This is a genomic window from Paenarthrobacter sp. NPDC089675 (genome assembly GCF_044749185.1).
In the GTDB taxonomy this organism is placed as follows: domain Bacteria; phylum Actinomycetota; class Actinomycetes; order Actinomycetales; family Micrococcaceae; genus Arthrobacter.
Genome location: NZ_JBIVHM010000014.1, coordinates 1 through 57,671, shown reverse-complemented (window position 1 = coordinate 57,671; position 57,671 = coordinate 1). Strand labels below are relative to the sequence as shown.

The following is a 57,671-nucleotide window of genomic DNA, read 5'->3' as shown; positions in this document are numbered from 1 at the left end:
ACGCGCGAAATCCAGGACACCTTCGCAGCCGCATCGCATCTCAAGGCCGCAAGCGCACAGACGTCCGGCGTCTGGGACCAGGAGACAGTGACTGTCCACGCCCCCACACGAAAGGGCACTGTCGAAGTCAGCCAGGATCAGAGCATCCGTCCGGAAACCTCCCCGGAAAAGTTAGCCCGGCTCCGGCCAGCGTTCTCTCCAGAAGGATCCATAACTGCCGGTAATGCCTCCCCGCTGTCCGACGGTGCTGCTGCCGTAGTGCTGACGACACGACGAACCGCCCAAGAGCAAGGTTGGACGGTACTGTGCACCCTACGGTCATATGGACAAGTAGCAGGCCCCGACACCACCTTGCTGGACAAACCAGCCCTGGCCATCAAGACGGCCTTGGAGAAGGAAGGCTGGTCAGCACAAGAGCTTGACCTTGTGGAAATCAACGAAGCCTTCGCATCAGTCGCGTCCTACTCCGGTGAAATGCTGGACATCCCTTATGAACGGATCAACATCCACGGCGGCGCCATTGCACTTGGCCATCCGATCGGAGCATCCGGTGCACGATTAGTTGTCACCGCTGCGCATGCACTGATCAGGCAAGGACACGGTCGCGCGGCAGTATCACTGTGTGGTGGCGGCGGCCAGGGCGATGCCCTTCTCATGGAACGCTGATGCGCGACCTATTACCGGACTCACTGCCCATGTATAAGACCAATGACTGGAAAAATCATGTTGGTAAAGTCGTAGAGCTGCGCCGGGACATATTTGTCGTCCGCCGCGGAACAGTTGAGGAAGAGATGCCTGATGGTTCCGGAATCTGGCTATCAGCTGACGTCAATGACCTTCGCGGCTATTTCCACCAGGGTTCCGGTTACGAACTCTGGGTATAGGCTCACGATGTCGTCTTGGCTCTGTTGCCACCTCGCGAGAACTTCGACCGATGCATCCAACCGGTACCGGGCCAACACCAGAACCTCCATTGGAGGACGGTATCTGCCATGACCATGGCAGAGCCGGCAAGTTCCCGGCCGTCACCGGCGTGGAAGGACGGCACTGAAGGCCCACGGGAAACATTCCGCCATGAAGATCCGCCCGCTCATCAAACCTCCGCTCCGAAACGGAGTGCACTATGCCTTCCTCACGTGATGCCTTCCTCACGTGCCAGCGCGGGCACCCGCAGTCACTTCTTTGATGTGGGCGTCTCAAGTTCCGAATCATCTTGTACGGCGTCTGCCGTGGTCGGGACGGTTGCAGGACTCGCACCTGCACTGTGGTTTTGCCGACCGCCACGTGTAGAGTTCCTGTTGCGTACAGCTGTCATGCTTTTCATGATTTCCTCTCTGGGCCTTTTGCCGGTGGAATGAGCTTCATTCAGCTCGTAGGGGGGATATCGAAGACCAGCTTCTGCGGTGAAGCTTCCCGAAGAAGCGTCCAGACCGTCACTGAACCCCGCAGTGCTGGCATGATGTCTCCTTTCTGGACGTACCGCAGGGCATCCACCCCGCCCTCGGGGCCCCACCAACCGCTGATAGGGGCATGATGCCCTGTTTGCGAGTTAACAGTGGCGCCCCTGGGTGGATTCACTTGCTGCGGCACGGAGGCCTCCTCTGTTGGTGTGGGCGATATAGCGGCCTATCCGGAGCTTGCTGCGCCAGGCTTTTCCATGATCTTAAGGACGAGGGAACCCTCGGTCATCGTGCACTGCGTCAAGCAGATACCGTTGCTCTGTGCATCCCGACCAAAAACTGTCCCGATGCGCCGTCCCCCACCGATAAAGTCTTACTCAGCGCATTAGGGATGAGGAGCGCCAAAATAATGACAGCTACATTGCATGATGCTCTCGCGGACAATGTCCGGTCCTGGAGGCCTCGGGTCGAGGATATGGCCAAGCGGATCCATGGGCTGGCCGAAACTGCTTTTGGCGAAGTCCGCTCATCCGAGATAACGGCAACGCTGCTGGCCGAAGCCGGCTTTACCGTCGAACGCGGCGTCGGCGGTCTTCCTACCGCGTTCACAGCATCAACAGGTAACGGCGATCTCGTCGTAGCACTATGTGTGGAGTACGACGCCCTGCCATCTATCGGCCATGCCTGTGGGCACAACTGGGTAGCCGGCGCGTCCGTCGGGGCAGCACTGGCTTTAATGCCCCTCGTCAAAACGCTCGGCGTCACCCTCAAAGTCATTGGAACGCCCGCCGAAGAAGACGGCGGCGGAAAAGTCCTCCTGCTCGAGGGCGGCATATTCGACGGCGTCAGCCTCGCTCTAATGGCTCATCCTGTCCAGGATGGCTTCACTGATAACCCCTTGGGCACATCGTCGCAAGCAATGGGAAAATACCGCGCAACCTTTACTGGCAAGGCCTCGCACGCGGCTACCGCTCCCCACAAAGGAATCAATGCCGCAGACGCCGCCGTCCTCAGCCAGATCGCCATAGGCCTGCTTCGACAACAGATTCCCAGTGACCACCGAATCGGACTGTATGTCAGTGAGGGCGGGCATGCCACCAACATCATTCCTGAGCGGGCTGTTGTCGATTTTGAGTGCAGGGCCTTTACCCTCGCTGACTACGAGGCGTTGCTGCACAGAGTCCGGGCATGTTTCGAAGGCGCAGCACTGGCCACAGGCACCAGGCTCTTCCTTGAGCCCACGGAACCTGTGTACGAACCGCTGCTGCAGGATCCCGTCCTCGCGTCCTATTGGACAGAAGCAATGCGTAGGTCCGGGAGGGGCACTACTTCAACTGCATCCCTGGCCGGAGGGTCCACAGACATGGGCAACGTTTCTCAACGCATCCCCAGCTTGCATCCCTGGATGAGCATCCCGGGAGTGGCTGCACCCATACACTCCCAAGGGTTTGCTGCCGTCTCTGACTCAGCGGAGGGCTACAAGACCATGTTTGAGGCGGCCACTGCGTTGGCGTCGACGGTGGCTGAGGTAGCCATGCACAGCACACACAGAAACAGCTTCATCGCTCGCGCGTATCGGCGGCAAGGATAGTGCCGCCCAGCCCAGATCCTCACGTTTTCCTTCGCGCTCCAGAGAAGGAACAACAGGAATTCTTGGCGCTGGTTGACATCCGGATGCAAGCATTCCTATAAGATCAACGATCGTTCCTAAACAGCGGCGCCGAAGAGACAGCCGCGGAATCACTTGACGTCATCAGTGACCTGGTTGCCGGCGGTAAGCGATTGCGGGCTCATGTGCTAATGGGCGTGGCGAGGAGCATGCCGGCCAGAAGGCGCCCAACGGATCCTGGCCGCGGGCATGGCTCTGGAACTTCTTCAGGCCGCGGCGCTCATCCACGAAGACATCATTGGTAAATCCGACACCGGACGGGATCGGCCCAGCGTACGCAGGCGTTCCGAAGCCAAATACGATCAACACCACTGGACTTCGGACTCAAGCCACTTTGGGCACGCCGCCGCAATCATGGCCGGGAGTCTCTGCCTCTTTACAGTGATGAGATCTTTGCCGGCGCTGGTCCGAACACCCTGAACGGGACACCGGCAAGGGAAGTGTTCGTCCGAATGCGTTCAGAGGTAGTGACTGGCCAGTATCTGGATGTTTCGGAAGAAGTCGCCGGAGACCACAGAGACCCGGCTTCTGCCGCGGCCAGGGCCTGAACCATCCTTCGCTTCAGATCAGCAAAATACTCGAATGAACACCCTCCTGGAAGGCGCACTGGCAGGAGCCTCGCACCATGTCCCGGATGGGTGGAGCCTTCCAAATCAGAGCTGATGTACTGGGATTTTTGCCGAACCTGCACTCACAGGCAAACCGGCCGGCGACGACCTCCGCGAAGGCAAGCGGGCAATGCTCGTTGGCGACGCATTACTGAACGCCACACGTGAAGATGCACGTCTTTCTTGAAAGCAATTTGGGCAGATCAAATCCCGGCCCGACCAAATCAACATCATGCGCGACATCATCGTGCGCAGTGGATCCCTGCGCTACACGGAAGAGCTCATTGCTGACTTGGCCACTGCATCCTTTCGATGCGCCGGACAAGACGACCGTGGAACCACTGGCCAAGTGTGCATGGAGGGGCCCGCAACCTCGGCTATCCGCCGGGCCCCCTAGCCACCGCCCCGGTTGTACGCAGAACCGCAACCCGGGAGAGGCCAACTTCACGCCGCCCTCGTCACAGTCGTCGGCTGTCGAATTACGCAGCAGCACAAGATCTAGCTCCGATGCTAGTTAGATCCTTGGTAATTGTGCTGCCGAGCCCGCTCGAATCGCACAAACATTGCCTTGAACCCCGGGGTATTTGACTCGCGGGCGACATTCTCCTTGTGGACCAAGGCATTGGCCTCCGGGAAATACGCTGCAACACACCCCCTGGCAGTTGGATAGCCAACTAGCCGGAACTTATCAGCACGGCGCTCCACACCCCGGAACGTACTCACCACGTCGACCACATCTCGATCCTCAAAGCCCGCCTCAGCCAGGTCCTCAGGATGTATCAAAATAACCCGGCGGCCGTCCGAGATTCCACGATACCGGTCGTCGAGACCATAAAACGTCGTGTTGTACTGGTCGTGACTTCGGATTGTCTGTAGGACAAGGTGGCCCGCAGGAGGTGTCAAATACTCCAGCGGGCTGATGCTGAACCGGCCGCGGCCAATGTCGGTGGCGAATGAGCGGGTGTCACGCGGAGGATTCGGCAGGACAAAGCCGTTCTTCGTCCGGACCTTGCGATTGAAGTCCTCGAATCCGGGCAAAACACGCGAGATGCAATCACGGATCACATCGTAGTTCTCGGCCATGGCCCGCCATTTAACGGGATGGTCCGGGCCAAGAGTTGCCTCGGCCATACGGGCCACGATCACAGGCTCGGCCAGCAGGTGCTCAGAGACCGGTGTGAGCCTGCCCTGGGTAGAGTGGACGACAGACATGGAGTCTTCCACCGACAGGAACTGAGCACCGGTTGGATGCTTGTCGTCTTTATCGGTACGGCCAAGCGTTGGCAGAATAAGAGATGTACGGCCGTGAACAATGTGGGAGCGATTCGGTTTGGTACTGATGTGGACTGTCAATCCGATTCTTTGCATCCCGGCTTCAAGAGTTTCGGTGTCCGAGCACGCAAGCGAGAAGTTGCCGCCCATGGACACGAACACGTCTACATCATCGCGTTCGAACGCCTCCATTGATTCGACGGCGTCGTACCCGTGGTGGCGCGGCGAAGTGATCCCGAACTCGCGATCCAGCGATTCCAGAAGCCATTCCTTGGGCTTCTCCCAAATGCCCATCGTCCTGTCACCTTGGACATTGGAGTGCCCGCGCACAGGGCAGGCGCCGGCGCCGGGCTTGCCGAAGTTTCCCTGCAACAGCAGCACATTCACCATCTCCTTGATGGTGTCCACCGAGTGTGGCTGCTGCGTCACCCCCAACGCCCAGCAAAAGATACTTGCCTTGGACGCTACAAGCATGTCAGCGACCCTTTGTATCTGGCTGCGGCTCAGGCCTGTTGCCTTCTCAGTCTCGTCCCAATCCACAGTGCCGCGTGCTGCACTGTAGGCATCGAATCCGTCGGTTTTAGTGGCGATAAAGTCCTGGTCCACGACAGTGCCGGGGTGCTCCCTCTCGGCTTCCAGGAGCAGGTGGCCCAGAGCCTGGAACAACGCGAGGTCCCCGCCGACTTTGATCTGCAAGTACTCGTCAGCCAAGGGGGTGCCGCCACCAATTACCCCTGAGGGCGTTTGGGGGTCCCTGAAATTGAACAGTCCAGCCTCCGGCAGAGGGTTCACGGCCACGATCTTGCCGCCGTTGTCCTTGCATTCCTTCAGGGCCGAGAGCATCCGCGGGTGGTTCGTGCCCGGGTTTTGTCCCACGACAAAGATCAGTTCAGCATCGTGGATGTCGTCCAATGACACAGTACCCTTGCCGATACCGATGGTCGGGTTCAGTGCCGAGCCGGAAGACTCATGGCACATGTTGGAACAATCCGGCAGGTTGTTGGTGCCCAACGAGCGGGCAAACAACTGATAGAGAAATGCTGTCTCGTTGGCTGTGCGCCCGGACGTGTAAAACACGCAGCGGTCCGGGTCGCTGGCCCGGATGTGCTGGCCGATCAAGTCGAATGCATCATTCCAAGAGATGGGGGAGTAGTGCGTCTCTCCCTCACGGATTATTGCCGGTTCGCTCAACCGGCCTTGGTTGCCCAGCCAGTACTCGGTCTTTGTTGACAACTCGGCAATGGAATGTTTGGCCCAGAATTCGGCACCCGCCGTACGCAAAGTGTTTTCCTCGGCCACAGCCTTGGCACCGTTTTCGCAGAACTCGGCAGCTTTACGCTTCTTATCAGACTCCGGCCAGGCGCAGCCAGGGCAATCAAAACCGCCGCGCTGATTCAGCCGAAGGAGCGATTGTGCAGTTCGTGACATCCCGGCTTGCGCGACCGCTCGCTCCAATGCCACCATGACCGCTTTGACCCCGGCAGCCTCGGTCTTTGGCTTTTGAACTTTGAGCTTGCTCTCATCGATGTCTGCCACTGGGGCGGGTTGGGCACCAAACTTCATTGTTTACCTTTTCGCTGTGGAGTAATGAGGACAGGCCGGCCCTTCTCCGGACGTGCACCGTCGTGTCACCACCGCAGGCGGTGACACTAGGACGGCGGGCTGGTCGATGATCGCCGGACGTAAATCTGTCCGAAGGAACGCTGCTGTCGTGGAAATCGCCGATCTTTAGCGACACTAAGTCACTAGGGCCACATTGGCCCTGTGCAGATCGCCAATATGTGCGCGCTTCATCGTAAGATCCGTCATCGCACACTCAGAGAGGGCAATAGGCTGTTTTCGTGAATGAGTCCTTTAGCGTACGGCCTGCGCGTACGCGCGATGTGGCCGCCATCAAGAAGTTGGTGGCCCCAATGGCCAGACAGAGGATCTTGATAGCCAAGGAGACGGTCGCCTATTTTGAAGGGCTCCAGGAATTCTTGGTTGCTGAAAGTGAGTCAGGTGACATTGTGGGATGTGGGGCCTTACACGTAATGTGGGAAGACCTCGCTGAGGTCCGGACTCTCGCAACTGACGAAAGCTGGCGTGGGCGAGGTGTAGGACATGCCCTGTTGGAGAGCCTTTTGGCAAACGCCCGGGCCCTGGGTGTCACACGAGTGTTTTGTCTTACCTTTGAAGTCGAATTCTTCACCAAACATCACTTTGAGGTGATGGCTGATCTACCAACAGTGGACCCTGCGACGTATTCAGAGCTTCTCCGCTCCCATGACGAAGGCGTTGCGGAATTCTTGGATTTGGCGCGCGTGAAGCCCAACACTCTGGGGAACACCCGCATGATCCGGTATTTCGATCCATCGGCGGCCGTTCCGGCGACTTCCGGTGCGCTCAATCGCCGGCAGGAAATGTGAACCCGGCAGCCCAGCATAATGGCATCACGGGGTGTCCCGTAAAAGACCTCATGATCACCACCCCGAAAGTGCTCCCGCCGGATGTAACAGTGGGGGAGGTTCGGCAGCTACTGGCTGATGACCATGTACACATGGCACTGATAGTAGACACCGCAGGCCATCTCCTGACCACCATTGAAAAAACCGACATTCCGCCGTGGTCCGGCGGACAAAAGCGTGCGTTAGGGTTTGGAACAAAAAACGGCAGAACCGCGCAGCCCCACGACCCGATAGAGAAGGCCGCCTACATGCTCCGTCGGGGAGGCAGACGACGGCTCGCCGTCGTTAGTATGGAAGGCAAACTCCTCGGACTCCTGTGCCTGAAGCGGAGCCGTTTAGGATACTGCGACGACGCCGGTGTTGCGGCCAGGGGAGCCGAATATTGTCCTGACCGAAGTACGACACCCGGATCGCCAGCCTGCGGCAAGCACCCCACAGGTTGAGGATGACGGCATGATGGTGCTTCCCTTGCCCGGTCTTAGGTCTTACCTACCACCCTCAACCGCGAACTGAGCAATGGAACAGATTCAGCCCGGCCATGAGGGACTCGCGGAAAGCCGAATGATGCCCGCGTCTGCCACGTCACCACTAGCGTAAATCCAACCCCAAACACGGCAAGAGGTGTGGCCCAGGACGCTCGGCCTGGACCACACCCGCATGTTATGCCTCTACCGCCAGCTGGACGCTGAGCGGTCTTGCATGTCGGCGCGGAATTGGGCTGTGGTCTGCGGGAGTAGTTCACGGTGCCCAGTCCAGAATGACACGACGAAAAAACGTCGCTTGGAGGGTTGAGCCCTCCGGCACGAGGTCGATAGGAATCAAGCGCCGGATCCTCGGCGAGTCAGCAATGCCACCGGCACGGATATCGTCTTTGAGCTGCGTGTCCCCAGACTCGCTGACTTCGGACGCATCCAAATCCCTATTTGTTTCCCGAATAACTACTCCATGGCCCTTCGCGGCCTGTTCAGTCAGACGCAACCGCCATTGTGACAAGTAAAGACCCTAACGACCGGCCGTCCAAGGAGTCACCGTATCCGTCGCATCGGACGGCCGGGTGAAAGGGTCAACCTCAGGGACGCCAAAATATTACGACCAAGAACCCCTACACTTCTGGACTTATGGTTGGAATGGGTCGCGTGATCGGGCGCCCTTGCCGCATCAGCTTTCGCTTGCAGACCTGCCACGCTACCGCGAGGGCCAGCAACCAGACCGCAACGGAAAATACGGCTGGACGGGTATCATCGGCAATCAACAATGCGCCAATCACGAATACATCGAACACAATCAGCACCCACGGCATCACAAGCGACAGCGGCATCTTGAAGCTGGACCGCGCATGCCTGATCGGAAACATGCGGCGATAGCGAATGTAGCTGACAGTCACAGCAGATCGGATAAGGATCCCGAACACGGCGCACGCCGTGGCTACGAGAGTAAATACCGTCACGATGCTCTCGCCCGCGTACAGCATGGGAATGGCCAAGAGCATAACGGTGAAGTTCATCAGTACAGCACCCTGTAGCACGCCCTTTTTGGACAACCGCGCAAGAAAAGCAGGTGCATGGCCATCGTGGGCCATGTTAAACAGCATCCGCGCGTTCGAATAGAGCCCTGAGTTCGCACTCGACGCCGACGAAGTAATCACAACAAGATTAATGATGATCGCTGCGAGTCCGAGTCCTGCGTACAGAAACGTCGTTACGAACGGCGATACGTCGGGGCGGATCTGGTTCCAGGGGGTAACCGACATGATGATCGTCAGTGCACCGACATAGAAAATAATGATGCGGGCAACGATTGAGTTGATCGCTTTGGGAACGTTTCGCTGGGGGTTCTTAGTCTCGGCGGCGGCCATGCCAACGAGCTCGATGCCATTGAACGCGAAGACACCCATCTGAAACCCGAAGACGAAGCCCATGACGCCCATCGGGAACATCCCCCCATGTTCCCAAAGGTTCGCGAATGACGCGGTCGTACCTGTTTCAGGATTCTGAAACCCTGCAAGTATCAGTACGAGGCCCGTGACAATAAGCCCCAGGATCGCGACAACTTTGATGATCGAAAACCAAAACTCCGTCTCACCAAAGAATTTGACCGGTTGCAGGTTGAGCACAGTAAGGACGACGATGGTCACCAGCGCCGGAAGCCAGTGGGGGATCTCCGCGTTGAAGAAGGACACGTACCCGACAATGCCTATGATGTCGGCAATGCAGGCAACAATCCACGCGAACCAATGCGTCCACGAGAGCATGAACCCAGCCCACGGACCGATCAGGTCTTTTGCGATGTCACCGTAGGTCTTGTAATTGAGGTTGGACAGAATGAGTTCGCCCATGGCCCTCATCATGAAGAACAACATGAAACCGATGATGAGGAAGACAAAGATAACGGCAGGGCCAGTAACGCTGATCATCTTTCCTGACCCCATGAACAGGCCCGTCCCGATGGCTCCGCCTATAGCGATCAACTGAAGGTGTCGGTTGCTCAAGCCTCGTTCGAGTTGGGGACCGGCCTGACGATCGGCTGGCGCAAGCGTCTCGTTGTGCATCATCATTTTCCGACCCGCCGCAGGGAAATAGCCTCAGCGAGCCACACGAACGGGGCCGCCTGCAGCGATGGTTCGAGTCCCTCCGCCTCCGGGTGCCACTGAACTCCAAGCAACCGCCGATTCTTATCCTCGACGGCTTCAACCAGGCCGTCACGGGCCGTCGCAACTGCCTGCAGGCCCTCACCGAGACGTCGGATCCCCTGATGGTGTCCGGATGAAACGACGAAAGACGTGCTACCGGAGCATTCAGCCAGCATTGAGTCGGGTTCGACATCTACCTCGTGCCAAGACCACGCTTCGCTATCTGACTTGGCAGCTACTTTCCGGTGCGCCACATCGCCCGGCACGAGATCTTCATAGAGGGATCCGCCCAAGACTACGTTGAGCACTTGGGCCCCGCGGCAAATGCCCAAGAGTGGCAGGCCCCGTTCTAAGGCCCGTTCAGCGCATCCGAAGTCAAGAGAGTCCTGCTCAGGGTTTAGATCATAAAGCGCCTCAATTTTTTCGCCGCCATACCGTCCAGGGTCAACATCTCCACCGCCTGGAAGCACGACAGCATCAACTGCGCCAGGCTCAAAATTCGGGTCACTCACTATCAAAACTTCCAGGCCAGCGGCCTCTACGAGGCTGACGACATCGTAGAAGATGCGGTTTGCTCGTGCGACACGCTCATCGGACACTCCGGTCGAAAGTCGAGCGGGCACGGCCACAACTCCCCGAATACCAGTCATAATTCTTCCTTCATCGCGTTCCGCCACTGTTGGGCGGGATCAGTTCTACGGCTTTCGCCGGGTTTCTTAAGGCGGGATCACCCCACTTGGGCGAGTATGCTCGCAGCCGCTGAGGGCGGCAGGGACTATCCGTACCGCTAATCTCAGTGCTTACTGAGGTAAATCCAATTCGCTCTGGGAAGCTACGAGCAGCACCAAATGTCCCGTAGGTGTGACAGGTCCATATCGGACGAGCCCATGCCGGGAAGGCCCCACACGGACATGGTTGACTTAAACTCGACCATTAAGGGCCTTTGTGGTGCTATCCCTCACACTTATAAACTCTAGAGTATAGAAGTCATGACAAACAACACATGGACCAGATTTCTCGACCAGATAGGCCCCGCGGGAATCTCCGAAGCCATCATCCGCCGATTGAGCGACCTTATTGCGTCGGGGGAGATACCCTCCGGCGCCCGGCTGCCTTCGGAACAGGAGCTGGCAGCCAAGTTCGACGTAGCTCCCATGACTGTACGGTCGGCGTTGCAGGCCCTTCGCTCAAGCGGCCTCGTTGAGACACGCCGGGGAAGGCACGCGGGAACCTACGTGCAATCGGACGTGGTTGCTGCAATCTCTGCTGGGTCGGAGCCAAAGCCCACAGCTGACGAGTTTGCCGACTTTATCGCTTGGCGTATCGCCGTCTCTGGCGAGGCCGTCGCCCGCGCAGCTGAGCGTATTACCGTTGAGCAATCCGCGAACCTGCGCCGTCTTCAGCAAGTAGTGGATGGCGGGGGGCTCACGGACCACGAATACCGTCTGGCCGATGCGCGGCTTCATCTTGCCCTTGCGGAGATTGCCGCTTCCAAACGGCTATTTGAGGCAGAGCGGCAGATTCAAGCGAGCATGACCGAGTGGCTGGGTTCTCTCGGCGCTCCAGACCTTGAGTCTTTCCCCGGCGCGGGCCATCTGGAGTTGATCCAGGCTGTAGAAGCCGGCGACAGTATCACGGCAAGGAACCTTATGCGTGAGCATGCTCTGGTCACACTCGAGGGCACGAACAGTCTCGGCTGGTTCAGAAACCGCTAAAGGAACAACCACCCAATACGACTGTCAGGGCTTGAAGCGAGCAGACAATCCACCTGCGCCCTTGTCGGCGGATCTCTCCGTGAGATGGCAGACACAGAGTCCGCGAAATTCATCTCCGCCAAGCGTCCAAGGATCGACTCTGCGTGCTTGTGGAAAGGCGCCCCATGACTACCGCCCGCCATGCATCTCGCAAACTCCGTGCTCATGGGCTAAAAGACTTGGTGGGAAACAGCACTCATCGTTGGGTTAGGGCGCGCCTCTGCGAAAGACATTCATGTCGTCATGAACGTTTGGGATGACGGTCGACGTTACATTTTGGGTATACCCATGATGCGGAAACCCCGTCTTCGCAACCCTTCAAAGCCGAACGATGCAGCCGCAATCGCTGCGGGGGTAGCTACTGTAAATCTTCTCCTGGCGGACCTTTGACGGCCACAGTCTTGGGTTACTGCGGGAATCCTGTGGTCTTGTCATGCCTCAGTAGGGGACCTTTCTGGGCTGAGACACTAACCAAAGGCTCACAACGGGCGCCCGGCTTATCAAGGAATTCCTAACGGGGGTTTCCTGAAGATCTCGACTGCTTGAATCTTGTCCGCAGGCAAACTGAGGAGGGAGGCACGCTTTCGGCGCTTCCCTCCTCAGACTTTGGCTCCGGTTACGACATTGCCTGCGAGCTCCCGAGCAGGAGTCCATCGCTTCCCACAGGTGAGGAGAGCTCCGTGTAAAGCTCCGGACGCCGCTGCTCCAGAAGGGGAAATTGCTGGCGGGTCGTCTCTATGAGATCAAGGTCCAAGGAGGCGGTCAGGATGCCTTCCCGATCGGACGCCGTCGCAATGACAAGTCCCCAAGGATCGACAACCATCGACCTTCCGACGAACCGTGTTCCGCTCGCTGGCTCTTCACCGAATTGGCCGGATGCGACGACGAAGGCTTGGTTCTCTACGGCACGGGCGCGAAGCAGGAACTCCCAGTGATCTGCACGCGGTGCCAGAAATGCTGAACAGTTGATCAGAATTCGTGCTCCCTTGAGCGCAAGTACCCTGTAGGGTTCAGGGAATCGAAGATCCGCACATATCGTCACACCAATAGGTCCGAAGGGTGTCTCGAAAACTGGCAGTTCAGATCCCGCTGTCACTTTGTCCGACTCGTTTGACGGGTTTGTGATGTCGGTCCTGTTACTCGCGTCGAAGAGATGTGTCTTTGTGTAGCTGCCCACCTGCCCGTGCGGCCCTATCAGGACGGCGGTGTTGGTCATGCGCCCGCCGATTTCGCGATAGCTCGAGCCAACGATGTAGCAGTCATGTTCAGCGGCAATGGCCTCAAGTTCCTTGTCAACGTATCCGTTGGCCTGGCTGATGTTTTCCGGTTTCCTGTGCGGGCTCAGCCCAAGTCCTGTCCAGAGCTCCGGAAGAACGACGAGGTCGGCTTCCTTGGCTGCCTTCCTTACTGACGACAGCCCGGTCTCAACGGTGTTCTTCGGGTCGAGGTCCGAAGCAGTAGTTTGGACGACGGCCACATTCAATTTGTTCACAGGTATCCCTACTTTGCGATGCTTGCCGTGGGATGCTCATTCTTCTGGAACACCAGAAGAACCACGGCAACGACGGCGGCAAGCGCCGAGGTGTAGATGGCCGGGGAAAGCAGGTTGCCGCTCGTGGCAACGAGCCACGTGGCTACTAGCGGGGCCGTGCCACCAAAAACGATGTAGGCCAGGTTGTAGCCCAACGCTGACCCGCTGAACCGCACGTGGGCGGGAAAACGTTCAAGATACGCGATGCCCACTGGGCCGAAGAAGATGCCAAGAGCTGCCGCCAGCAGTCCTTGGCCGAGGATTGCACCTCCCAGTGTGCCGGCTCCCGCCAGCATGTAGGCCGGGATCGCCACTACGGCCGACAAGATCGCGCCAACAATGAGCACGCGTCCCCGTCCCAGCCGGTCTGACCACGCACCGGCGAGCGGCGTCGCGACAGCAGCGATAAGAACGGCTATGGAATTCGACAAGAGTGCGTCGTTGCTGGACAGTTTGACAGTCGTGGTCAGGAAGGTCACGAAGTATCCGGTGAGGGTGTAAAAGCCCAAACCAGCCAGTGCAGCTACGACGAATGTGAACAGCAAGGCTTTGCGGTGGTATCGCAGGACCGAGACTGCAGGTGCTTTTTGGATGTCGTCTTGGTTGGATGCTTCTTCAAACTCCGGCGATTCATCCACTTGTCGGCGGATGTATAGGCCGAAGAAGCTGATCAAGCCGCCGATCAGGAAGGGGATCCTCCAACCCCAGTCACCGTAGGCAGCGCTCCCAAGCGTGCTGGTCAGCCCCAGGATAAGCAAAGCCGCGAAAATGGCCGGCAGATTCGCGAAAGTGTAACTGAGTCCCACGAAGAACCCCCTGCGTGACGCGGGAGCGTGTTCAGCAACCAGGGCGTTGGACCCCATTGCTTCCGCCCCGGCCGAGAGGCCCTGGACCAGTCGGCAGGTCACGAGCAGGACCGGAGCCGCCAGGCCGATAGTGGAGTATGTGGGCAGCAGGCCTATCCCCACGGTCGCGAGCCCCATAATCAGAATCACCGCGGACAGCACGTTTCGCCGTCCCTTCTTGTCGCCGTGGTGGCCGAACAGGATGCCACCAATTGGTCGCATCACGAAGCCCACAGCGTAGACCGCAAAGGTTGACAGCAGACCGGCCACGGGGTCATCGGTTGGGAAAAACAGCTTGGCCAAGACAGTGGCGGAGTAGGCGTAGATCACAAAGTCGTACCACTCCACGAACTGTCCGACAGCCGCCGAAGAAACCACCTTCCGAAGGCTTCCCGTCCTAGCTGGGTCTTTCCTGTTGCTGCTTGTAGTTGTCATTTTGCCTCCATCGTCAAAACGTTTTGATGATGGTAGAGCCTCGGGCTGCAGTCGGTCAATAGGTGGGTGGTGACGCTTGGTCAGGCACAATGGGCTTGTGCCTGAAGAGACCCGACGCCCGCCCACCATCAAAGACGTAGCAGCGGCAGCCGGCGTTTCGATCAGTACCGTTTCGCACGTCTACAGCCGCGCACGACCAATTTCCCAACCGACGGCAGCTCGGGTGACCGCAGCTGCCGAGGCCCTGGGCTACATTCCAAATCCGTCCGCGGCCTCCCTCCGCGGAGGACAGGTCGGTATCCTGGGGCTCGTTCTGCGGCCCAGGAACGCCGTTCATGGTTCCCTGAGCGGAACGGAAACCTTCACGAGGTTCTCCGGCGCCGCAGCAGCCGCCACTCTGGCCACAGGAAGAGGTCTCCTTCACGTCCCGAACATCCTGACCGAAAAGGCCCGTCGTGTGGCGATGGACGGCTGCATTGTCATGGGGCCTTACCAGCATGATGACGTGGTCGTCGCCCTGAAGAAAAGGCGCGTACCGGTCGTGTGCGCGGACGTTGATCCGGCCAACCCCGACGACCCATGGGCAGTGCACGTGGATTACCGCCCCTCGGTTGAGCAACTACTCGCAGCTGCGGCAGCGGCCGGAGCCCGCCGCCTGGCACTCATCGCCGGAAGCGAAGCGAACAACTGGACCATCTCGAGTCGGAAAATCATTCAGGCATGGTGTGCCGGTGCAGGGCTTAGCCTTACCACCCACGACCTCTACGAGGGGGTGGGAACGGCCGGGGCTGAGGCTTTGGCCCTGGACCTGCTGGCGTCGCCCTCCCCTCCGGACACCATCATCGTTTCTTCCACGAGATTCGCGGGGGGTGTCGTTGCGGCCGCCGATCGTCTGAACGTTGCGATACCGGACGCCCTGCGTTTGTGCGCGTTGACGGACAGTGCACTGACCAGGGAGGCCGCACCTCCCATCACCTCTTTGGATCTTCTTCTCGAAGAACAGGCCAAGGCATGTGTTGATCTTCTAATCCGAGGGATTTCTGAGGGCACACCTCCCGGGCAGCCTGTGGTTGTTACTCCGCAAGTGCGCTGGCGCGCTTCCCTTGCCGAGCCGAGGCCTCTCTAGTCCGACCAAAGCTGGACGGTGGCAGCATTTGCCAACACGAGTATTTTGCTTTGGGCCCTGATGATCAGGATCTGCCGGGCCGAGCCGGGCTCCGCGGTTGATAGACCTTCCCTGTCCGCACGTGGTAAGAGACGGCCGTACGGGTTTCCTCGATGTGCTCGCGCATAATGCGTTCGGCCGCACTGGCATCCTTACGCTCGATCGCTTCCAGGATCGCGCGGTGCGGTTCATTCATGTAGGGCTCAAGCTGGTCGAACACCGCGTTGATGGGATGGTAGATCTCGGCGTGGGCCTTGAGGACGGAGTCCTCAAGGAGCGGGTTCCGGGCCGCTTTGGCAATTCCGACGTGGAATCTGTTATCCGTGGCTTTGAACCTCGGAATGACGGCCCGACCACCGTCGCGGCCCGCGACCAGTTCATCCATTTCTTCCAGACAGCGCCGGAGGCTTCGGAGATCACTCGACGTTCGGCGAGTGGCGGCCAGTCCCGCCGTTGCCGCTTCAACGGCAAGTCGGTAGTCGAAGACTGTATTGATGTAAGCCATACGCTCTTTGAGGAGCCGGCGCGCTTCGTGCGTGGGGAGTTGGCGGTCTTGGATCACGAGACCACCAGCACGGCCATGCTTAGCCTTAACCAGCCCTTCGGCCTCCAGGATGCGCCCAGCCTCCCTCAACGTCGTTCGGGAAACCGCGAGCTGCTCTGAGAGCTCGCGTTCGGGCGGAAACCGGTCCCCTGGGAGGTAGTGCCCCAACTGGATAGCCATGCGTAGCTGGTCAGCCACCAGCTCACTTGCAGCTGGCGGCCTTGGGCTGGCGGAGAGGCGTTCCATGGGGGTGATCCTATCGCCACCGGCCAACACGCAGGGAAGTGCGGTCGCGGAAATGAGCTACGGGTCTTGACGAGCTGTGGGGCGGGATCTACATTTGGGTTACTCAGTGGCCCAAAAAGAAGAACAGCGGGTCAACGCATGGGGAGGGCGCTGTGCTCTCGGAGGCCAACACCCATGTGCTTTCCATCCATCCATGCCACGGCGTAAGCACTACCAGCGCTAAGCCGCACCTCGCCTGTTCGCTTTCTGCCATTGACAGCGGTGTTCTCCGCTGCCTAGACCCCCTTTTGATTGAGGAATCAATGAAGAAGTTCTACTCTGCTGCCGTCACCGTCGCCGTCGCAGCGCTTGCTCTTACCGCCTGTGGTGGACCCGCCAGCTCAACAGCTCAGCCCAGCGGCAGCTCCCCAACCTTCGGGGACTGCAAAGTCACGGGACAGCCCGGGAGCCTCAAGGTTAAAACCCAGACTCCGGACACGCTTACGGTAGCAACCGTGCTGCCGAACCCCGGTTGGTGGAATGGCACGACCCCCACCAGCATCAAGGACGGCTTCGAGTACTGCCTGGCCGCTGACCTCGCATACCGCGCCGGGCTTAAATCCGTGCAGGTGAAGAATCTCGCTTGGGATCAGTACATTTCCGGGACAGCGACGGGCTACGACATCGGTTTGGCTGCAACGACCATTACCGACAAACGCAAGCAAGTCCTTGATTTCTCGGGACCATATTTTTCATCCAACCTGGGCGTAGCTACCAAGGCTGACTCGAGTCTTTCCCAAGACGGTATTCGGGACGCCAAGATAGGTGTGCTCCAAGGAAACATTGGAGCCCAATGGGTGGCAGACACCCTCAAACCTTCCAAGACGACCGCCACTTTCCAGAGCCAGGCTGACATGTTCACCGCGCTCAGCGCCGGCCAGGTCGACGCCGTCGTCACTGACACAACTCTCGCCTTGACCAGCGTCAAGGCCTCCAACGGAACCCTGACAGTCAAAGGCCAATACAACCTCGACCAGGGCTACGGGGTCGTGCTGCCGCACGGATCGGAAAACACCCCTGCAGTTACAAAGGTGATCGGCGACATGGATAGTGACGGAACGTTGAAGGATCTTTCCGCACAGTACCTCAAGCCGATGTTCGGCATTGATCCGAATGAGGTTCCTATCTGGAGCGCTAAGTGACTTCTGTGCTCGCATCCGCCTCAACGGCAGCTCCCAAAATGAGCCCGCCCCCAAAGAGCGGAGCTCTTGCGGTCGCAGCAATGACCTTCGCGGTGGTGCTGCTCCTGCTTATGGCCGGCCTCGGCGCCACCAGCATGGGCAGCTCCGCTCCGGGGACTACGACGTACGTTATCGGATGGCTGATCAGCACCGTTGGTGTCGTTGCAGCCGGAATCGTCCTATGGTTCGCCGTGCGCTGCGTTCGCCGGTCCCTTCAAGCCATGAAAGATGTTCGGGTGGGCCGGATTCTGGAAGCCCGGACACCGGCGGCAATGTCCATTCAAGACGGTCTGTTGACTTTTGGCATTGGCCTCGCAACCCTGATCGTGCTTGGTGCAGCTATAGCGCTGACTGTCGAGGACGGTGTCATCCAGAAAACATTTCTTCGCTGGGACCTGATCGCTGAAAGCTCTAAAGACGTCGTTTCAGCCTTTGGGCTGAACGTCATGATTGCTGTTGTCTCCGAGATCTTCATTCTTGTTTTTGGATTGGTGCTCGCCATCGCCAGAATGGTTCCAGGTCGCGCTGGGCGTCCGGTTAGAGCGATCGCGATTGCTTACATAGATGGGATGAGAGCTGTCCCGGCGATCATCATCATCTATCTTGTCGGTTTTGGTCTGCCTCTGCTCAGGATTCCGGTGCTGTCAGATCTTCCCCCGGAATGGTTCGCGATCATTGCGCTGACGCTGTCTTACAGCGCCTACGTAGCCGAGACCTACAGGGCAGGGATTGAGGTGATTCACCCTTCACAGTGGTCAGCTTCGCGGTCCCTCGGATTCTCGTATGGGAAGACCCTGCGTTATGTGATCCTCCCGCAGGCCATCCGCGGAGTGATCCCGCCCCTGCTTAGTATGTTCATTGCTCTGCAAAAGGACACCTCGCTGGTGAACGTCATCGGCACCCTCGATGCCTTTAACCAGGCCAAATTTTACTCCTCCGCCAGTTTCAACCTCTCGTCGGTCACGCTTGTGGCCGTCCTGTTCATCATCATCACTATCCCGCAGACCCGTCTGGTGGATTGGTTGCTCGGGCGCACCGGGTCACATCGTCGCCCGAAGGGCGGAAAATAATAATGTCGTTTATTGAGCTTTCGAACTTACATAAGAGCTACGGGCCGTTCGCGGTTCTGCAGGGGATCGATCTTAAGGTCGAGCGACACCAGGTCGTAACCCTCATTGGTGCTTCTGGCTCGGGGAAGTCTACCCTCCTGCGATGCATCAATGCTCTTGAGACGATTGACGGCGGCGAGATCCGCATAGAGGGCGACGTCGTGAGTGGGCCTGGCGTGGATGTCAACCGGCTCAGGCGAAACGTCGGGATGGTTTTTCAGTCGTTCAACCTGTTTCCACATATGAGTGTCTTGGATAACGTCGCCCTTGGACCCATCAAGCTACTGGGGACGCCTGTTTCAGAGGCACGGGACAAAGCCAAATCGCTTCTCGAGAGAGTGAATCTCGGTCACCGGGCGGACTATTACCCGGACCAGCTCTCGGGTGGTCAGCAACAAAGGGTCGCTATCGTCCGTACGCTTGCAATGGACCCTAAAGCCGTGCTTTTGGATGAAATAACCTCAGCGCTCGATCCCGAGCTGGTCGCAGAGGTACTGAACATCGTTCGCGAGCTCGCGGCCGACGGAATGACGATGATGCTCGCTACGCATGAGATGCATTTCGCTCGTGAAGTTTCCGATCTCGTGGTCTTTCTCGAAAAAGGCAAGCTTCTGGAGCAGGGCCCACCTGAGCAGGTATTCGGCGATCCAGTCGAACCCCGGACTCGTGAATTCCTGCGCCAGATTATTGAAGCAGGACGACTTTAGACCCGCTCCTCACAAAGCCATTCCCACGGGTTGGTCGGTGTCGGCCATAACCACAGGCCCACCCGTGGGACTGTGCAGTGGAGAGATTCATCGACCAACCCGAGCACCAACACCCGTTCCAGGGCAAAGCGAGTCGAGTCCCCTCTGCGATGGAACTTGCGTCGAAAGGCCAGTCTGCGTGAATGACCTCATTCCGAACCCTATTGCACTCAAGATCGATAACCGTTCTGAAATGGACGACCGCATCGAGTCCGCGACGAGGTCTCTGGCCCCACACGCCGCGGCGCTTAATTGCGGTTTGTTGGTGACCAGGCTAGACGCACGCACGTTCACTGTCAGTGTCAGCCGGGAAGTCACCCTTGGGATGACGCTTGAGCGAACAGTTTGGTGATCGCTGGCCTGACGCAATGCAATTGGGGGCTAGGCATCTGCTGTATACCCAAGTGGGACGACTATGACGGAGGTCGACCAAAGGATCCGTATACCCACGATGAAATCTCTGGGGCTTCATCAGGGAGCACGGTGGGGCAGATCCCTCTGCTAATACGTGCGGAGCCCTGCTTTGCGCCATGAACTCTTCATCTTCTAGACCAGAACACCCGGAAGCTTGGGGCATTCTCTGCCTGCCCCGCTGCGAGGCATCGAGCAGTAGCATGTTCCTGTCCCTACAGCGTTCCTCACCCCTGGCAGCCCAGCTCGCCCCGTTGATCGCCGTCGCTTTTGCCAGCGTGCCTGTACTAAGCCGCAAGCCGAGTCCAGACCCCGCCCGTGTCAGCCCGGTCGCCGCGGAGGATCGGTTACCGGCTCCTTCCAAGACAAGGTGACAGCACGCCTAAAATTCATTCCTCGGTTCGTTCCCTTGTTCGCCTCGCCTGCCACCCTGGGGGCAAACCCAGCAGACATTACCGGCCCCCATTCTTAGGTAACACCTGGAACATCTGGGTATGCGCTGCCTCCGACGGGCACGGCGAGCCATGCGCATTCAGCCACGCTCGGGCCGTGATCGCTGATTGCCTTGACGGAGCCGCGTCTGGCGAGACCATGGCCCATACGCCACGCGTCGGCTACTACACGACGGAGCTGGTCAAGGTCGCGCCATCCGGTGTAAAAGTTCGTGGACCGCCGCTCGTGGGTTGGGCGTCGGCACCGGGCTGACGCATCAGGAGCCATCGATGGGGGGATCCGACAACACAACGCCGGCTACAAATGGATTCCCATCTAGGCAAGCCTCGACCGACGACAGCATCTCTCATGAATCTGGATTCGTGTGCTGGGCGGGTGAGACTGGCCCTTGGCATTCCGGTCGTTCACTGCCCGCGAACTGGATGCGGTGGCGAGACTCAAGTGCCCGAGTCGTGGATTTCGTTCAAGTAGTTGTAGATGGTGAAACGGGTCACGTTTAGGGCTGTGGCTGCGGTTTCAGCGGCCTGCTTTACGAGGAAGAAGCCTTGGCGTTCCAATTCGGCGACCACATCTATCTTGTGTTCCCTTCGCATGTCGTCAACAGCCAGGCCTATGCTGGCGATGGCCGTGTCTATGAGGTGGGCGGACAGCTCTTCGACGCTCCGGGGGAAGCGTTCGTTGCTCATTCCTCCGACTGCGCCTTCGGGAGTCGCGCCGTCGGGCCTGAGCCCGAGTTCCTGGGCGGGTGCACCCCAGATGAACTGTTCTATGGAGGATCGAAGCCCCAGCCATGAGGAAATGTCCGTATTGATGCAAAGCGCCGCGGCAGGCTGATCGTGGTTGTCAGTGAAGACAATCGTGGTGCACCGAAGCGTCCTCCCGTCGGGAAGCAGGGAGTGATAGCCGATCTCGTTGTGCCATTGACCGGCCGCGATGCGCTGGAGCAGCTTGTCAGTGGGAGGATCGCCGGGCTTCCGTCCTGTGACATCGCCTGCAATGGCCCTGACTGTGTTGGGGATACGGCGGAGGTCATGCAGGACAACTTCTGTAGGTTGCGGGCTCGTCGCCTGCAACGGGCCCACTAGGTGGGATAGCACCACATTAATGGTTTCAGCGTCCCGGCCATCAACGGCAGCGAAAGCAGTCGTCATTCCTTGAGAAGCACCGGCTTCCATACTTACCCCCACTCGCCTGCATGATTCAACAACATGTTTAGAATACCGTTAAATACTCTTTACACGCGACCACAATCTGTGGAATCCTCTTACTATTCACGCGCTGGCATCAACTATTAGTTGAAGTAACGCGCTTGTCATGCACCAAGTGTTGGCGTCTGAGTTGATTCGTCAATGTTGACAGCTGCTCGATGTCGGGACCAGAACGTCCTCCCGTCCGGGCAGCCCTCAGACCAAGTAAAAGGACTTTGAAAATGACGCAAGATCTATCGCCCAAGACGCCCGTGCAGGCTCAGGCCCGTCTGCACCGTGGCTTGGCCAATCGTCACATCCAGTTGATAGCGATTGGCGGCGCTATCGGCACCGGATTGTTCATGGGCTCCGGGAGGACCATCTCCCTGGCGGGACCTGCGGTGTTGCTGGTCTACTTCGTTATCGGATTCTTCGTTTTCTTTGTACTTCGGACCATGGGCGAACTGCTCCTGTCGAACCTGAACTACAAGTCGTTTGTTGATTTCGCGTCGGATCTGCTCGGTCCTGCTGCCGGCTTCTTCGTAGGGTGGTCGTACTGGTTCGCATGGATCGTCACCGGGATTGCCGAGATAGTCGCCGTCACCGGCTACTCGCGGTTCTGGTGGCCGGCTATCCCCTTGTGGGTGCCTGCCGTTGCAACGGTCGGATTGATTCTGCTGCTGAATCTCTTCAACGTCCGAAACTTCGGTGAAATTGAGTTCTGGTTCGCACTCATAAAGATCGTCGCCATTTTGGCCCTGATAGCTGTCGGGGCCGTCATGATCGCCACCCACTACGTATCTCCAGAGGGCAACGCTGCGTCCCTGGCAAATCTATGGGAAGACGGTGGTTTCTTTTCCACCGGCTTCATCGGTGTTGTCGCCGGATTCCAGATTGCTTTCTTTGCCTTTGTTGGCGTGGAACTGGTCGGCAGCGCAGCAGCCGAAACCCAGGATCCACAGCGCACCCTGCCTCGCGCCATCAACGCGGTGCCCATTCGCGTCCTGGTCTTCTACATCCTTGCCCTCACCGCCATCCTGGCTGTCATCCCCTGGCGGCAAATTATCCCTGGCGAATCACCGTTCGTTGCGATGTTCGCCCTCGCAGGTCTGGGAGCTGCGGCGTCAGTGGTGAACTTCGTCGTCATCACGTCTGCGACATCAGCAGGGAACTCGGGTGTCTTCTCCACCGGCCGCATGCTTTACGGCCTGGCAGAAGAGGGAAGCGCGCCCGCACAATTCCGTAATCTCAACCGCGGTGGTGTCCCCAGCAAGGCGCTGCTGCTCACCGGCGCCCTGCTGCTGACCGCCATTCCGATGATGTACGCAGGGGGATCGGTCATCGCAGCATTTACCCTCATCACAACCGTCTCATCGCTGCTCTTCATGTTTGTTTGGGCCATGATCGTCATCAGTTATCTTGCCTACCGGAAACGCTTTCCTCAGCGGCACGCGGCCTCGACCTACAAACTGCCAGGTGGAAAGACCATGTGCTGGTCCATCCTGGGATTTTTCGCCTTTGTCATCTGGACACTGACGACCGAAACTGAAACTGCCGTGGCACTGGCCTGTTTCCCGGTGTGGTTCCTGGTCCTGGCGATCGGCTGGACTGTGGTGCGCCGCCGGCCCGAGCGCGCCCAGCAATATCTGCGATTTCAAGAGGAAATGAAGCGTCCCGTAAACGTACCCTGACGCGTCAACCGAAGCTGCCGTACCGAGAGAAAGAGAACCAGTGATGACAATCCCTGACGAAGTCGACACGCCAGAGATCCTGGTCGACCGGGATGTGCTTCAGCGGAACATCGACCGCATGGCCGCTGCCGTCCACGCCAAAGGCCTGAACCTCCGGCCACATGTGAAAACCCACAAGGTGCCCGAAATCGCGCGACTGCAGCTGGCGGCTGGGGCAGCGGGCATCACTGTCGCGACCCTCGGGGAGGCTGAAGTCTTTGCAGGACATGGAGCTAACGACATCTTCATCGCTTACCCCATCTGGGTCGGCCCTCGTCAGGCCGAACGACTGCGCCGACTTGCTGCCACCACAAAGATCTCAGTGGGACTGGACTCACAAGAGGCAGCCCAAACTATGGGAACGTCACTGGGCGAGGCAGCCAGCAACTTCGACGTGCTGCTGGAGCTCGACAGCGGGCACCGCCGAAGCGGAATCGCCCCTGATGCGGTCGTTGACGTTGCGCGCGCCGCGGCACGAGCCGGCCTGAGGGTCAGAGGAGTCTTCACTTTCCCGGGTCACAGCTACGCTCCCGGGATGCCGCTGAGAGCAGCCGAAGAGGAGCAACTTGCACTGGGCCGGGCCTCGGACCTGCTCAGGCAAGCAGGATTTGAGATCCTGCATCGCAGCGGCGGCTCAACTCCCACCGCCACTCTCACCGGAGATTCCGTAGCCACTGATGTCCGGCCGGGTGTTTATGTCTTCGGTGACGCCCAGCAATTGGAACTGGAACGATGCGCCCCCGAAGACATCGCGCTGACGGTCGCCGCAACAGTGGTTAGCCGACATGAGGGCGACGATGTCATACCGCGAAGGATCATCCTGGACGCCGGCAGCAAGATCCTGGGCGGAGACCGACCTGGATGGACTACCGGCTTTGGACGGCTGCTCGACAATCTCGAAGCACGCATCACGGCACTCTCGGAACATCATGCGACCGTGGTCTGGCCGGTAGACGCAGAGCTCCCGGCTCTTGGAGAACGGATACGGGTCATACCGAATCACGTATGCGTCTCCGTAAATCTCGTTGACGACATCACTGTGGTCAACGACGGCAAAATCGTGGACCGCTGGCGCGTAGCCGCTCGCGGAAGAAACAAATAGAGGAAAGGCAACACATGACAGAGACACCAGTTATCAGCTCACAGGTCGAAGCGCGCCTTCAAGACATGGGACTCACCCTCCCCGACGTAGCAGCCCCCGTGGCCGCGTACGTTCCGGCAGTGATCAGCGGAGACCTCGTCTACACCTCAGGACAGCTGCCGCTCGTCAACGGCGCTCTCACTGTGACCGGCCAGGCTGGAGCAGCTGTGAGCCGTGGCGACGCCAAGCAACAGGCAGCGATCTGTGCGATCAACGCCTTGGCAGCAATCAAAGCTCAAATAGGGAACCTTGACCGCATCTCTCAGATCGTGAAAGTAGTGGGCTACGTCGCATCCGATCCGGACTTCACTGAGCAGCCCGCGGTCATCAATGGCGCTTCCGAACTCGTCGGACGTGCTTTCGGCGCGACCATCGGAACCCACGCCCGGTCGGCCGTGGGCGTGTCAGCGCTGCCTCTGGGTGCAGCGGTCGAAGTCGAAATTATTGCGCGGTTCGTCTGACGAGGCCACCAACCACAATACGGTGCCCGGGCGGTCGTCGAGGTCAATGACGAAACCGTCGGGAGAACAACTCGAGGGGGAACTGGCCAATTTGAGGCCGGTCCGCCTCGAATTGTTCGTAACAGTGACATCGCCCGCGGCTCCTTTTGATGCCGCCCGCCTTCTTAGGTGAGGTTTGCCCGATCGAGTCACGTCCGCAACAATCTAAGGTGGTGTCGGGGCCTCGCAAACCCGTCCCAGATGAGTTTGAAGACGAGGCTCGGACTTCGTGGCGCAGTCTCAATGGGTCGCCTCGTGTCGCCCTGTGTGCCAGAGCCGCCCCGCCTCAATGCCCTGTCGCCAGCAACGCGTTAGTTCCCCGAGTCGGCGGTCAGACCCCAGTCCGCAATGAGAAGAGCCGCCGCCAGGTCATCAGCTGGAGGCTGGATGGGCACCCCCAGTTCCTTCTCGGCTCTTTGAAGTCGATAGAGAACTGTATTTCGGTGGACCCCAAGCCGTTCCGCCGTCTTTGCGTAGCTACCGCCCGTCGCGAGGAATTCCTGGATCGTCTGGCGGAGAAGCACAGCGTTCGGTTCAACCCCTTGTAGGCCCTTGAGGTGTGTACGCATGAACCGGGAAGCGGCGAGAGGATTAGCGAGCAGTAAGGTCGCCAGGCCGGCTTCCTTGACCGTATACACCGAGGGGCTTCGCCTGCCTGCTGCGACCACTGCGCTCTGTATCGCTCTGGCATCGGCGAGTCCATCCCGAAACGCCACTTCTCCGTATCCAGCCGAACCAACAGCCAGATGGAAGCCGGCCCCGCTCCTCTTGGAACTGGCGTTGTCCAGGGCGTGAAGAAGCGACCCTCGCACGTTCTCGGTCATGGCCACAGGCAGGCCAGTCCAACCCCACAACTCGTTGGGGCCACGGAAAATTGCGAGCCGGTCTCCGCGCCCGAGAATGTCGTGCACTGTCCCTCCCAGATCCGCGAGGCCCTCCTGAAAGTCCAGAGGGGACTCCTGCGCCCATAAAACCCACGCAAGGTGATTTTTATCCAGTGCGAACTCTAAACGGCGACGGGCCGAAGCAGACAGCACGGAACCTGACAGAACGTCATACGCGATCACGCTTCGAGAACTGCCCCCAAATGACCGAAGTTCTGCCTTTTCCGCCTCGTACTGTTCCAGTACTCGCAGCGCGGCGCGGTCAAGATAGTTGAAGATGTCCCCGTGGAGCCGAGCTTCGACTACGGCCAAGAAGGGTTGGGGGCGGCTGATTGATGCAAGCTCCGGGATGACCCAACGATGCCAAATCATGGCGTGCCCCACGTAGTAGACACGCAGCAACACACTGGCAGGCACGTTGTCATGCACTAGACGCCTAGGGAAAGCAAGGGCGCTAGGAGGCGGCTCGACAAAGTCGGGACTGAGGTCGTTGGCGACCATGCTCCACATAGTTCTGAGATTGTCGTTGATCGAGGCCGCCATGGCGGCTTGGTCATATCGTTCGTCTGCCAGGGCGGGAAACACTTGGGGGAGCCAGACAAGCAGCCCTTCGGTCATGTCGGGCACCTGAGCCAAAAGCCTAATAGCCAGAGCCTGAAGGCACTCCCTTTGCTCTTCATCGAGCAGGGACGGACCGAGCTTTGCTTGAACAATTGTATTTTCCGGCTGAGACCCCGGGCCGTTGGGGGCACGCCGGGAAGGCGCGCCCGACCAACCAGACCAAGTCTGTTCTAGCCGCCAGGGTTCATTGTGGACCATAACATCAGCTCAGTTAAGTTGCACCTACGGGTTCTTCCGCTTCGGCCAATGACTACGGTGCGGCGAATAGTGTCAGTATCGTATGTCGAACCGCCCCCCTCCCGCTATGAGGGGTCTGTAGGTGACGGTCCGGTTACCAAAGGTGCCAACGGGAGGTTTTCGCGGTCTATGGGGCGGCCGTTCTGGAACACTGTCCGGACGCTTGCCATATTGCCGATGTCCAGCAGCGGATCGGCGTCGAGGATAACCAAGTCCGCCAGCTTCCCAGGCTCAATGGAGCCGATGAGGTCACCCTTTCCGTATGCCCGAGCCACATTGAGTGTGCTGGCGGAGATGGCATTCATCTCCGACATGCCCTTCTGCACAATTCCGCGTGCCCAAGCCACGTGATCTGTGCCGAGGCTCCACGGTCGGTGAGGATCGTTGATCTCGCCGCTGTCTGTTAACACATCGTGAGAGGTGCACCCGGCGTCAGTCCCTAGCATCACCGGTACTCCTGCCTTGATGAGAAGACGTTCATTCTCTGCGTGAACGTATCCGCCGTAAGCCGCCCACGGATGGTTGACGGCTTCGAGGCGGTTTTGGTACTCGTCCGACACGGTTTGTAGTCCGCAGGTGGAACCAGCCTTCAGGATCTTGTCGACGAGATCGTGTGGAATGGGTTGCTGGTATGTAAGTGAGGCATGGACGAGTACATCCGCGCCCAGGTCGGTGGCCAATTCCAGCGCTTCTACGCCCATCGTGTGGGTGAGGAGTGGTATGCCTGCGGCGCGGGCTTCGTCAGCCATAACGCCCAGACACCGGGGGGAGAATGTCAGGTACGTGCGGTCCATGGTGCTGAAGGTGACCGTCACCAGGTGATCGCTTATGGCGATCTTAAGCATATCGACCCCCCGCGCGATGTAGTCCCTGACTATGGCTCGGACGTCGGATGGGCGCTTGAGGCTGAGACCGGGCCCTACCCCGGCCTCGAACATGTTGTCCATTCGTTTAGCGAAAGTGTCGCTGATCACAGCCCGGGCGCCAGCGTTGAAGTCGTGCGTGAATGGGCCACCCATGCCAACGATGTTGCCTGCTGCGAACATGCGGGCCCCGCTCGTTCGCCCGGAGGCAATTCTGTCCCTAGCGGCGAGCACGGGACCTGTAGCGTTCCAGGTATCAAACAAAGTGGTAACCCCGTTACGGAGCGCAACCTGAGATGCCTCCTCGATGACTCCAGTGAAGTTACCCTCGTACCGTGCGAGGTACTCTACACCGCCAGCACCCATCATCATGATGCCATCGAGGAGGTGAACGTTTCCGTTCACGATGCCAGGAATGATGAAGGCGTTGGTTGCCTTGATGACGGTTGCACCTGCAGGAATGATGACGGTGTCGCCTGATCCAACGGCGCCGATTCGATCGCCCTCGATCAATACCGTCGCGTTGGGGATCGGAATGCCGCCCCGACCGTCAATGAGAGTCGCCCCTGTGATAGCTATCGCTGATGCCATGAGTTCTCCTAAAGTTTCCGTGTCAGCTGCCTAGAAGCCGCTTTCCCTCAGCGTAGGTGGACAAGGATTCCGCTGCTATGGGCGGCATGCACGGCTTTTCTTGCATCCCTATGCCCAGCGCACAGGGCACTGAAGCCCGCTGCTGACGCGCGGTGATGGTTAGGGAAAGTCGGAGCCGACAGCCGTGACGTCCTCAGACCGTCCTCCACGTTTGCGGACCCGCTGCTGTGTAAGTTGCCTCCCATGTGGATGTGGGGCCACAACGCGGTGAAATCCGGGGTGACCCAGTGTGGCTCGCCAAGGCCGCCGTGCAGATGTATCCGACTTACCCATCCGCGGCCGAGCTCGGACAGGTCGCCGACGTCGTGAGTCTCTAAACCGCCGCCAATGGCACCTATGTCATGTCAAACCATCGCAGCAGGCGCGTACCAAGACTGTGTCACTCGGGGCCTTACATCCCAGCCATGCGTACGTCGACTCAAGCGCTACGGGTAAAAAATTGGTGACACTCAGCAAACGGGTACTTATTTCAAGCAAGTAGGTGGCGCTCGACTGTGGACATCCAGGGGCGCCGATTGCAGTCAGCTTATGAACAATTTTCAGGGCATCACCGGCCGATACGTGCACCGTCGATGGGCACGGAGCTGTCCTCGGCACAAACACCGGCTGGTTCAAAGGCACCACAACCAACGGCAGCCGTCGCAAGGTCGTCACTTAGCGGCGGTCCGAGCGCCGCCCACTATAACTGGATACAAACCCAGGAGGACCGTAACTAGGTCATCTAGGTTGTGATTCGCCGCGCGGTTCGTCCAAGGGACTTTCGATCCTCTGTATAGATCGCCAAAACCCTAAAGTTTGGCTACGTTGTCCCGGATAGAGTCGCGAGATGAAAGAGCAACAGTTCCCCGGTATAACCCCAGACGACTATGAGGACGTGCGCCGGCTAAAGGCGCGGTACTTTCGCTACATCGATCTCAAACGTTGGCCAGAACTCCAAGCACTTTTCACCTCGGAAGCCAAGATTATGGGTTTCAGTTTCTCACCCGCTGATCCCACATCGTTCGTTGAGGCCGTATCAGCTTATATGGATGGTGTTGTCTCTATACACCAAGGATTCATGCCCCAACTCGAGCCGAAATCCGACAACTCCATCCGAGGAATTTGGAGCATGTTCGACCAATTGACGTGGAGAACAGGATCACGCGCATATCAGGGCTTCGAAGTGCCAGGTATGTCCGGGATCAAGGGGTACGGGCACTATGAAGAGGAATACGACAGAACCGTCGAGGGCTGGCGTATCTCCTCCCTCAAACTCTGCCGGATCCGCATCGAACCAATCATTGATTCAGGTCACCTAACACCTGAATTTTCCCTCACGCCCACAACCACCGGATGGCTTGACTAAGTCGGGAAGGCTAGTTGTACTGTCCAGGGATGTTGGTTGAGGCCCTGGGAGGACTCGCCGAACAGGTCGTTGAGAACCACTAGACGATCACCGAAACAGCGAAGCCTTTCATGGTTTCGTGGCCGACCGCCAAACACTGGATCACCCGCTACCGCGAACTAGGGCCCGAAGGGATGGGTGACAGGTCATCGTGGCTCCCAACAGTTCATGCTGTTCTCTGGACCGGGGCCGAGTCAACCGGCTCCGGTACATCGAGCGGATCACTGGTGAAATAAGCCGCCGCTGCGCACACGCAAGGCCCGCTGAGATGCTCCGCGTCGATGTCACTAAGTTCGGGAACATCATCGACGGCGGCGGTCACCGCTACCTTGGCCGGGTCGAAGGCCGAGAAGAATCCAGGAACTCCGCCGCCCGCAACGGCCACCCCCGTTCCAGCAAACACCCCCAGTAACGGCCCGGCCTATGTCCGCACTGTCCTAAATGATTACCCGCGGGGCCGTGTACGCGCAGATCCAATAGGCCCAACCCAACGGCAAGATCGAAAGGTTCCGCACCCTCAACGACGGATGGGCTACGCATAGTTTTAGGCCACCGAAACGACCCGCCGAAGGCCCTGCCCGGCTGGATTCATTACGACAACCACCGCAGCACCACACCGCACTCATAAACAAACCACCCACCAGCTGGCTAACCACGTCCCGGGGCAATGCAGCCAACCGGTTGTCCGCTCCTGTATGCATTCGCTCGGATGAGGTCTGACGAGCCACGCGGTATGACTTGGGGACAGCTTTCCTCACCTTCGCCATGCCGCGCACCCAGAAATCAAGTAGTTATGCTAGGGGAGGTTCGCTTTGTTTCCCACCTGATCTCTCGACGAGCACCCACACGGTGGGAGAGCCTCCGTGTGTCGGCATGAGTTGCCCTTGGGGGATAAAGCATTGAGCACTCCAGTTGAGGTCTGGCCGCCACCAACCACTCACCGGCGAGTATTGGCCCGTCGCCGCAGTAATGATGAGGCTCCGTCGTGTTGGAATCTCCATGAATCGTCCATCTCCTAGGAACTAAAGGCATTGGTGCAGGGCTGCACAGGGTGCGTGAAAAAGCTGGGTTTGATTCACCGTCAAGATGTCTCGGATCTCCCGCAGCCGAATTTGGATGGCATTTCTCAGGAATTCATATATCAGGGCAGAAATTGATCTTCTAAATTCCTTTGGGCCTGGGAACCTGGACCCCGACTGTGCCCAACTGGCACTTTTGGCGAGATGCATTGAGCCAGCCATTCACCCCTCGGCGCGCTCCATGCTTTCCAGTTATCCTCAGTCTCCCAGGCCACTGACCACCGGCCACCGAAGGGAAGTACCCGGCAGTTCGCCAGGTTGTCCGAGCCGCCGAGAGATCTTCTTACCTTGGGCCATAAGAGGTAGTCTCATGTACAAGCCGCCGCGCAGTCTGGGGACCGTTAGAGCTTTCATGATCCTCTCGCTGTAGGTAATTGATCCACCGAAGGTAATCATTGGGGCGCAGTCAGCCGCCGACAGTTCCGTAATGATCTGCTCTATATGGTGGACAGACGGGCCTAGCAATTCCCCTGATGCCGCTTGGGGGTGTCTTGCTTTCAGCAACTCCGATTTCGAGGGCTCTGGTTGGAAACCAGAGCCCTCCCATGATTGTAAGGATCCCACCACGGCTAGTCGCCCAGCAATCCGCCAATAATTCTACGTCTTATTGTACGTATCGCCGAAGAGTCTTTGGTGTTTCCGTTATCCGGAGAAAACTCATGCCGGCCTCGGATCTCCACTGACGAAAACTAGGACGGCGGATACTTTCAGGAAAACTTTATGCGTGCAGGCCTTAGCGCTGGTCAGAACACCGAGATCTTTTTTCTTGCGACTGAACTTCGGCCATCAGTTTTCTCTGCCTGTTCTGCCGTCTTTGCTGGGGCCGCTTAACCTGCGTGCCCGACATAGCCTCCATTCACCAAGGGCTCATGCTCTATTTTGAATTCTCGCTCCCATGACCGAAAGCCGTCGAGAGGTCGGCACATTGCGAAGCCCCCGCGGCTACGAACAAACGACAAGTTCCAAGGGGCGCTGCTGAGGCCACCGGGCGGCGTTCTGGACCTTTTTGGATCGGCTATCGTGGTCGCGCCCAGTTCTGGTAATGCGTCTGATGAAGAACCAGGCTGCGTTCATCACCATGACGGCCGGGAGCTTCACCAGGATCATCGTCTGATCCGAGGCCATGGACAGCATCGGAACGGGCCCGGCACCAACCAGCACGACACTCATCGGACGCTGAAGCCGAGGCCTTCTTACTCAGCTCTCACTGCCATATTAACTGGCATGCGCGGGTGTCTGTGAGACGTGAGTAAACGGGATCTCCAGATGGCCGGGGCCAGCCTTGACCCGTTGTGTTGCGTTTCGGTGACTTGGGCGTAGCGCCGGCCACAGGTCTCGAAGCAGCTTCGCTGGGGCAGTCAATTCTTCGCCTGAATCAATGCGAGATCTCCTTTGGCCATCCACGATTTGAGCAAGCTGATCCTCTGAGTTCGAGGATCCGGCGGACCTGACGGTGAGCAGCCGAGGCTCTCGGCGAGAGGAGGGGCGCTGCTCGATTTTGGTGAGGCGGACCGTGAGGTGTCCCGGGTTGATGTGGCCCCCGCCGCCATAGGCGGCGTGTAGGACTTTTCTAACGTCCTTGCCAACTGCCCAACATGCTAAGCCCAAGGGCGCGTGAGGCCGCGGTGGTCCATCGGATTTGATTCACCATCGATTCACCAGCAGTTGCGCCCGCTCACACCATTTGGTGAAACTGAATTCCTGTTGACGTGGTTCTCAGTTTCAAGCAAACTGGTTGGAGGCGGCACGCCCACTTTGCTCATTGCAAGACTGCACAAGCAGGTTCGGCAAGGCTTCCGTGGGGCGGCGCCCCGCATGATCACGCACAGACGACCCCCTATATGGCAAGGATGTACACCTTTGGCGGACTACGACGTCTCTGAAGCGCTAGACACGGACTACTACTCCGTCTTTGAGTCAATCCCGGATCAGGACCGTGCCGCATGGTCCAGGGCCCGAGTGTTCGTCGATGAGTCGCTACCCCAAATGAACGATTTCTGGGAACGGGCCGAATTTCCGGCGCACATGATCAAGCGCATGGGTGAACTGAATCTTCTCTCGGACGGACTGGCCGTGGAAGGGCTTGAGCAGCTCTCGCCGTTGGCCGCGGGTTTGGTCAATATGGAGGTCTCGCGTGGAGATGGCTCCTTGGGGACCGTCATCGCCGTTCAGGGCGGTTTGGCGCTGCGGTCCATTGCACTGTTCGGCTCACCGGAGCAGCACCAACAGTGGCTTGGGCCCGTTGCGCGGGGGGAGAAGCTGGCCGCGTTTGCCCTGACTGAGCCGATGCACGGTTCCGATTCCGTGGCCTTGGAAACAACGGCCCGCCAGGAAGGGGACGGGTTCGTTCTTAACGGTGAGAAGAAGTGGATCGGTAACGGTTGCGGAGGTGATGTCTCTGTCGTCTGGGCCAGGGATGATTCCGGCAATGTGCGAGGCTTCCTGGTGGAACAAGACCGCTTGGGCTATGAGGCTCAAGTGGTGACCGGCAAGGCCTCGCTGAGGGCCATCAACCAGGCCAGAATCCGCCTCGAGAATGTCCGGATTCCCGCCACCAATGTCTTGCCGGGGACGAAGAGCTTCAAGGATGCCTCCCGGGTCCTGGTCGCGACCCGTCTGGGTGTGGCATGGTCCGCACTCGGCCACGCCACGGCAGTCTACGAGGCAGCTCTTAATTACGTGTCCCAACGCACGCAGTTCGGAAAGCGCCTCGCCAAGTTCCAGATGGTCCAGGACCGGCTGGCGTATATGTTGTCTGAGTTGACGAGTATGCAGCTGCATTGCGTCCATTTGGCGGCTCTGGATGATGCGGGGCAGATGCGCCCAACGCAGGCCTCCATGGCGAAGTACCACAATACCCGCAAGGCCAGGGATCTGGCGTCCATTGCCCGGGACATGCTCGGCGGCAATGGAATCTTGCTCGAAAATCATGTGATCCGCCACTTGTTGGATATTGAATCCCTACACACCTATGAGGGAACACAAAGCATTCAAGCACTGCTGATCGGCCGCGATGTGACCGGACAGAGTGCATTCGCCTAAGGATTGTTCGATCATGACTACACAGGACCTTGCCAACGACGTTTCCCTGAGCCCCCTCCGCTTCCTGCAGCGCTCCGCGGAGGTGTATGGCACCAAGCAAGGGATCATCCACGGAGAACGTACCTACACCTACGCGCAGTTCGCCCAGGAAGCCCAAAGCTTGGCCAAGGCCATCAAGAACCGGATCAATGCTGGAGACCGTGTCGCGTTCCTGGCCCCGAATATCCCTGAACTCCTGATTGCCCATTTCGCCGTGCCCTTGGCCGGCGGGGTGCTTGTTGCCCTAAACTCCAGGCTATCGGCCAAGGAACTGCAGTATATTCTCGAGCATTCGGAAGCCAAGCTCTTCTTCGTTGATTCTGAACTCCTCGGCACCGCGGCCGAGTTGGATCTTGCGTCCACGAGCCTGCTTGAGGTCGTAGAAGTTCCTGACAGCACTGTCAGCATCCAGCCTTTGAGGCCCTCACCGGCCACGACCGAGTATTCCCTGTTTCTCAACAGTACGGGTCCCTCGATCCCGAATCTTCCCTGGGGCGTTGACGACGAACGCCTGCCGATCACGCTCAACTACACCTCCGGCACGACAGGCAAACCCAAGGGTGTTCTTTACTCACATCGGGGCGCATACCTGAATGCGCTCGGAGAAACCATCCACAACCAGTTAACGCCCGATTCGCGTTACTTGTGGACGCTGCCGATGTTTCACTGCAACGGATGGTGCACGACCTGGGCGGTCACCGCCGTGGGCGCAACGCACATTTGCTTGCGCGCCGTCCGGCAGGAAACCGTCTGGAATGCCCTTGACGAGCAGGCGGTGTCCCACCTTTGCGGAGCGCCTACTATCTGCAGCATCATCACCGAAGCGCCCCAGGCCCATCAAGTGGCGGCCCCGCTGCGTATCACGACGGCCGGGGCGCCTCCGTCTCCGACCGTTATTGCCGGGCTGGAAGCGTTAGGAATCAGCGTAACCCATGTATACGGGCTTACCGAGGTCTACGGTCCCAATACTATTTGTGAGCACCAGGATGGTTGGGACCTGCTGCCCGCTCATCAACGGGCAGCGAAGCTCTCCCGGCAAGGTGTCGGCATGTTGCAGGCCGAATCCGCCCGCATTGTCGATGCGGAAATGCGGGATGTGCCCGCGGACGGTGTGACCTTGGGGGAGATCGTCCTGCGAGGCAACAATGTCATGATTGGCTATTTTAAAGACAAGAAAGCGACCGCTGATGCCTTCCGCGGCGGGTGGTTCCACACCGGGGACCTGGGTGTGATGCACCCCGACGGCTACATCGAGCTCAAGGACCGGGCCAAGGACATCATCATTTCAGGCGGTGAGAACATTTCGACCATCGAAGTCGAACAGGCAATCGTCAGCCATCCCGAGGTGGCCGACGTCGCCGTCATCGGTGTCCCCCACGATAAATGGGGAGAACGCCCCGTGGCTTTCGTGGTACGAAGCGGATCCAGCTCTCTGACCGAAAAAGCCGTTCGCGCCCACGTCAAAAGCCTGCTGGCAAGCTTCAAGGTCCCCGAAAGGGTGGTTTTCACCGACGATCTGCCTCGCAATTCGACAGGCAAAATCCTCAAAGCGCAGTTGCGGACGCTCGATATCAGCGCCCCCTTGCGCACCAACCTTGGTAGCACCCACTGCCCGTAGCCGGCGACGTCTGCCGGGTGTCGCTTCCGGAGGCCTGCCCTGTTCATAAGAACAAGGCGTCCCGGGCTCGCCCGGGACGCTGGATTGCGCTGGCGCTGGCGTGGACGGGCGGTAAAATTTCCTGATGACACAGATGGCTGACTTCAGGTCGGAGGTTGCCGGGGCTGCCCTGGAGCTCTTCACGACATCCGGGTACGACGCAACAAGTGTCGACGATATTGCCCAAGCGGCGGGCATATCGCGCAGTACGTTTTTCCGGCAGTTCGGCGGGAAGGAAGATGTCATCTTCGCCGATCATGAGGTCTTGCTGGCCGAGCTGGGGGTTTACTTCGCCACTGAGCATGCCGATCCCTGGGCTGCGGTATGTGAGGCGGCGACAATGGTGTATGCCCGGTTCTCCGACCGACGAATGTTTGCCCAGAAACGTTACCGCGTGGTCCAGGCCGTTCCGGCCTTGCGGGACAGGGAAACCATCATGGCCTCGCGCTACAAGCGGCTCTTCTCCGATTATCTGCGGCGCGCCCTTCCGGGGATCGCGGCGCTGGACGCGATCCGCTTCGCTGCCGCCGTCACCGAAACCCATAACTATGTGCTCCGGGAGATGATGCTCGGCTCGGCTGCCGGGTCCCGTGACCACTTGAACCGCGAACTGGCTGCCGTCCGCCGGAGTTTTGGCCTGATCTTCGACGGAACGGGGGCGGGCTCATCGGAAGGCGATGTTGTTCTGGCCGTGTTCTCCCGGTCCACGCCGACAGCAGAGATCGCCCGGCGAATTCAGCACACCCTTGACGATTTCGTCAGTTAGGAAACTGATAGAGCACAATGTGGTTCCGCAGCCCGCTGCAGTCCGGGGACGACAGAGCCCCCGTCTAATCGGGTCAGGAAACGGGGCACTGGCAAGCGCTCATGTTATGGATGTACACGCTGGACCAGCCGCGCTGTTGCCGCGAGCGTTCTCATTCGGCGCAGAGGGAACGAGGTTGTTGAACTACCCGCATGTGGCGGAAACGCCAAGTTCTTTGGTGGGCCAGGAGCTCTGGCAGCTACTTCTCCTCCCGTACTGTAAACGTCTGTGATTTTCCGGATCCTTATGCACGAACTCGGCGAGTTTGTGAAGTGTGCCCTGCCGGCGCTGAAGAGCTTAGTGGGGCCGAAGCCTTGCTTAGGTGTCGGCGATTGCGACTTGCGCGTCCGTTTCCTGAAGGACAGAATCGAGAATTTCATTCGCCGCCACTCTGGCTTCGTCTCCTCTGCGGGCAAAAATTGCCTGGGCGAGGCGACGATGGTGGTCTCGGACAGACGCCAGTGGTTCCTGTGGCATCAAGCTAGAACGATGCCGCCCTGTAAGCGCCTCCGTGATGGGCTCGGTGAGAGCGATAAACATTTCGTTGCGCGATGCGTGGAGGAGAGTCGTGTGGAAGGCAACGTCCTGTTCCATGAACAGCTCGAGCTGGCGGCTTGAACCCGATTGTTCCATGAGGTCCGCGAGTTCTACCAGCCTGGCGCGCTCTTCATCGGAGGCCCTAATGGCGGCAAGAAAGGCCGCTGTTGGTTCCACCGCGCTGCGCAGCTCCGTTAGCGACCGGAGCTGATTTGTCCGAGCCGTGGTGGCCAGTCGCCACTGAATTACCCGCGGGTCGAAGACGTTCCAGTCCCGAGGCTCACGGACCGTAATGCCGACTCGTGGTTTCAATGCGACCAGACGCATTGACTGCAGAACTTTCAGCGTCTCGCGGATGACGGTGAGCGACACATCGTACTTGACAGCGAGGTCCTCACTCCGAAGGATGCCTCCAACGGGGTAAGTCCCGTCAACGATCTGCGAACCCAGGGCCGTGAGTACCTGGTTTTGTAGGGTTTTGCGTGCCATTGATTCCTCCAGTTCAAAACCCTACCCGACCGACGACGGTTACCTTCCGCTCCGTCCAAGCCACTGTCAGTGCGCCCAAACTCCCCACATGTTCGAGAACAATCTTGCGACCCCTTGAAGCGAATTATAATTCTTATTATGATTGGCAGCATGCAAACGAGCATGAACGCCGCGCATGGCGGCCCAAGGAACCACATTGTCATCGTCGACTGTGACCACAATTCGATTGATCAAGAGCAGGAAGTTGCAGCGGCGGCGGGCATCCCTGTTACTCGCGCCTTCTGCCGCAGCGAAGAGGATGTCATCGAGGCTGCAGCCTCGGCGTCCGGAATCATCGTTCAGTATGCGCCGATCACGCGTCGAGTCATCGAGTCCCTACCCAAACTGAGGGTAATCGGACGTTACGGCGTCGGGGTCGACACCGTCGACGTGGAGGCCGCCACCGAGCACGGCGTGGCAGTCTGCAACGTCCCCGACTACGGCACGGAAGACGTCAGTGATCACGCGATTGCACTTATCACCGATGCATGCAGGTCCGTCAGTACTTACGATCGTGCAATCCGCGAGGGGAATTACTCTTACGACGCTGGCGCCCCGCTTCACCGGTTCTCGGCACTACAAGTCGGAGTCGTCGGTGCGGGCCTGATCGGAAGGGCGACCGCGCGCAAAGCCCGGGGGCTTGGATACTCCGTCGTTGCTTCCGACCCGACGTTCAACGTCGGAGACGTGGTCGATGGAATCCCTATCGTTTCGCTTGATGAGCTGCTCGGAACTTCTGATGTAGTTTCACTTCACGTTCCGCTCAACCCAGCAACCGAACACCTCATTAACGGTGCCGCCTTAGCCAAAATGAAGAGCGAGGCGGTTCTGGTCAATACCTGCCGTGGCGGCGTCGTTGCGACTGCTGACTTGGTGGAGGCACTGGAGCGACGAGATATTCGTGGCGCGGCCCTCGATGTGTTCGAGGAAGAACCAATTGGCCCTGAGCATCCGCTTGCTAAGTCTGCCCACACAGTCCTTACCCCGCACGTCGCTTGGTACAGCGAAGAGTCTTTTATTGAACTGAAGACAAGAATCACGCAGAACGTAGTGTCCGCCCTCAACGGCGAGCATGTGAATGTCGTCAATGGCTGGAGCCTGACGCACGAGCGGCTGGCGACTTCGGCATGAAAGGCGCAACTCCATTGTCTTTTGAAGGGATCACAGCCGTTCTTCGCGCCTCGACGACGCGGCATCTCGTGCGTGTCATAGATACCCTGGTTACCGAGGGGATCACTTCTGTCGAGCTCACCCTGACGACGCCGGGTGTCCAGAGTTTCCTTGAACAAGAAGCTTCGCGCTGGCAGAAGGTAGCGTCTATCGGCGTAGGTACCGTTCTGACGGTCGAACAAGCGGAAAAGTGTCTCGACGCCGGCGCTGAGTTCCTCGTAACCCCGGCCCTCCGGCCGGCAGTGAGCGCGGTGGCTGTTGCACGCCAAACACCGATCGGCGTTGGTGCGATGACTCCGACCGAAGTGCTGAGCGCGCACGAGGCCGGAGCGTCGATCGTGAAGATCTTCCCTGCTGCCACCGTGTCTCCCGACTATCTCGCCCACCTTCGAGGGCCCATGCCGTGGCTTCGGGCGATGCCCTCCGGCGGCATCCGTCTTGAGCAGATCCCCGCATGGGTGTCTGCAGGGGCTGTCGGCGTCAGCCTTGGTTCACCCCTGCTCGGAGATTCCCCGGACACGGGGGACACCTCGTCGCTCGTCGAGCGCGCCAGGCGTGCAAAGGCCCTACTGGGGGGAGAGGAACTGTGAGCTCCTCAGTCCTGACGTTCGGCGAGACGATGGCAATGATCTCGACTGACCACCCTGGTGTCCTATCGCGAGGGGCCGCCGCAACGTGGTCCTTCGGCGGGGCGGACTCAAACGTGGCGGTGGGACTTGCCCGGCTCGGGGTGCCAGTGACATGGATCGGCAGAGTCGGTGACGACCAACCCGGCCGAATGATCGTTCGAGGGCTGCGTGGGGAGGGAATCGACGTGGTCGCAGTCTCCGACCCGAACCCGACCGGCCTCATGCTGAAGTTTCGTCGCACCAGCGATCGGGTCAATGTCGCGTTCCGCCGCAGCCACAGCGCCGGATCGTTTCTGGCACCAGAAGACCTGCTACACCACGCCTCGTTGGGCGAAGCCAGAATCGTTCACTGCACCGGAATCACACCGGCTCTCTCGGACTCTTCCAGAAGCGCTACCTTCGCGGCCGTAAAGCAGGCCCGGAGCACCGGCGCGCTTGTTTCCTTGGACGTCAACTACCGCCCCACGCTGTGGGACCGTCAAGATGCAGCTGCTTGCATCAGCGAACTTGCCCAGGAAGCCGACATAGTTTTCGCCAGCCCCGAGGAGTTGGACCTTGCTCTCCCTGAAGGCATCGACTGCTTCATTCAGGGGCGGCACGGACGCACTGTGATCATTAAAGATGGTGCCCGCGGCGCCCATGGATACGACGCCGAAGCCCAGATCCAGGTACCGGCAGTCCCGATCACGGTTCAAGATGCCGTCGGGGCTGGCGACGCTTTCGTTGCCGGGTACCTCAGTGCTCTACTCGACGGCGCCCCGATGGCTCAATGCCTGCAGCGGGCAGTCGTCACCGGAGCGTTTGCCTGCCTGAGCACCGGCGATTGGGAAGGCGCGCCTTACCTTGAAGAACTCAGTCTTCTAGCTGACAACGACCCCGTCAGCCGATAACGACCATCACGAGTCGAACAACCCCAGAAAGTAGGACAACGATGTCACAAACGCTCTCGACCATCGACGAAAAATCGTTGATAAGAAAGATCGCCTGGCGGCTAATGCCGTTCCTTGTGATCTGCTACCTGATCAACTTCCTTGACCGCACCAACGTCGGATACGCCGCCAGCGCAATGGAGACCTCCATCGGCCTCGATGTTGCAGCCTACGGGCTCGGCGCAGGTATCTTTTTCATCGCGTACTTCATCTTCGAAGTCCCCAGCAACATCGCACTGCACAGGTTCGGTGCCCGCGTCTGGATCGGCCGGATCATGATCTCATGGGGTGTGGTAGCCGCACTGATGGCCGTGATCCACGAGCCCTGGCACTTTTTCTCGCTCCGATTCCTTCTTGGCGCCGCAGAAGCAGGATTCTTCCCGGGCGTGGTGTTCTACCTGACGCTGTGGTTCCCTGTCCGCTACCGCGCACGCCTGGTGGCGATCTTCTTCCTCGGTATCCCCATCGCCCAAGTAGTCGGCGCACCTATCTCCACCTCTCTCATTGCCCTCGGCGACTCGCTCGGCCTCGAAGGCTGGCGTCTCATGTACGGCGTTGAAGCCTTGCCCGCAGTACTTCTCGGCATCGCATGCTTCTTCGTGCTTCGAAAAGGACCGCAAAGCGCACCTTGGCTGAGCGAAGCTGAACGCTCTTGGCTTACCTCCGAAATCGCAAAGGACGAGCAGGTCGCAGCCGCCAACGTCTCTACCCTTAGCCATGGTCAGCAGATCATGGCGGTTCTGAAACGCCCCATTGTCTGGGGCCTGGCTCTGATCTACTTCGGCCTCACCTCCGGTTCCAACGTCTTGAACTTTTTCCTGCCGACAGTCGTAAAGACTCTCCAGTCGTCGCTTGGCCTGGACCCAGGAATCATCACCACGGGAATCGTCGTCGCAATTCCCTACGGCATCGCCGCACTCGCCCTCGTGCTGTGGAGCCGCCACTCTGACCGCACACTGGAACGGCGCTTCCACGTCGCCATTCCGGCAGTACTGGGCGCGATCACGACGATCATTTGCCTCGCTCTGGGGTCTCCAGTAGCCTCCATCATCGGTTTCGTCGTACTGGTAAGCGCTGTGTACTGCTCACAGTCGGTCGTCTGGTCAGTGCCTTCGGAACTTCTCACCGGGGTGGGAAGCGCAGTCGCCTTCGGCGTCATAAACTCCATTGGCAATCTCAGCGGTTTCTCGGGTCCCTACCTCACAGGATGGGTCGTGCAGCTGACCGGTTCCTACACAATTGCCTTCACAATCGTTTCCTCGTTTGTCCTTGCCGGCGGAGTCCTTGCATTCATCCTGATTCCCGGCAGAGCGAAACGAGCGGCGCAACAATCCGTGCTCTCTGGACCACAGAACCTTTCCTAAGGAGAGCAAACAAGACTAGAAACGGTTTTGGGGATCCTTGGACCCCTCAAACCCCAAGGCCCTGACCAATCTCTTTGGTCAGGGCCTTCCCATTCTTCCACCGCGCCGATAACTTGCCCGCTGAGCAACAGAGATCCCCGGTCCCGGACCGTCAGCGAAAATCCGTTCCGCGCAGCCCTCATGTTCCGGCGATGAGATAAGGCCCGATGGCCCGGGCTGCGGCGAGGGCTTGCCGTCGTGCAAGCTGCACCTGGCGGTACCGAGGACAACCTGGTCGCAGCCAATTCCAATGCCGGCACTCGTAATGCCAGCAATTGTCATTCCGTCAGGCTGGGGGAGAGGCTCAACCCAGCCAAGACGAGCGACCCGGGCGGTGCTGATGATTACTGGGAGCATTCGGGGAGATGGCCCCGTACGCATCAAGGAAGTCTCAGCGGCAGGGAGAATAAGCATGACGGGTCCCACCCTCCGGAAGGTCGCCACTTGGCAGGCATCGGAGCTGATCGCACCCGTGATTTATCGCGGGCCATCGGCCGCCCGTAATGCTTGGGGGAGCGGTTCGACTCTGAAACGTGCGTCAGTCTTCTAGGACTGCACAGGGGAAGAAGCAGCGACTTCAGCACGCTGCCTGATGAGCAATTCGCCTGAGGCAACTCGTTCCGCGCGGTCCGGGGGCACCCCATCGTTAGTGTTGCCCTCAACTTCACTGGCACATAAACCGCAGGTTCTGGCACCCGCCGCCCCAAGATCTCTGATTTGAGCAGCGCCCGGATTTGTCTGGAAGAAGCGTTGAGCTCTTGGGCAACCTGTTCAACGGTCAGGAACCTACACTTTGTGGCCCCATTAAGAGCTCGTTCATCACAGATGTAGCCCCGTACGGCGCCCGCTCAATATAAACCGGTACCCGCTCCGGCCCACTGCCAACACTTGCAGCACATAAGAAAAGCGTAACGCTTCCCTGAATTGCACTTGTAAACCTATCGCCGCTCTTTACTTGACATTTGATAGTGATACGGCCCACAATAGGTGTGTATTGATGCTGAGGTAAAGGCAACACTCAGCACTTCCCCAACCCGACGCAGATGGAACCGCCCTCCCGCCGCCGTTGCCTCGTGCCCGGCAGATGGACGGTGGTATCCGAAACAGCACTTCTGAAGGGCCGTTGTTGCGCTGCCTGCATTTGCTGAGTCAGTCAGCATTCGCCGACAGCAAGGATCTGGCCCCAGCGCCATCTGGTCGATCAGAACAACTATGGAGAGAGAAATCATGAAGTCTAAGGTCCTCATCGGTACCGTTGCTGTAGCCGCGGCCCTTGGTCTGAGCGCATGCTCTGTTCCCGGCGGCGCCAATTCAGGTGCTCAGACCGGCAACGCTTCCACACAGGACGCCAGCGCTCAGACGAACTCCAAGGCCCTGCTGGACGGTATTCAGGCTGATAGCAAGCTGCAGGCACTGGTCCCTGCGGAATTCAAAGGCAAGACGCTGGCTGTGGGGTCGAATCTCCAGACGCCGCCGAACAGTTTCCTCGCTGAAGATTCAAAGACTGCCATCGGGTATGACATCGACCTCATCACCGCCGCTGCCAAGAAGTTGGATTTGAAGGTGGACGTTAAGAACATGGTGTTCAACACCCTCATCACGAGTTTGGAAACCAAGCGCGTGGACCTGACAATCTCTGCAATGAATGACAACAAGGTACGACAGCAGAAGATCGACTTCGTCGACTACTTCAACTCTGGAATGAAGTTCCTGGTGAAGAAGGACAACCCTGCCAACATCAAATCTGCCGAAGATCTTTGCGGCAAGACCGTTGGCACCAACGTCGGAGTTGCAGCAGCGGATTGGGTCCAGAAGACCGCTTCCCCGGCCTGCATCGCCAGCGGCAAGCCGGAGATCAAGCTCAACACCAACGAAGTGCAAGCGCAGATGTTCAACGATCTGAAGACCGGACGGAACGATGCCGTGATCGATGACCTGCCGTACCTGAGCTACGTGGCCGCAACGTCCGGAAGCGGCAACGATTTCCAGGTGGCAGATAACGAATTGATCGACCCGGTCCCCTATGGCATCGGTTTCAACAAGCAGAACCCGGGTCTCCGTGATGCTTTCCAAGCTGCTCTTCAGCAGTTGATGGACGATGGAACCTACGGCCAGATTCTTGATAACTGGAAGGTCAAGGCGGGCGCCCTCACAGCGGCGAGCGTCAATGGAGGATCGTAGCCGTGTCCAGTAATGAAGGCATCAAATCTGATGAACGCAGAAGCTTGGACGGCCTGAACGCCGCTGCCGGTGTCACGGTCACTTATCCCCGGAAGCATCCGCTGAGATGGGTGATGGCCGTGCTCTGCCTGGCCGTCATGGCCGGCGTCATCGTCGCGTTGGCCCAGGCCAAGATCGTCTGGCCCAATGTGCTGGTCTACACCTTCACCGTGCCCTTCCTGCAGGCTGTATGGAGCACTATCGTCCTCGCTGTCGTTTCCCAGGTACTGGCCATCGCAATCGGCGTCGTTGTCGCCATCATGCGCATTTCCCACAACCCCGTGGCCAGCAGCATCGCGTCCTTTTACATCTGGATCTTCCGCGGCGTACCCGTCCTCGTGCAGATCCTCATGTGGTACAACCTTGCCTTGGTTTCAGACAAGATCACCTTGGGCATCCCTGGAACAGACGTCGTATTTTACTCCGCGTCCACGAATGCGGTGATGACCCCATTCGTGGCAGCACTTCTGGGTCTGGCCCTCAACGAGGCCGCTTATATGGCAGAAATCATTCGTGGTGGTATCAAGAGCGTTGACAGCGGGCAGGTTGAGGCGGCCACCGCACTGGCGATGAGTCCGGGGCGAACCATGCGCAGAATCGTTCTGCCTCAAGCCATGCGGGTCATTATTCCTCCCACGGGCAACGATTTCATCAACATGTTGAAGACAACTTCCCTGGCATCCGTGATCACGTATCCAGAGTTGCTACGGGCCGCCCAGGATATTTCGAGCCGGAACCTGGAGATCATGGAAACACTGTTTGCCTGTGCTTTCTGGTACATGGTGGTTGTTTCGGTCACCAGCGTTGGCCAGTACTTCCTGGAGAAGTCATTCGACGCAAGTCTTGCCAGGCCGGGAAAAACATCCAAGAAGACCTTGGTGTCATCTATCGTGAGGCTCCCCATGAGGAGGGTTAACTAGTATGAGCGCATCAGCTGCGGTCGAGGAAGCACCTATCGTCCGAGCCCGCGATGTCCATAAGGCATTCGGTCATGTCGAAGTCCTCAAGGGCATCAGCCTTGAGGTCTTCAAGGGCGAAGTGGTCTGTCTGTTGGGCGGCTCAGGGGCCGGAAAGTCCACATTCCTTCGGGCCATCAATCATCTGGAAACGATCGATTCAGGTGAAATCTGGGTTGGCGATGAGTTCATTGGCTACGAAAAATTCAAAGGCGGATACCGTGAGATGACCCCCTCCCAGGTGTCCCATCAACGCAAGCCGGTTGGTATGGTCTTTCAGCGGTTCAACCTCTTTGGACACCTGACGGTCCTGCAGAACATCATCGAGGCTCCCCGAGGAGTGTTGAAGGTTCCTGCCGCTGCGGCCTCAGCCCGTGCGATGGAACTGCTGCGCAAAGTCGGGTTGGAAGGCAAGGCCAGTTTCTATCCTTCGCAGCTCTCCGGTGGACAACAGCAACGGGTTGCCATAGCCCGGGCGCTGGCCATGAACCCGAAGGTGATGTTGTTCGACGAACCGACCTCGGCTCTGGATCCCGAACTGGTTGGTGAGGTGTTGAAAGTCATGACCGACTTGGCCAAAGAAGGGATGACCATGATCGTGGTGACCCACGAAATGAGTTTCGCTCGACAGGTCGCAAACCGGGTTATCTTCATGCACGGAGGGAAGATCATCGAATCGGGCACGCCCAGTGAGTTCTTCGATCATCCCGTCCACGAACGGACACGGCAGTTCCTCGGAAACCTGCACTAAGGGGCCCAGAGCACCAAGTATGCCCCGGCGAGCGAACCTAGGACGCAATGCCGAAAGCCCTCCCCCAGGCGACTCAACCTGGCGGGAGGGCTTTGGCGTATCCGAAGGGACGCCAGGAAGCGCGCTCTGTCTCCTGGCCAGCTGGAAACTCCTGCTCGGGTCAGGCGGAAAATGGCCCGGTACGGCGAAGACCTGAATCCCCGGTTTTCGGACACCGGTCCAGCTTCCCGGGTTCGTCATATGAGCCGCCCGTTGGTTCAGTTCTTATGGGCGAATGCAGGTGGCAGAGGACCAGCAGGATCTGACGCGGTTTGCACGCGCCATCCCACCGCCTGCCCAGTGCAACGAAGCCACAAGCCGTGGCCTTGGATGGGGAGTTGTGTGCAGTTCGGGGGCCTCTTGACCGCGCCGATGGGCGGTCCGTTCCTGCCCGGTTACCAAAAAAGCTGCTCGTCGCGGAATTGGATCTCACGGTCCAATTCCGGGAAGAGCAGCTCATCTGGTCGGTCCCGCTTGGTGATGGCAAGCGGGTCTTGTGGTTAGGCGCGTGCTGACCCTAGTGCTTGCAGCAGGGAAGCTACGCGGCCTGACGGGTCATCGCCCTTGGTAAGGGAAGAACCCAGCCCGACGGCAACGGCCCCACCGCCGACCCACTCCGCGGCTGTTTCCGGGGTTACTCCACCGGTGGGGATGATCCGCAGCTGTGGGAGTGCCTGCAAGGTGTCGGAGAGGCTTTGCGGGGTCCATCGGCTTGCGGGGAAGACCTTGACGAAGTCAGCACCGCGGCTGTGGGCTTGCAGCATTTCTGTCGGTGTGGCGGCACCGATGACGGTTACCGCACCATACCGTTGGGCTACTTCGATGACCTCTTCGACGACGACCGGGGTGACTAGGAGGCTGGCGCCGGCAAGAATGGCAAGTCGTGCCGTTGCGGCATCAAGTATTGTTCCGGCGCCCAGAATGTATCCGTCCGGTACATCCTGGCTGAGTTTCTTGATCGCTTCGAGCCCGTCGGGTGTGGTCAGGGCTACTTCAACGACGGCGATGCCTGCATCCCACAGCTGCCTCGTCAGCTCGATGGCCTGTTGCGCCGACTCGGCGCGGACGATGCCGACAATTCCGGTCTTTGTGATGGCGGCTATGGTTTCGTGAGGGTTCATCGGTTAACGTCCATTCCGTTGCTCAGCAACTGTCTAAGGATGGCTTGGGTGGGCAGGCCGGTCGCATCCCCGCGGGTAGCGACGACGCTCGCGGCAACGGTGGCACCCGTCCGGAGTCGAAGGGCTGCATGTTCCGGGGTCTGGCTGTCTGCACCGTTGAGCCATGCTGAGATCCAGCCGGCGTTGAAGCCGTCGCCGGCACCAACGACATCGACGGCATGCACGGGTCGAACCCCAGCCTCCACCGAGGACGCCACGGTGTGCATGTATTCGCGGGACCCGCTAGCACCGTTCTTGACGACTACGGTGGTGGCTCCTCGTTCGCCATACCATTCCTCGGGGTCAACGCCGCGGCAGATGATGTCCGCTTCGTCTTGGCCGGTGAAGATGATGGTCGCGTGCGGGGCCAGGCGTTCGATGATTTTGCGCCACTGTTCAGGTGAAGCGAGCCGGAGCCTGATATTGGGATCCAGAGACACTTCAGCCCCCGCCTGACGGGCTATGATCATGGCCTGTTCGGCTGCTTCAAGTGCGGATTCCGAGAGCGCCGCGATAATGCCGGTCACATGGAGGAAACGGGTGTTGCTGATCATCTCCTTGGGCAGGTGCTCAGGGGCAAGGGCCGTGGCAGCGCTCCCGGCGCGGCGGTACTCGACCGTGATCGGCTGGCCCTGGGGGCTGTCGCGGAGAAGGATGCCCGTTGGCAGCTCGGCGTCTGTGGTCAGGGCACTGACGTCAATTCCTTCGCTCCGAAGGGTTTGTTGAATCCGGACACCGAACGTGTCAGCTCCGACGCGGCCGAAGTACGCCACTCCATGGTTAAGCCGGGCAAGGCCGATCGCGAGGTTGCTCTCTGCTCCGGCAACGCCGACATCGAATCGCTGCCCGGAGAGCAACGGCAGGTCGTCGGCTGCCAGCAGTAGGAGCATTGGCTCGCCGAAGGTCACTACGTCGTACTTCATGGGGTTGTCCTCGTCGGCTTTGGTAAGTGTGTCCGGACAATGTCTGGAGTAGGAGTCACTTCATGCACGGTGCACCAGGATCCCTTCTGACTTTGCATAGGATCTGCTGGGTCCTGGCTGGTCGGGACTGACCCACAGGACCGCGCCACTGCCCGAGACTTCCTCAGTAGTTCCGTGGCTGATGGTTTGTGCGTTCTTGACTATTTCGACCGGGTCGCCCGGGCGCAATTCGGTCCAATCTGCCAATGCATCAGCGTGGGCCTTCCTCTTGGTGGACACGGCTAGGCGGGCCTTCATGTCATTCTTCCTTTCGCCTGGATTCGGTCGGTTGGTCAAAGAGTTGTCCGGCCCTTGGGGTGTCCGAAGCGCCTTTTCAGTCAGCGACGGAGTGTTGAGGAAGTTGCTGTGACTGGCCGTCAAATCTTTCGGTCCTGTCTTCGGCGATCTCGCGGATTCGCCGCCGGCAGGCGAACCAGTACGCCACCAGCAGCACTGAGGCGATGAACGTGACCACCAGTGTCCACGGCGAGTCAAACAGAACCAGAATCAGGACCCCGGCGAGGAAGGCCAGGGTCAGATAACCAGTGACGGGGGCACCTGGCATGCGGAAGTCCGGGCGGGTGAGCCAGCCCTTCTTGGCCCAATGCTGGAGCCTGATCTGGCACAGGACGATGGTCGCCCATGTACTGATGATCCCGACAGCAGCGATGCTGAGGACAATCTCGAAAGCATCGCCGGGAACCAAGTAGTTCAAAGGGATACCGAGCAGGGCCACGAGTGCTGTGAGTCCAATGCCGCCGTATGGTACGCCGGCCTTGTTCATCTTCAGGGCGAACTTTGGAGCAGACCCGGCGGCCGCCATCGAGCGTAAAATACGCCCGGTGGAATACAGGCCGGCGTTCAGCGAGGACAGCGCGGCCGTGAGAACCACGAGGTTCATAATGAGGTCGACGCCTTGGATCCCGATGGAACTGAAGAACGTCACGAAGGGGCTCACGCCGTATTCGTACGCGGTGTACGGCAGCAGCAGCGAAAGCAGCAGGACCGAGCCCACGTAGAACACGGCGATGCGGATTACCACCGAGTTGATCGCCTGGGGCATGATCTTCGCAGGATTTTCTGTTTCACCGGCCGCGGTGCCGACAAGCTCGACTGAGGCGTAAGCGAACACCACACCTGACATGAGAAGGATCATAGGGGCGAGTCCGGTGGGAAAGAATCCACCATTGTCGCTGATCAGGTCAACCCCGGTGGGTGCACCGGTGGGGGTGCCGAAGACAATGAAGTACAGACCGATGATAAGGAAGGACACCAGTGCCGCGACCTTGATGATCGCGAACCAGAACTCAAGTTCCCCGAAGACCTTCACCGAGACGAGGTTCAGGGCAAGGACTACCGCCAAGGCGATCAGGGCCCACGCCCATTGGGGAACGGCGCCGATCCATGGCACATAGCGACCGAAGAAATTCATGTATAGGGCAGCTGCGGTGATGTCACCTATCGTCCCCATGGTCCAGTTGATCCAGTAGAACCAGCCTGAGACGTAGGCAGCCTTCTCACCGTAGAACTCCCGCGCATACGAAACGAAGGAGCCCGACGATGGGCGGTGCAGAACAAGTTCGCCCAGGGCCCGAAGGATCAGGAACACGAAGACTCCACAAATGGCGTAGGAAAGAACCAGGGAAGGACCGGCCGCGGCCAGGCGGCCGCCTGCGCCAAGGAACAGACCAGTGCCGATGGCACCACCGATCGCGATCATCTGGATCTGGCGGCCCTTCAGGCCCTTCTTGTAGCCAACGTCTTCGGCGTGCAGGGTCTTGTCGTCTGCCCGCCCATGGCCGTGGTCTGTGGCTGTCGACTTCGCAGTCATCTTCTAGCTTTCTGATTGGACGTCGTTGTCAGTGGGACCGGACGGACCAGGCTGCCCTCTAACAGCTGGAAGCGGCAGTGTTGATGCGGGATCTGGTGCTCCGCGGGCAGCCCGATCCCGGGTCAGCGGGCCATCAAATACGTTCGAAGCCTGTCAACCCCGTCGTCGATCCGGTCGAGGTCGCTGGCGAAGCACCACCGCAGATAGCCTTGCCCTTCAGGCCCGAAGGCTGTTCCTGGTGCCAGACCGAGGCCTGTCTTTTCCAGCAGTGAGGTGCAGAATTCGAAACTGTCGGTAATCCCATCGACCTTAAAGAAGGTGTACATGGCTCCCGGCGCCGGGGTGCCGAGATGAACTCCGGGGATCGTGGCGAGCTTGTCGTGAAGGTAATCACGGGCGGTTTTGAACCGGGACAGCGTCCGCGCGATCGTTGCCTCGCCGTTTTCCAGGGCGAACTGGGCGGCTTCCTGGACAAAGGCAGGCGTACAGCCTGCGGAGAACTCGATGAGCTTCCCGATCTGCGGAATCAGCGGTTTCGGTGCGACAAGCCAGCCGGCACGCCAGCCGGTCATGAGCCAGCCCTTGGAGAAGGAATTGGCGCTGATGACTTTGTCGTCTTCATCGGCAATGTCCAAGAAAGACGGAGCGGCATTGCCCTCGAAGTAGAAGCGCTCATAAACATCATCGGCAATGATCCAGATTCCATGCTGGCGGCAGCGGTCAAGAATCCGCTGCTGCTGCTCGCGGGAAACAGTCCATCCAGTGGGGTTGTTAGGCGAGTTGAGCATCAAAGCTGCCGTGCCCGGGGTCAGCTGCTTCAGCAGCTTGTCGATGTCGAGGTGCCATCCCTCCTCAACAGAGAAGTCGAGGGGGACGGTCTCGACAGTGGCGCCGACAACTTTTGGCATCTCCACGAGGTTCGGCCACTGTGGCGTGAGTGTCACAACGCGGTCACCCGGTCCGATGACAGTCTGAATGGCGGTCATCAGGGCTGTGGTACCCGAGTTGGTCACGGCGATCCGGTCCACGCCGATTGGCTTATGCAGCGCGCTCACGTAGCCAGCGATGGCTGCACGCAGGGATGGCATGCCGAGGGTCTGGACGTAGAACGTGTTCCCGGCATCGAGGGACGCCGCGGCGACTTCGCGGACCTCGCGTGGAGTCGGTTCGTCCGGTTCCCCAAACCAAAACGGCAGTACACCCTCACGACCTATTCCAGTGTTCGCGACCTCACGAATCTGGGAGGACCGCAGACTCCGGACCGCGGCCCGCGCTGAAAGGTCGCCGGCGACGTGAAAAACAGCAGGGGTCATGGCATAGCTCTCTTCTGGGGACGTTGACCCGGGTCCAATTGCCCGGTCTGTGAATACATCAACTATGCGCCGCACCACTTGCGTATGTCAAGCAATAGAGATCAAAACCTTACATATGCATATATGGCTATCCTATTTTCCTTCTGTTTGAAACTACTAAGAATCCTCGTGAGCGCTGCCAGGAGTGAACCGCTGGACCCGAGGAATTCAACTGCTTTGGGTCGACCAGAGCCCGGTTCTGCGGTCGCCGGGAGCGGGGAATGCCGGAAGGTTTCGCGGCTTAACTGCGCGAGTGCAGGAGAGGGGGTAGCGGAGCAGGCATCGCCGCTTGGCGAGGATCAGCAGGAACATCGAGCACAGGTCGCACTCAATGCTCAGTGCGTCAACTGGCCGGCCCTACGCAGCAGCGCGGATGGCAAGGCTGCCTTGGGCCTGAGCTTCGCCGCTGGGTCGCGGCGCCCTTCGCGGGGCCTATTTGGAGTGGTTCTTCTGCTGTTCTTGAATATGGCTCAGCAAGTTGGACGTGAAGTCCCAATGCGGAGCACTGGCAAAACTGAGTTGAGTCTCAGTGCGCTGTATGGCAGACAGCTGCCAGATGCCGTGAACGAGAAGGCGGTTCAGGTGGCGGTGGTCGCGCACCCTGAGCCGCGCTTGGAGATCGAAGGATCCGGAGATGCTGTTGACAGACTCTACTTCAGGGAGGGCGTTCAGGTCAGAGATCAACTGGCCCATGTTGACGCCTGAGACAGCCAGGATATTTAGGTAGACCTCCATTGAATAATCCAGCCGCGCCCAGTCAACCGCCACCGAGTAGCCACGGATCACTCCCAAGCGTTCCAGTCTGGCGATGCGTTCACCAACGGCCGGCGCGGACATGCCAACTTCGCGTGCCAGCTGGCGCTGGGATGCCCGGGAATCGTCAGCCAAAAGACGGAGAATCTGGATATCGACAAGGTCGACATCCACAGGATCAAGGATGGGCTCAATGGCCGCGGCCGTACCTCCCAGCGGCGCCATGGGCCCATCGCTGCTTCCGGTTACTGCGTCGGATTGGCTCATGTCGCCACTTCCTCTCGTCCCAGTCATCTTACATTGGAAAGCTAGGATGGGTAAAATATTTGCATTTGAAAGGAATTCTTGTCGGGAGATCTGCCGCTTCTTTGGACGAATCACAACGAATGCGCTCCTACGTGACCAGCCCTTAGGCCATGGTTTCGGAGGGGTAGATGCCATGGGATTTCGGGAGCGGTTTACCGGAGATTTAGTTTTGCCCTCAAGGCTCTCAGGTTCCAGCGGTTACCCGATCCGGCGCTGTTCAGACATCGGTCCCTACGGAAATACTGGCGTCGTGGCGCGAGAGTTCTCTCAGCTCCTTCTACATGTCCCGCTCAACCGCTCCGTCCGGGCTGGCGAAGCGATTGAGATTGCTGCCCCATTGAGCGGCTTCTGCAGCAGGACTTCGCGTGCACCGGCATCAGGATAGGCTAAGTTTTGAGCTGACGGTGACGCACGGCCTTTACAGATGCCGTCCCGACGGAGCGGAAGATCAGGCTGGGAAAGCCCGAAAGCGGGACAGTAAAGAATTTGAACTACTGGGTCCGCTTCGGGTCTACCTGGGCCCGGCCGCGCCATCTGCCGGCGGTTCCGAACTGATGACAACGGGAACTGGTTGCGCTCTCGCGGCTGGGACGAGCCAAGCTCGTTTGCCTAGACACTGTCCCGATGAGACTTGCCACCTTCTTTCGGGAGCGGCGGTCTGATAACCGGAAATCCGAGGTTTGAACCGTAGGCCAACTGCGCCTCACTACAACAAGCAATTAAAACGTCCGCGACTTTCTATGGCGTTAGGGCCGGCTTTACACATAGTCCTCGCACGACCGCAGCGTTTGGGTAAGGCCGGAGCCTTCCTGGATGCTTGGCATGCAGGCAAAGAAGTCGTCGTTGTTCGCCTCAAGTATTCGTTTGGATTCAGGCGCAGTCGGCGTCGAGTTCTAACATGAGCGCATCCCACGTTTCCGGTGGGCTGGTCCGGACTTGCGCCGGCTCAGGCAACAGGGGAAGGGGTGCAACCCCGATGGATTGCGGGGCGGTAGTTGTTCGCGGGCTGCGGCGTTTCACCGTTCGTCTCCGTTCAAAGCCTCGGTGTCCACCCCTTGGCGCGGTGCGGTTTCGGGTAAATGCCCGCCCCGCGAGATCTGGGCACGGAATTCATCGCTTGGGCCAAGTCCTTGGCGGGCGAGTTCATGGAGCAACTGGTGGTAGCCGGACAACGCCAGAGGAGGCATCTGGTGGAGGGAAGGAATGGTCGCGTGGGGACGGTCAACGCGGAACATCGCGAGGAGCGCCCCGTCCTCTTGCGCATCGCTCAGTGTCCTGCACTCGCCGATAGCGCAGTGTGCGGTCAGTGCCTCGGCGTAGAAACTGAGACGGTCGACCGGCGTCGGATTCCCGGCTTGTTGCCAGATGTGGACGACATCGTTGCTATCCAACATGACCGTAACTCCTAGCTGATGGTCGAAGCGGCTGGGCCCCCTTTCCCCTCCATTTGATACAATTAACTTTAGACCTCCAATGTTAGATGTCAATAGACATCTAACACAAGATGTCATAGTTTTGATGGTGATGATTACTACGATTAAGGAGGGGGGCCATGTCAAGCTGGAGAGAACGGCTCGCATTTGCGCCGTTGGAGACCGCCGAGCGGGGCGAGGAGATCGCCCTTCGGCTCCGTCATTCGATCGAACTGGGCGTGCTAGAAGACGGCACCCAGCTTCCCAGTGAAAGCGAGCTCGCCGCAAAGATGCGGGTCTCCACCATGACCCTCCGAACCGCCCTCGCCGAGCTTCGCCACTTGGGACTTCTGGAAACACGGCGCGGCAAAGGTGGCGGAAGCTTCGTGAGGGCGAACACCGGAGACATCGCCAAAGCCCAACGGGACACCCTTGCGAGGTACTCCCTGGAGCATCTACGCGACGTACGGGAGTATCGCGCCTTCCTGTCAGGCTCAGCTGCGGCAGTGGCGGCCGGCCGATCGCAGCAGGTCCCCATCGGGCGCCTTTCTTCGATGGCGGCCCTCATCGGAACGGCGCAGACATCCGCTGAAATGACACGGGCCGATAGCCAGTTCCACATAGAGCTTGCGGCCACATCGGGATCCGTCCTGTTCACCCGCCAGGAGATAACAATGCAGGCCGAGGTCGGGGCATTGGTCTGGGCCGACGCTCCTGACCGCCGCATCGCAGCGGCCAATGAGCACGCCATGATTGTGGACGCAGTTCGAGCAGGGAACGCCACTGATGCCCGGGCCCTCGCCGAAGAGCATGTCCGCCGAGATATGAACCGCCTTATAGACCTGCGAATGTCCATAGAATCACCGACAGTCCCGCCGTCTTCAAGCGAGGGCAGCGACAGCGCAGTTTACGCCGTGGAATCGTTCACGGCGGACCTCAAAGAAGCCGTGGCCGCCTCGATAGGGATCGTCGAAGAAGCCGCGCAGGAGGGCCTTGACCACGCAAAGTTCGGCAGGCTGGACGAGCTGGAGAACGTCTACGATGTCGCACGCGAGCGTCTGCAGGCCATGCCGGCGCTGTACGGGACGGGATTCATCGCCGAGCAATCCTACTTCGGCGCACCGGGATCCATCTGGTGCTACCTCCCGTCGGGCGCGGAATCGCCGCAGCGGTTCGAATTCGAAATGGGTCCGGAGTTCTACGACTACTCGACAGCACCGTGGTGGCCCGCGCCCGATGCCGATGCCGAGGTCCACACCAGCTACGCCTACATCGATGCCCTCGGAACCAACGAGCACGTCATCACCTTCACCAAACGGGTCACCAGGGCGGGCAAGATGGCAGGACTCGCTGCCGCAGACATCCTCATCAGCCGCCTTCAGACTGAATTCGCACCGCTCATGCAGCCCTTGCCGCCCAACACGTGCATCGTCGACCAGAACGAAGTCGTCATCGCCACCAACACCGCCAGCCTCGTCGGCGCAACACTCTCCAGATCCCACCAGGTTGAACGAAGGATCGCCCTCCCGCAGGTTCCGTGGAGCCTATGCCTTCGCGTAAACACCCGAGAAAATACCGCAGGCTCGGCCCGCTGAACCATTATCCGGTCCTTCGCACCCGTCCGTCAGCCTCCTTCTGCCCAGGGCTCAGGGTGGAAGCCAATAACTCCTGTACCGAAAGCTGAGATCTGCAACGAGAACGAACCTTTACTTCGCGACTCTTCCCCTAATGACTTCGCAGACCGGGCACCGATAACCGTGACTGCGTAAAGGTGGGGGAGTGTACCCTGGGCGCTTCCGTCCTTGCCTTGGAAGAGGACAAGTTGTGCCGCCACGGTTGAACGAAGGGGTCCGTGCCGCGTTGCGGGTCTTGGTCACCGCACGTCAATCGATGACAACCGACCGGACCAAGACCGTGAACGCATTGACCGCACCGCTCCGGACCAATGATTTGGGTTTGGATGCGCGCAGCGCGTTGACCGGAGGCCAGATACTTGAGGTGTCCCGGTGGCGGGCTCGTGAAGAACCGCTTGCGGTGTTGGTCGCACGCTCCGAAGCGATCAGGCTCGTCAAGCGTATCGGCGACCTTGACGCTGAAATCAAAGCCAACGGCTCTCGGATCACCGAACCGGTTCAAGTCAGCGAAGCAGGAAGCCGGCTTCGGACCAGTCACGGCAGCCATTTGTCTCACCGCCTGGTGCACCAGGGCAGGGTGCTTTCCGATGCAGCTTTCGCTTCCTGGCCGGGCCAACCCCATTCCGGCTTCATCCGGGAATACCATCCGCCATCCGCTCAATCGCGGAGGCGACAGGACCCTGTATAAAGCCCCTCACATGGTTGCACCGACCAGGATGGCGTTCGATCCGGAAACCATCGCGCATGCACCAAAACGGCAGGCAGAGGGGCAACCCAATCGGGAGATCAGACGGTGCGTGAAACGCGACCTCGCCCGGCGGATTTACCGCACACTCAATGTCGACAGCTTCCTGCCATCGCTCCGCTGACAACCACAGAAGAGTCTGTGATTTCAGCGCTGGTTCCCTGTATCGGGAACGAGCAGGCTAGCGGAGGGATGCACAATGGACTCGCCGTAACAAGGAGCAACCATGTAGGCACGCCCGCTCTGTCTCTTCACCCCACTTACTCTTGGTTTGCGGGCTTTCCAGTACTGATACGCCGCCCAAATAAGCTCGTTCTCTCTAGCCGCCTCGCCTTCCTCTGCTTCTTAAGGCCGGTGAGCTTGAAGTCCTTCTCAAGCGATCCCCCACCTGATACGAGGACGTAATCTACACCTCGTAGCAAGTCGTCTCTACTTGGGGAGTCCGTGTCCTGCTTGGACCAACTGGTCCTTTGATGAGCCAATTCAACCTCCTGATGAACTTAAATTCTACGACGATCCCTACCTCGTGCGTTCTAAACGCCAGTTAAAAGTGAAGTACAAGAACCATACGCATACTGCGAGAATCAGAGCCACAACTACCCACCATGCGGCGTGCCATACCCACACCTGAACTCTGACAGCTGCGAGACCAGCCATGAGAGTCAGCGCAAGTGCGCTAAGGGTTAGCATCCCCCTGAGCGGCCCGATCATGCGCGCGACTAGGGGGTGTTCAGGAAGACGACTCATCCATGAAATCAGCAGGGCGGGCCCTACGAGCAAAATAGACGCAGCCGGAGAAGGAATGGTTTCCGGCACCATCTTTATGAAAAAATCGTCAAACATACGAACTAGAGTCGCAGTGGCCACCAGAATCACAAGGCTGTATATCGTCCACTGAGTAAAAAAGAAGACCCCCTGCTTGGCAACGGAGATCTCCGCTCGAAGGAAGCCGATTGCTTGTGACGATGACGGCTCCAAGTTCACGTGACCGATACGCCCTTCGGAAACAGCCTTCACGAAACGGTCGCTCTTTTCATCCTCACCGAGTTCGGCCAGAGTGAGCGAGTCGACGACCAACCCGGAAGGGACGCCTACTTCCATATGGTGGCTTCTGGCCCAGCCCAAATCCGGAACGGGCTGAAGAATAACGAGCGTGCGCCGGCCCGAGGGACCGCTGTTGATTTCTGCTTGATCGAGGGCATACTTCAAAACGATGCGCTGCCCCACGAATTCCTTCTTGATCTCCACGAGGAAAACGAAGTTAGCGAGCATCTGCCCTACCAAAGTGCTGAATTCTTCTATCTGCAGCTTGGAATGCTCGTCTCGGACGCGACTTCCCAGCAGGTCTCTTTGGAACCGCTGGTAATCCTCTGCGATGTTCTCGGCCGTCTCTGCGCTACACGTAGCGATTTCGTAGAAGAGCTTTCTGCGTAGGTGCCTGGGCCAAGCCTTTCCGAGCACTCGAGGAAGTCTCGCCTCAAGCATCTCGACAACCAGTTCGGCGTGATCCTGGCGACCTAAAACAGGTACAGGCTTACCGTCATGGGAAGCATCCAGCCTTTGAATTGGGCCTTTCTCCAGAACTCCCAGAGGGACCAACACGTGGCCCGTTGATCCAGCAATAACCCGGTCGGCCGGGACGGTTAGATCCACGGATACGAAACGCCGAGTCGTTCCGTCAACATCCAAACGCAGGGCATCGACCCGACGGTGAACCCAGTCTTGCGAATGACTCAGTAGGAGGTTGAGTATTTCCCCTGAACTTCTTGGGCGGCGGTGACTCATCTAGGCTTCCTCATACGCACGGGGATATTTTCACACGAAACTGGCGCTCTTCATTTCATATGTGACCGTCACGCCCTACAGGAATCAAAATGGGAGTGCCTAGTCACAAATGAGGCAGATCTCCGGTTAGGTTGGACGAGTTATCTCACCTACTTCTACTCGTCCCACTGAACTGGCATGCACGGGTATTCGTGAGCCGGGAGTAGACGGGTTTCGACGGATGGCTAGAGTCAGCCTGAAACCGATGCGTTGCCCTTCGGGGGCC

General features: G+C 59.0%; 46 protein-coding genes and 1 pseudogene (1 of these 47 running past the window's edge). 29 read left to right on the top strand and 18 right to left on the bottom strand.

What is annotated here, in order from left to right; all coding sequences use genetic code 11:
* From ACIPY2_RS20745 to ACIPY2_RS20730, 4 genes are all read left to right on the top strand, one after another.
* Positions 1-666: the 3' portion of an acetyl-CoA C-acetyltransferase gene (locus tag ACIPY2_RS20745; protein ID WP_400268291.1), read on the top strand. It extends 543 nt beyond the left edge of the window; only the last 666 of its 1,209 coding nucleotides appear in the window; the start codon falls outside the window, past its left edge; it ends in the stop codon at positions 664-666.
* Positions 666-884 carry a hypothetical protein gene (locus tag ACIPY2_RS20740; protein ID WP_400268290.1) on the top strand — a complete coding sequence of 73 codons (219 nt, stop codon included), beginning with the start codon at positions 666-668 and terminating at the stop codon, positions 882-884. Before ACIPY2_RS20745 ends, ACIPY2_RS20740 begins: the two co-directional genes overlap by 1 nt.
* Positions 885-1,809: 925 nt before the next feature.
* Entirely contained in the window at positions 1,810-2,991 is a 1,182-nt protein-coding gene (locus tag ACIPY2_RS20735; RefSeq protein WP_400268289.1) for a M20 family metallopeptidase, read from the top strand.
* A gap of 267 nt (positions 2,992-3,258) precedes the next feature.
* Positions 3,259-3,489 (top strand): polyprenyl synthetase family protein, encoded by a 231-nt coding sequence (locus ACIPY2_RS20730; protein WP_400268288.1) that lies wholly within the window; start codon positions 3,259-3,261, stop codon positions 3,487-3,489.
* Between the two features lie 698 nt (positions 3,490-4,187).
* Here the strand turns inward: ACIPY2_RS20730 and ACIPY2_RS20725 are convergent.
* On the bottom strand, positions 4,188-6,512 hold the full coding sequence (locus ACIPY2_RS20725; protein WP_400268287.1) for an FdhF/YdeP family oxidoreductase: 2,325 nt from the start codon (positions 6,510-6,512) through the stop codon (positions 4,188-4,190).
* Positions 6,513-6,790: 278 nt separating this feature from the next.
* Between ACIPY2_RS20725 and ACIPY2_RS20720 the strand changes: the two genes are divergently transcribed.
* The gene (locus ACIPY2_RS20720) at positions 6,791-7,357 is read left to right on the top strand and encodes an amino-acid N-acetyltransferase (RefSeq protein WP_400268286.1); all 567 of its coding nucleotides are present in this window, start codon (positions 6,791-6,793) and stop codon (positions 7,355-7,357) included.
* Between the two features lie 50 nt (positions 7,358-7,407).
* The gene (locus tag ACIPY2_RS20715; protein WP_400268313.1) at positions 7,408-7,839 is read left to right on the top strand and encodes a CBS domain-containing protein; all 432 of its coding nucleotides are present in this window, start codon (positions 7,408-7,410) and stop codon (positions 7,837-7,839) included.
* A 659-nt stretch (positions 7,840-8,498) separates the two neighbouring features.
* Here ACIPY2_RS20715 and ACIPY2_RS20710 read toward each other — a convergent pair.
* Both ACIPY2_RS20710 and ACIPY2_RS20705 read right to left on the bottom strand, forming a co-directional pair.
* The gene (locus ACIPY2_RS20710; protein ID WP_400268285.1) at positions 8,499-9,950 is read right to left on the bottom strand and encodes an amino acid permease; all 1,452 of its coding nucleotides are present in this window, start codon (positions 9,948-9,950) and stop codon (positions 8,499-8,501) included.
* A complete protein-coding gene (locus ACIPY2_RS20705) occupies positions 9,947-10,675 on the bottom strand; it encodes a gamma-glutamyl-gamma-aminobutyrate hydrolase family protein (RefSeq protein ID WP_400268284.1) in 729 nt (242 codons plus the stop codon). The genes ACIPY2_RS20710 and ACIPY2_RS20705 overlap by 4 nt, the downstream gene beginning before the upstream one ends.
* A 339-nt stretch (positions 10,676-11,014) precedes the next feature.
* Between ACIPY2_RS20705 and ACIPY2_RS20700 the strand changes: the two genes are divergently transcribed.
* Positions 11,015-11,740 (top strand): FadR/GntR family transcriptional regulator, encoded by a 726-nt coding sequence (locus tag ACIPY2_RS20700; RefSeq protein WP_400268283.1) that lies wholly within the window; start codon positions 11,015-11,017, stop codon positions 11,738-11,740.
* Positions 11,741-12,395: 655 nt separating this feature from the next.
* Here ACIPY2_RS20700 and ACIPY2_RS20695 read toward each other — a convergent pair.
* Together ACIPY2_RS20695 and ACIPY2_RS20690 are read right to left on the bottom strand one after the other, a co-directional pair.
* A complete protein-coding gene (locus ACIPY2_RS20695; protein WP_400268282.1) occupies positions 12,396-13,271 on the bottom strand; it encodes a carbon-nitrogen hydrolase family protein in 876 nt (291 codons plus the stop codon).
* A gap of 8 nt (positions 13,272-13,279) precedes the next feature.
* On the bottom strand, positions 13,280-14,533 hold the full coding sequence (locus ACIPY2_RS20690) for an MFS transporter (RefSeq protein WP_400268281.1): 1,254 nt from the start codon (positions 14,531-14,533) through the stop codon (positions 13,280-13,282).
* 154 nt (positions 14,534-14,687) lie between these two features.
* On the opposite strand from ACIPY2_RS20690, the gene ACIPY2_RS20685 reads away from it, so the two are divergent.
* Positions 14,688-15,716, top strand: a complete 1,029-nt coding sequence (locus ACIPY2_RS20685; RefSeq protein WP_400268280.1) for a substrate-binding domain-containing protein — start codon at positions 14,688-14,690, stop codon at positions 15,714-15,716.
* Between the two features lie 64 nt (positions 15,717-15,780).
* Here the strand turns inward: ACIPY2_RS20685 and ACIPY2_RS20680 are convergent, their stop codons facing one another.
* Positions 15,781-16,545: a FadR/GntR family transcriptional regulator gene (locus ACIPY2_RS20680; protein WP_400268279.1), complete on the bottom strand. Its 765-nt coding sequence runs from the start codon at positions 16,543-16,545 to the stop codon at positions 15,781-15,783.
* Between the two features lie 302 nt (positions 16,546-16,847).
* On the opposite strand from ACIPY2_RS20680, the gene ACIPY2_RS20675 reads away from it, so the two are divergent.
* From ACIPY2_RS20675 to ACIPY2_RS20665, 3 genes are read left to right on the top strand one after another with little or no spacing between them, the layout of a single operon-like run.
* Positions 16,848-17,726, top strand: a complete 879-nt coding sequence (locus ACIPY2_RS20675; RefSeq protein WP_400268278.1) for an ABC transporter substrate-binding protein — start codon at positions 16,848-16,850, stop codon at positions 17,724-17,726.
* Positions 17,723-18,835, top strand: coding sequence for an amino acid ABC transporter permease (locus ACIPY2_RS20670; protein WP_400268277.1), 1,113 nt, complete (start codon positions 17,723-17,725; stop codon positions 18,833-18,835). The genes ACIPY2_RS20675 and ACIPY2_RS20670 overlap by 4 nt, the downstream gene beginning before the upstream one ends.
* Before the next feature lie 2 nt (positions 18,836-18,837).
* Positions 18,838-19,581, top strand: a complete 744-nt coding sequence (locus ACIPY2_RS20665; RefSeq protein WP_400268276.1) for an amino acid ABC transporter ATP-binding protein — start codon at positions 18,838-18,840, stop codon at positions 19,579-19,581.
* Between the two features lie 1,340 nt (positions 19,582-20,921).
* Here ACIPY2_RS20665 and ACIPY2_RS20660 read toward each other — a convergent pair.
* Entirely contained in the window at positions 20,922-21,581 is a 660-nt protein-coding gene (locus ACIPY2_RS20660) for a transcriptional regulator (RefSeq protein WP_400268275.1), read from the bottom strand.
* Between the two features lie 332 nt (positions 21,582-21,913).
* Between ACIPY2_RS20660 and ACIPY2_RS20655 the strand changes: the two genes are divergently transcribed.
* The 3 genes from ACIPY2_RS20655 to ACIPY2_RS20645 are packed head-to-tail and all read left to right on the top strand — an operon-like array spanning position 21,914 to position 25,003.
* Positions 21,914-23,362, top strand: a complete 1,449-nt coding sequence (locus tag ACIPY2_RS20655) for an amino acid permease (RefSeq protein ID WP_400268274.1) — start codon at positions 21,914-21,916, stop codon at positions 23,360-23,362.
* Between the two features lie 40 nt (positions 23,363-23,402).
* The gene (locus tag ACIPY2_RS20650; RefSeq protein ID WP_400268273.1) at positions 23,403-24,503 is read left to right on the top strand and encodes an alanine racemase; all 1,101 of its coding nucleotides are present in this window, start codon (positions 23,403-23,405) and stop codon (positions 24,501-24,503) included.
* A 14-nt stretch (positions 24,504-24,517) separates the two neighbouring features.
* Positions 24,518-25,003 (top strand): RidA family protein, encoded by a 486-nt coding sequence (locus ACIPY2_RS20645; RefSeq protein ID WP_400268272.1) that lies wholly within the window; start codon positions 24,518-24,520, stop codon positions 25,001-25,003.
* A gap of 350 nt (positions 25,004-25,353) precedes the next feature.
* On the opposite strand, the gene ACIPY2_RS20640 is transcribed toward ACIPY2_RS20645, so the two are convergent.
* Positions 25,354-26,544, bottom strand: a complete 1,191-nt coding sequence (locus tag ACIPY2_RS20640) for a PucR family transcriptional regulator (RefSeq protein ID WP_400268271.1) — start codon at positions 26,542-26,544, stop codon at positions 25,354-25,356.
* A 305-nt stretch (positions 26,545-26,849) separates the two neighbouring features.
* Entirely contained in the window at positions 26,850-28,238 is a 1,389-nt protein-coding gene (locus ACIPY2_RS20635) for an amidohydrolase family protein (RefSeq protein ID WP_400268270.1), read from the bottom strand.
* Positions 28,239-29,124: 886 nt separating this feature from the next.
* On the opposite strand from ACIPY2_RS20635, the gene ACIPY2_RS20630 reads away from it, so the two are divergent.
* From ACIPY2_RS20630 to ACIPY2_RS20605, 6 genes are all read left to right on the top strand, one after another.
* Positions 29,125-29,643, top strand: coding sequence for a nuclear transport factor 2 family protein (locus tag ACIPY2_RS20630; RefSeq protein WP_400268269.1), 519 nt, complete (start codon positions 29,125-29,127; stop codon positions 29,641-29,643).
* Positions 29,644-29,753: 110 nt separating this feature from the next.
* Complete coding sequence (locus ACIPY2_RS20625) at positions 29,754-29,918, top strand: hypothetical protein (protein ID WP_400268268.1); 165 nt, start codon at positions 29,754-29,756, stop codon at positions 29,916-29,918.
* A gap of 32 nt (positions 29,919-29,950) precedes the next feature.
* On the top strand, positions 29,951-30,094 hold the full coding sequence (locus ACIPY2_RS20620) for a hypothetical protein (RefSeq protein ID WP_400268267.1): 144 nt from the start codon (positions 29,951-29,953) through the stop codon (positions 30,092-30,094).
* A gap of 2,482 nt (positions 30,095-32,576) precedes the next feature.
* Entirely contained in the window at positions 32,577-33,803 is a 1,227-nt protein-coding gene (locus ACIPY2_RS20615) for an acyl-CoA dehydrogenase family protein (protein WP_400268266.1), read from the top strand.
* A gap of 13 nt (positions 33,804-33,816) precedes the next feature.
* Positions 33,817-35,460 (top strand): AMP-binding protein, encoded by a 1,644-nt coding sequence (locus tag ACIPY2_RS20610; RefSeq protein WP_400268265.1) that lies wholly within the window; start codon positions 33,817-33,819, stop codon positions 35,458-35,460.
* A gap of 124 nt (positions 35,461-35,584) precedes the next feature.
* A complete protein-coding gene (locus ACIPY2_RS20605) occupies positions 35,585-36,265 on the top strand; it encodes a TetR/AcrR family transcriptional regulator (RefSeq protein ID WP_400268264.1) in 681 nt (226 codons plus the stop codon).
* A 357-nt stretch (positions 36,266-36,622) separates the two neighbouring features.
* Here ACIPY2_RS20605 and ACIPY2_RS20600 read toward each other — a convergent pair whose 3' ends face one another.
* Positions 36,623-37,330, bottom strand: a complete 708-nt coding sequence (locus ACIPY2_RS20600; protein ID WP_400268263.1) for a FadR/GntR family transcriptional regulator — start codon at positions 37,328-37,330, stop codon at positions 36,623-36,625.
* A gap of 138 nt (positions 37,331-37,468) precedes the next feature.
* Here ACIPY2_RS20600 and ACIPY2_RS20595 point away from each other — a divergent pair, with 138 nt between their 5' ends.
* The 7 genes from ACIPY2_RS20595 to ACIPY2_RS20565 all read left to right on the top strand — a co-directional run bounded on the left by ACIPY2_RS20595 (position 37,469) and on the right by ACIPY2_RS20565 (position 45,427).
* Positions 37,469-38,500: a C-terminal binding protein gene (locus ACIPY2_RS20595; protein WP_400268262.1), complete on the top strand. Its 1,032-nt coding sequence runs from the start codon at positions 37,469-37,471 to the stop codon at positions 38,498-38,500.
* A complete protein-coding gene (locus tag ACIPY2_RS20590; protein WP_400268261.1) occupies positions 38,497-39,129 on the top strand; it encodes a bifunctional 4-hydroxy-2-oxoglutarate aldolase/2-dehydro-3-deoxy-phosphogluconate aldolase in 633 nt (210 codons plus the stop codon). The genes ACIPY2_RS20595 and ACIPY2_RS20590 overlap by 4 nt, the downstream gene beginning before the upstream one ends.
* A complete protein-coding gene (locus tag ACIPY2_RS20585) occupies positions 39,126-40,058 on the top strand; it encodes a sugar kinase (RefSeq protein WP_400268260.1) in 933 nt (310 codons plus the stop codon). The genes ACIPY2_RS20590 and ACIPY2_RS20585 overlap by 4 nt, the downstream gene beginning before the upstream one ends.
* Positions 40,059-40,099: 41 nt before the next feature.
* A complete protein-coding gene (locus ACIPY2_RS20580) occupies positions 40,100-41,461 on the top strand; it encodes an MFS transporter (RefSeq protein ID WP_400268259.1) in 1,362 nt (453 codons plus the stop codon).
* Between the two features lie 1,266 nt (positions 41,462-42,727).
* Positions 42,728-43,681 carry an ABC transporter substrate-binding protein gene (locus ACIPY2_RS20575; protein ID WP_400268258.1) on the top strand — a complete coding sequence of 318 codons (954 nt, stop codon included), beginning with the start codon at positions 42,728-42,730 and terminating at the stop codon, positions 43,679-43,681.
* 2 nt (positions 43,682-43,683) lie between these two features.
* Positions 43,684-44,640 carry an amino acid ABC transporter permease gene (locus ACIPY2_RS20570; RefSeq protein WP_400268257.1) on the top strand — a complete coding sequence of 319 codons (957 nt, stop codon included), beginning with the start codon at positions 43,684-43,686 and terminating at the stop codon, positions 44,638-44,640.
* Between the two features lies 1 nt (position 44,641).
* Complete coding sequence (locus tag ACIPY2_RS20565) at positions 44,642-45,427, top strand: amino acid ABC transporter ATP-binding protein (protein ID WP_400268256.1); 786 nt, start codon at positions 44,642-44,644, stop codon at positions 45,425-45,427.
* A gap of 539 nt (positions 45,428-45,966) precedes the next feature.
* On the opposite strand, the gene ACIPY2_RS20560 is transcribed toward ACIPY2_RS20565, so the two are convergent.
* From ACIPY2_RS20560 to ACIPY2_RS20530, 7 genes are all read right to left on the bottom strand, one after another.
* Complete coding sequence (locus ACIPY2_RS20560) at positions 45,967-46,587, bottom strand: bifunctional 4-hydroxy-2-oxoglutarate aldolase/2-dehydro-3-deoxy-phosphogluconate aldolase (RefSeq protein ID WP_400268255.1); 621 nt, start codon at positions 46,585-46,587, stop codon at positions 45,967-45,969.
* Positions 46,584-47,549: a sugar kinase gene (locus tag ACIPY2_RS20555; protein WP_400268254.1), complete on the bottom strand. Its 966-nt coding sequence runs from the start codon at positions 47,547-47,549 to the stop codon at positions 46,584-46,586. Before ACIPY2_RS20555 ends, ACIPY2_RS20560 begins: the two co-directional genes overlap by 4 nt.
* Positions 47,550-47,609: 60 nt before the next feature.
* Positions 47,610-47,846, bottom strand: a complete 237-nt coding sequence (locus ACIPY2_RS20550; RefSeq protein ID WP_400268253.1) for a hypothetical protein — start codon at positions 47,844-47,846, stop codon at positions 47,610-47,612.
* A 76-nt stretch (positions 47,847-47,922) separates the two neighbouring features.
* Complete coding sequence (locus ACIPY2_RS20545; RefSeq protein ID WP_400268252.1) at positions 47,923-49,419, bottom strand: amino acid permease; 1,497 nt, start codon at positions 49,417-49,419, stop codon at positions 47,923-47,925.
* 122 nt (positions 49,420-49,541) lie between these two features.
* Positions 49,542-50,732 carry a pyridoxal phosphate-dependent aminotransferase gene (locus ACIPY2_RS20540; RefSeq protein ID WP_400268251.1) on the bottom strand — a complete coding sequence of 397 codons (1,191 nt, stop codon included), beginning with the start codon at positions 50,730-50,732 and terminating at the stop codon, positions 49,542-49,544.
* A 471-nt stretch (positions 50,733-51,203) separates the two neighbouring features.
* Positions 51,204-51,791, bottom strand: a complete 588-nt coding sequence (locus ACIPY2_RS20535) for an Lrp/AsnC family transcriptional regulator (protein ID WP_400268250.1) — start codon at positions 51,789-51,791, stop codon at positions 51,204-51,206.
* A 1,055-nt stretch (positions 51,792-52,846) separates the two neighbouring features.
* Positions 52,847-53,224, bottom strand: coding sequence for a hypothetical protein (locus tag ACIPY2_RS20530; RefSeq protein ID WP_400268249.1), 378 nt, complete (start codon positions 53,222-53,224; stop codon positions 52,847-52,849).
* 158 nt (positions 53,225-53,382) lie between these two features.
* Here ACIPY2_RS20530 and ACIPY2_RS20525 point away from each other — a divergent pair, with 158 nt between their 5' ends.
* The gene (locus ACIPY2_RS20525; protein ID WP_400268248.1) at positions 53,383-54,837 is read left to right on the top strand and encodes a GntR family transcriptional regulator; all 1,455 of its coding nucleotides are present in this window, start codon (positions 53,383-53,385) and stop codon (positions 54,835-54,837) included.
* A 223-nt stretch (positions 54,838-55,060) separates the two neighbouring features.
* A pseudogene (locus tag ACIPY2_RS20520) lies at positions 55,061-55,745 on the top strand (transposase); the annotation flags it as partial.
* A 395-nt stretch (positions 55,746-56,140) separates the two neighbouring features.
* Here ACIPY2_RS20520 and ACIPY2_RS20515 read toward each other — a convergent pair.
* Positions 56,141-57,406, bottom strand: coding sequence for a hypothetical protein (locus ACIPY2_RS20515; RefSeq protein ID WP_400268247.1), 1,266 nt, complete (start codon positions 57,404-57,406; stop codon positions 56,141-56,143).
* Between the last annotated feature and the right edge of the window lie 265 nt (positions 57,407-57,671).

Bases quoted from the DNA above. Each gene is read 5' to 3' on its own strand.
- ACIPY2_RS20645 (WP_400268272.1), top strand. From the start codon at position 24,518: ATGACAGAGACACCAGTTATCAGCTCACAGGTCGAAGCGCGCCTTCAA.
- ACIPY2_RS20525 (WP_400268248.1), top strand. From the start codon at position 53,383: ATGTCAAGCTGGAGAGAACGGCTCGCATTTGCGCCGTTGGAGACCGCC.
- ACIPY2_RS20715 (WP_400268313.1), top strand. From the start codon at position 7,408: ATGATCACCACCCCGAAAGTGCTCCCGCCGGATGTAACAGTGGGGGAG.
- ACIPY2_RS20665 (WP_400268276.1), top strand. From the start codon at position 18,838: ATGTCGTTTATTGAGCTTTCGAACTTACATAAGAGCTACGGGCCGTTC.
- ACIPY2_RS20620 (WP_400268267.1), top strand. From the start codon at position 29,951: ATGCTCCGCGTCGATGTCACTAAGTTCGGGAACATCATCGACGGCGGC.
- ACIPY2_RS20640 (WP_400268271.1), bottom strand. From the start codon at position 26,544: ATGACCGAAGGGCTGCTTGTCTGGCTCCCCCAAGTGTTTCCCGCCCTG.
- ACIPY2_RS20635 (WP_400268270.1), bottom strand. From the start codon at position 28,238: ATGGCATCAGCGATAGCTATCACAGGGGCGACTCTCATTGACGGTCGG.
- ACIPY2_RS20725 (WP_400268287.1), bottom strand. From the start codon at position 6,512: ATGAAGTTTGGTGCCCAACCCGCCCCAGTGGCAGACATCGATGAGAGC.
- ACIPY2_RS20740 (WP_400268290.1), top strand. From the start codon at position 666: ATGCGCGACCTATTACCGGACTCACTGCCCATGTATAAGACCAATGAC.
- ACIPY2_RS20530 (WP_400268249.1), bottom strand. From the start codon at position 53,224: ATGTTGGATAGCAACGATGTCGTCCACATCTGGCAACAAGCCGGGAAT.
- ACIPY2_RS20730 (WP_400268288.1), top strand. From the start codon at position 3,259: ATGGCTCTGGAACTTCTTCAGGCCGCGGCGCTCATCCACGAAGACATC.
- ACIPY2_RS20705 (WP_400268284.1), bottom strand. From the start codon at position 10,675: ATGACTGGTATTCGGGGAGTTGTGGCCGTGCCCGCTCGACTTTCGACC.
- ACIPY2_RS20710 (WP_400268285.1), bottom strand. From the start codon at position 9,950: ATGATGATGCACAACGAGACGCTTGCGCCAGCCGATCGTCAGGCCGGT.
- ACIPY2_RS20545 (WP_400268252.1), bottom strand. From the start codon at position 49,419: ATGACTGCGAAGTCGACAGCCACAGACCACGGCCATGGGCGGGCAGAC.
- ACIPY2_RS20610 (WP_400268265.1), top strand. From the start codon at position 33,817: ATGACTACACAGGACCTTGCCAACGACGTTTCCCTGAGCCCCCTCCGC.
- ACIPY2_RS20615 (WP_400268266.1), top strand. From the start codon at position 32,577: ATGATCACGCACAGACGACCCCCTATATGGCAAGGATGTACACCTTTG.
- ACIPY2_RS20535 (WP_400268250.1), bottom strand. From the start codon at position 51,791: ATGAGCCAATCCGACGCAGTAACCGGAAGCAGCGATGGGCCCATGGCG.
- ACIPY2_RS20600 (WP_400268263.1), bottom strand. From the start codon at position 37,330: ATGGCACGCAAAACCCTACAAAACCAGGTACTCACGGCCCTGGGTTCG.
- ACIPY2_RS20595 (WP_400268262.1), top strand. From the start codon at position 37,469: ATGATTGGCAGCATGCAAACGAGCATGAACGCCGCGCATGGCGGCCCA.
- ACIPY2_RS20700 (WP_400268283.1), top strand. From the start codon at position 11,015: ATGACAAACAACACATGGACCAGATTTCTCGACCAGATAGGCCCCGCG.
- ACIPY2_RS20565 (WP_400268256.1), top strand. From the start codon at position 44,642: ATGAGCGCATCAGCTGCGGTCGAGGAAGCACCTATCGTCCGAGCCCGC.
- ACIPY2_RS20515 (WP_400268247.1), bottom strand. From the start codon at position 57,406: ATGAGTCACCGCCGCCCAAGAAGTTCAGGGGAAATACTCAACCTCCTA.
- ACIPY2_RS20555 (WP_400268254.1), bottom strand. From the start codon at position 47,549: ATGAAGTACGACGTAGTGACCTTCGGCGAGCCAATGCTCCTACTGCTG.
- ACIPY2_RS20540 (WP_400268251.1), bottom strand. From the start codon at position 50,732: ATGACCCCTGCTGTTTTTCACGTCGCCGGCGACCTTTCAGCGCGGGCC.
- ACIPY2_RS20580 (WP_400268259.1), top strand. From the start codon at position 40,100: ATGTCACAAACGCTCTCGACCATCGACGAAAAATCGTTGATAAGAAAG.
- ACIPY2_RS20590 (WP_400268261.1), top strand. From the start codon at position 38,497: ATGAAAGGCGCAACTCCATTGTCTTTTGAAGGGATCACAGCCGTTCTT.
- ACIPY2_RS20625 (WP_400268268.1), top strand. From the start codon at position 29,754: ATGGTTTCGTGGCCGACCGCCAAACACTGGATCACCCGCTACCGCGAA.
- ACIPY2_RS20675 (WP_400268278.1), top strand. From the start codon at position 16,848: ATGAAGAAGTTCTACTCTGCTGCCGTCACCGTCGCCGTCGCAGCGCTT.
- ACIPY2_RS20735 (WP_400268289.1), top strand. From the start codon at position 1,810: ATGACAGCTACATTGCATGATGCTCTCGCGGACAATGTCCGGTCCTGG.
- ACIPY2_RS20605 (WP_400268264.1), top strand. From the start codon at position 35,585: ATGACACAGATGGCTGACTTCAGGTCGGAGGTTGCCGGGGCTGCCCTG.
- ACIPY2_RS20655 (WP_400268274.1), top strand. From the start codon at position 21,914: ATGACGCAAGATCTATCGCCCAAGACGCCCGTGCAGGCTCAGGCCCGT.
- ACIPY2_RS20630 (WP_400268269.1), top strand. From the start codon at position 29,125: ATGAAAGAGCAACAGTTCCCCGGTATAACCCCAGACGACTATGAGGAC.
- ACIPY2_RS20680 (WP_400268279.1), bottom strand. From the start codon at position 16,545: ATGGAACGCCTCTCCGCCAGCCCAAGGCCGCCAGCTGCAAGTGAGCTG.
- ACIPY2_RS20560 (WP_400268255.1), bottom strand. From the start codon at position 46,587: ATGAACCCTCACGAAACCATAGCCGCCATCACAAAGACCGGAATTGTC.
- ACIPY2_RS20550 (WP_400268253.1), bottom strand. From the start codon at position 47,846: ATGAAGGCCCGCCTAGCCGTGTCCACCAAGAGGAAGGCCCACGCTGAT.
- ACIPY2_RS20575 (WP_400268258.1), top strand. From the start codon at position 42,728: ATGAAGTCTAAGGTCCTCATCGGTACCGTTGCTGTAGCCGCGGCCCTT.